Origin of the sequence: Pseudonocardia oroxyli (assembly GCF_900102195.1) — a bacterium.
GTDB classification, from domain to species: Bacteria; Actinomycetota; Actinomycetes; order Mycobacteriales; family Pseudonocardiaceae; genus Pseudonocardia; species Pseudonocardia oroxyli.
In genome coordinates this window covers 73,499-128,320 of sequence record NZ_FNBE01000007.1, presented here as the reverse complement: position 1 = coordinate 128,320, position 54,822 = coordinate 73,499, and the positions used below count along the sequence as shown (strand labels likewise).

Here is a 54,822-nt window from a genome sequence, read left to right as displayed (position 1 = left end):
GGTGCGGGTCCTCGGCCGACCGCGGCCGCTCCCGGTCCACGCGGTACTCCGCGGCGATCCGGGCGGGTCTGCCCGCGAGCACGATCACGCGGTCGGCCAGCAACGCGGCCTCGAGCGGGTTGTGGGTGACCAGCAGGCCGGTGCGCGGCCGCTGCATCCAGAGGTCCTGCAGGAGCAGGCGCAGCTTGCGGGCGGTGAGCTCGTCGAGCGCGGAGAACGGCTCGTCGAGCAGCAGCAGGTCCGGTTCCACGGCGAACGCGCGGGCCACGGCGACGCGTTGGCGCTGGCCGCCGGAGAGCACCGTCGGGTAGGAGCCCGCGTACTCGGTCAGCCCGACGGCGGCGAGCACCTCGTCCGCCTTGGCGCCGTCGTGGCAGGCGAGGGTGATGTTCTCCCGCACCGAGAGCCAGTCCAGCAGCCGGGGCTGCTGGAACACGATCCCGAGCCGCGGGTCGCCGGTCTCCACCGTGCCGGTGTCCGGCTGCACCAGCCCGGCCACGACGTGCAGCAACGTGGTCTTGCCGGTGCCGGACGCCCCGACCACCGCGACCAGCTCGCCGGGCTCGACCGTCAGCGAGAAGTCCGCGAGGACCTGCTGCGGGGTGCCGCTGCGGGCGTCGACGAAGGTCTTGCCGATCCCCTCGAGCCTCACACGCTCACCGCCTTGCGCCAGCGGGAGACCCGCTTCTCGAGGCCCTGCAGGATCCCGTACTCGAGGATCGCCATGACGATCGCGAAGAGCAGGGTCCAGGCGAGCACGGCGGCGACGTTCTGCGCGGCGAAGGCGTTGTTGAGCTGGTAGCCGACCCCGGAGGACATGCCGAACACCTCGACCAGCACGATCACCTTCCAGCCCAGCGAGAGCCCGAGCCGGGCGCCCGCGAACAGCGACGGGGCGAGCGCGGGCAGCCAGAGCTTGCGGAGGGTGACCCGCCGCGAGAAGCGGTAGACGTGTGCCATCTCCAGCAGGTCCGGGTCCACCGACCGGGTGCCCTGATAGATCTGCAGCATCAGCGCGGGCGCCGAGGACAGCGCGACCGCGGCGACCGGGTTGACCAGGTCGATCCCGAACCAGATGACGCACAGCAGGGCCCAGACCAGACCGGGGATGGTGAGCCCGAGCAGCACAGCGGGCTCGAAGAACCGGCGCGCGAACTCGTTGCGCCCCATCGCGATCCCGACGACCACGGCCACCACGAACGCCAGGGCGAACCCGAGCCCCACGCGCAGCACGGTGATGCCGAGCTGGTCGAGGAACGATCCGTCCGAGACGATGTCCACCATCTCGGTCACGATCGCGGGTACGCCGGGGACGAGGACGAAGTCCAGCAGCGTCGCCATGAGCTGCCAGGCAGCCGCCAGCAGCACCAGGAACAGCACCGCGGGCAGGAACCGCAGCCGCCTGCGGGGGTGCGGCGCCTTGGCCACGGCGGCCGCGACCGGGCCGGGACGGACGTCGGTCGCGGTCATGCGGATCCTCCGAGATCCAGCCAGGGCGCCTGGGCGGGTGCGGCCTTGATCAGGCCGACCTGCTGCGCGACCTCGGTCTGGCGGCGCAGGTTGCCGAACACCGACTCGCCCCATACCACCGGGTAGACGGACTTCATCCGCTCCGGGAGCAGGGCGATCGCCGCCCGCTCCTCGGCGGGGATGCCGTAGGAGCCCGCCAGGTCGGCGAGCAGCTGCGGGTTCTCCTGGATCGCCTCGTGGGCCTTCAGTCGCAGGGTGGCCAGCGCGGTCGCGGTCTCGCGGTTGCCGTCGACCCAGGCGCGGGTCGCGCCCTGACCGTTGAGGAACAACGCGTTCGGGTCCTCCCCGGTGCCCTGTGACCACAGCTCACCGATCGTCGCGAGCTGCCGGGCACCCTTGCCGACGAGCCGGGTGGCGTTGGGCTCGATCGTGACGATCGCGTCGACGTCACCCCGGTCGAACAGTGCGAGGCCCGCCAGGACCGCGCCGGGGAAGAGCTGGTGCTCCGCGGTGAAGTCGGTGCCGTTGACGGCGAGGGCGAGCTGCGTGGAGCGGAAGGCGTCGCTGTTGTTCGGCGGGGTCGCGATCTTCTTCCCGCGCAGGTCGGCGACCGTCCGGTAGGGGCTGTTCTCCGGGACCAGGACGCGCACGTGGTTGTTCAGGCTGGTCGAGAACAGCACGACGTCCGCGCCCGCCTCGGCGGCGACGACCGCGCCGAGCGGACCCATGCTGGCCACGTCGAGAGCGCCCGAGAGCAGCTTGTTCTGGACGTCTCCGGGACCCGAGCCCGCGACGTAGGTCAGGTCGAGGTTCCCGACCAGACCCCGCTGCTCGCTGATCGGGCGGATCACCGCCCCCGCGGTCCCCGCCTGGGTGTCCTCGACGCGTGCGGCGAGGGTGGTGCCCGCGGGGGCCGCGCCGCCGCAGGCGGCGAGCAGCGGTGCGGCGGCGAACCCGGCACCGCCGAACAGGGCGGCGCGGAGGAGGGTGCGGCGATCGAGGCCGCGATCGAGCAGCGGGGGACGCATGAGGGTGCTCCAGAAAGGACCGGCGCGGGCCGGGACGTGGGGGAGACGGGTGGGGGAGACGGGGGCGCTCAGCGCCCCGGACACGTCCCGCCGTTGATGGCGCAGTGGTCCACGTGCCGACGCCGGGTGAGGTTCACCGCAGCCCCCGCAGGGTCTCGTAGCCCGAGCGGCCGTCGGTGAGACGCCAGGAGCGCATCCAGGCGTAGGTCTCGGTGAACCGGCGCTCGGTGAACGGCACGATGTGGGTGTAGCGGTGATAGTCCGGGCGCAGCAGGGTCGGGTCGAGGTCCGCCTCGGCCGCGATCGTCGGCGCCCACCGGGCCCGGTCGGCGTTGATCAGGTCCACGGCCTTGTCGACGGCGGTCCGGTAGGCCTCCTGCTGCTCCGCCGTGAGGTGCGGGGCGATGACCTGCGAGCCGCGGTAGGTGTAGGTGCCGAGCACGTGCGCGCCGTGGGCGAGTGCCTTGGACAGGAACGGTTCCATCAGCATCGTGGCGCGGGACTCGCCGGCGAGCAGCCGCTCGAGCCGGCGCGCGGGCGGGCCGATGTGCTCGAGCACGATCCGCTCGCGGGGGACGGTGCCCTCCAGCAGGTGCAGCGCCGTGTAGTGCGAGCCGGTGTAGTCGTTGACCGAGACCGGGACGTCCGCCAGGTCGTGCGGCTCGTTGAGGTCGTCGTCCATGCTGACCAGGGCCTGGGCGACGACGGCCGCCCGCAGGTGGCCGATCCGGCCGCCGCGGGTGTCGCGCTCCAGTCGGTCGATCCCGCCCCACTCGCAGACGTTGTAGACGTCCGCCCGGGCGGTGCTGAACAGGGACTCCTTGTGGCGCACCGCGGGATCGCGGCGCGCGTCCGCCGAGCGGTCGGACCCGTCGGCGAACCGCACCGACAGTCCGACGGCGGAGAACAGGCCCTCCTCGACCGCCACGATCTCGGGCAGGTCGAAGACGACGTGGTTCGGCGACACGACGATCTCGTCCGTACCCACGACGCCTCCTTACCCTCGATCGGCTGACCCGAGGTTAGGCAGGCCGGCGGGGGTCGGTCAACGGTCGTTTGCGGGATGCGGGACACAGTTGCGCATCGTGGAATGTCCGGTCATGAGCTGCGGAGGCGTCCAAATGTCCGGTCAGAAGTCGCCGAAGGCCATGGACACCGGAAGCCCCTCCAGGGCGTCGGCGGCGGACCGCACGACCGACCCCAGCCCGTCGAGCGTGTCGTCGGTGAGCCTGCTGGCGGGGCCCTGGATCTCCACACCCATCCGGACGTGCTCGCCGGCTCCGACCACCGGCGCGGCGAGGGCGCGCAGGGAGGGGTCGTGGGGGTCGTCGAGCACGGCGTAGCCGCGGAACTGCGTGGCCAGCAGGTCCACCTCGGTCGTCCACGATTCGGGACCGCCGGTGCGGGTGAGCACCTCCGCGGCCTCGTGCACGGGATCCCGCCCGAACGCGACGATGGCGCAGCCGATCGCGGACTCCAGCAGCGGCACCCGCGCGCCGGGTCGTCCGATGTAGCGCAGCGGGCGGGTGGACGGGACGGACAGCACGATCAGCACCTCGTCGCCGCGGCGCATGCCGATGCTCGCGGTCTCACCGGTGCGGTCGGCGAGCTCCTTGAGCACGTCCGCGGCCTCGGGCACCCCGGAGCTGCCGAGCGCCTTGCGCGCCAACCGGAGCAGCAGCGGACCGGGGAGGAAGCGCTCGGCGTCCCGACCCAGCAGGTTGCCCGCCACCAGGGTGTGGGCGAGCCGGTGCACGGTGCTCACGGTCAGCCCGGTGGCCCGGGCGATCTCCGTCGTGGTCAGCCCGGCCTCGCTGTCCACCACCAACCCCAGCACCGTCGACGCGCGCGCCACGGACTGGATCTCCGGCCCGCGCGAGGCCCCTGGGGTCGCCATGCAGCAGAAGGTAGCCGCCCCGGGATCGTGAGCGGCGATGGTCGCCATGGCGACCATCGCCGCTCACGGGATCAGTTGAGGTGCGCCAGGAGTCCGGCGGCGGTGCGGCGGAGGCGTTCGGCGACCTCCGGGGGCTGGTCACCGCTCGAGAGGTAGGCGGCGATGAGCCGGGCGCCCTCGTCCCAGCGAGCCTGGGCGGCCAGGACCTCGCCCAGCTCCACCAGGGCGTCGGCGTCGGAGCGCAGGGCCAGGCGCATCCGCAGCACCCACTCGCGGTCGGCGGGCCCACCCCGGCGCCGCTGGGCGGCGCGCAGGTTCTCCAGCATGCGCAGCAGGATCTCCCGGGTCGAGACGCGCGGCAGCAGGTGCGGGCCGAAGGGTGCCGTCGAGCCCGTCGCGCGGCGGTACAGCTCCGCGCAGTCCGCGCGGTCGAGGCGGCGGCCGCCGTCGAAGACGTCCAGCAGGTGGCCGCTGTGCGGCACCCGCACCAGGAAGTGCCCCGGCATGCCGACGCCCTCCAGCGCGATCCCGGCCCGCCGCCCCACCTCGATGCACACCACCGCGAGGGTGATCGGGATGCCGAGCTTGCGGGTCAGGACCTCCGGGAGCAGCGAGTTGCGCGGGTCGCCGTAGTCGCCCGTGTCGCCCGCGAAGCCCTCCTCCACGAACAGTCGTCGGACGAGGGCGGGCAGCGAGTCCACGCCCGCGGCCAGCCGGTCCAGCTCGCCGAGCCAACGCTCGGCCTCCAGATCGGGATCGGCACCCGCGGCGAGCGCGAGCGCCGCCTCGTCCAGTGGGGGCTCCGGACCGCGGACCAGGTCGACGAACCGGGCGACCGCCTCGCTCACGGGGCGCCGGCCGACCTGTCCGCCGCCTCCGTCTCCACCACCAGCCGGACCGTGGTCCCGGCGACGTCGCTCCACACCTGCAGGACGTCGCTGAGCTCGGAGGCGAGCCAGAGCCCGCGGCCCCGCTCACCGGACGGCGGCGGCGCCACCAGGCCCGGGAAGGCCACGTCCATCCGCCCGACGTCGTAGACCTCGGCGACGACCCGGCCCGCGCCGCCCCACAGCCGCAGCCTGCCCGCCCCGGGCCCGTGCTCGGCGCTGTTCGTCGCGATCTCGTTGACCGCCAGCACCAGATCGGCGACGCGCTCGGGGTCCAGACCCGCCGCGGGCGAGACCTGGGTGACCAACCTGCGGGCGGCGGACAGCGTGGCCTGGGTGAACGCCAGCTCGGCGACGGGCGGTCCGAGGTCGGACGGCGGTGGCGGCGGGAACTCGGAGAGCACCCCGAGGGGATCGCGCACGGTCTCGGTGGGCACGCTCGCCCCGCCGACGCGCAGGGCGGGATGGGTGGCGCGCAGGAGGTCGAGGTCGCCGTCCTCGGGGTAGGCGCACAGCATGGTGACGGGGAGCCCGGCGAGCGCGACGGTGAGCGCGGCGTCGAGCCGGGCCCAGTGGCCGAGGTCCAGCCCCAGGCGTGCGCTGTGCTGGGCGACCACCGTCGTCCGCTGCTCCGGTCTGGGGGTGCGGCGGCTCAGCCGCGCCCACCGCGTCGCCACGGTGAACGGGGGCACCCGGTGCACCTCGTCGAGCTCTCGCCAGTCCACCGCCGACGCCGCGGGGCCCAGCACCGCGGAGAGCGCCGCCCGGTTGTCCGGTTCCATCGCCACGACGACGGGCCCGCCCGCCTCCAGCGCTGCGCCGAGCGGCTCGGCGAGCTCGCCCGCGAGCTGCTCCGGGGTCGCGTACGGCACACCCTCGTGGACCGTGCCGCAGGGTGGGTGCGGGGCCGCCGCCTGGGCCGCCTCCTGGTCCATTCCCTGCTCCACCCCCGCTCCCACCGCGCAGCGGCACGATAGTGCCCGGAGCGCCGGCTCGCCGAACGGAGCAACCGGGTGCGGGCAGTGGACCGAACGGGCGAGGTTCAACCCGAAGCGGGTGGATCATGGCACGGTGGGGTGACGAGTGTGACCCAGCAGACGGACCCCCGTGTGACGGCCGGGTCGCCGACCGCGGCGCGCGTGCCACGAACGGATGGCCGGTGTCCGATTCCGCTCACGCTGCGTCCCCGAGCTGGGCCTTTCCGGTGACCCGTCGAAGAACCAGGCCACCGGGCGGTCGTTGACCGCTCCAGGGCCCGACGACCGGCGAGCAGGGGAGGTGGCGGATGACGGCGGAGCTGACCGACCCGCGTTCGCCCGATCCCGGCGCCGCGGCGGTGCACCTGCTCGACGCGCCGGGTGCGCGTGCCGTCGTCCGCAGGCCGGGCTCGCCGGACCTCGCCGCCCCCGTCGGCTGGGGGGTCCTGGTGCTGCCGGTGTTCGGCGCCGACCCCGAGCTGTCCGTGGAGTTCACCGAGTCGGCGGGTGCGGACCGGGCACCCACCGGTCCGCGGTGGCTCGCCTGCGCGGACCTGCGCCGCGTCCGGCACGACGTCGTCGCCGTCCGGGGGTTGCTGCGCGCCGGGCCCGCCCTGGCACTCGCCGAGGCCCCCGAGCCGGAGCCCATCGAGGGCGCCGCCCACCGCGTGCAGGGGGTCTTCCGGGTCCGGCCGCTGCCCGGGCGTCGGATCGAGATCTCGCTGCAGGTGACCGTGGTGGCGCCCGGCGCGGGAGAGGCGGGCGAGCCCGCGGGCACACCCGTCCAGCTGGAGTTCCGCGGCGCGTTCGCCCGCTGAGTTAGCTGCCCCACGAGCCGCCCGACGGGGTCCCTCCCGTGTGGCAGGGTGACGGTGACCGGCTCCTGCGCGGAAAGGGTGGACATGCGCGTCTTCAATGGTGTGGACGAGATCAGCGGCCTGGTGGGAGAGCACCTCGGCACCTCGGAATGGGTGACCGTGGAACAGGCCCACATCGACCAGTTCGCCGAGGCGACCGGCGATCACCAGTGGATCCACGTGGACGCGGAGCGCGCCGCCGAGGGCCCCTTCGGCACGACGATCGCGCACGGCTTCCTGACCCTGTCGCTGCTCCCGGTGCTCGTGGCGAAGACCTACCGCATCGACGGCGTGCGCATGGGCATCAACTACGGGCTCAACAAGGTGCGGTTCACCTCGCCGGTGCCGGTGGGCGGCAAGGTGCGCGGGAACATCGTGCTCGCGGGGGTGGAGCAGACCAAGGACGGCGCCGCTCAGCTCGCCCTCACCGTGACCGTCGAGCTCGAGGGTTCGGAGCGGCCCGCGCTCGTCGCCGAGTGGCTCGTCCGCCAGTACAGCTGAACTCCTGACATCCGAAGGATGGGGCAGACATGCGTGATGCGGTGATCTGCGAGCCGCTGCGGACCCCGGTCGGCGGGTTCGGCGGCTCGCTGCGCGACGTGCCGGTGAAGACCCTGGCGTCCACGGTGATCACCGCGCTCGTCGCGCGGACCGGGCTGGACACCTCCGCGGTCGACGACGTGCTGCTGGGCAACTGCTACCCCACGATGGACGCGCCGGCGCTCGGGCGGGTGGCCGCGCTCGACGCCGGCATCCCGATCACCGCGGGCGGGCTGCAGATCGACCGTCGGTGCGGCTCGGGTCTGCAGGCCGTGCTCTACGCCGCGATGCAGGTCCAGACCGGCGCGTCGGAGGTCGTCCTCGCCGGCGGCGCGGAGTCCATGTCCAACGCCGCCTTCTACTCGACGAGCATGCGCTGGGGCGCCAAGGGCGGCCCCGGGGTGATGCTGCACGACTCGCTCGCCCGCGGGCGGGTCACGGCGGGCGGGGACCACCACCCCGTGCCCGGCGGCATGATCGAGACCGCGGAGAACCTCCGCAAGGAGTACTCGATCCCCCGCGAGGAGCAGGACGAGTTCGCCGTGCGGTCGCACCAGAAGGCGGCCGCGGCGCAGGCGTCGGGGATCTTCGCCGAGGAGATCGTCCCGGTCACGGTGAAGGGCCGCAAGGGCGACACCGTGGTGGACCGGGACGAGCACATCCGGCCGGACTCGTCGGTGGAGACCCTCGCGAGGCTGCGCCCGATCATGGGCAAGCAGGATGCCGAGGCCACGGTCACCGCGGGGAACGCCTCCGGGCAGAACGACGGGGCGGCGATCTGCATCGTCACCACCCCGGAGAAGGCCGCGGAGCTGGGGCTGCGCCCGCTGGTCCGGCTCGTGTCCTGGGGGGTGGGCGGCGTGGCGCCCCGGACGATGGGCATCGGCCCGGTCCCGGCCGTGGCCAGGGCGCTCGACCAGGCCGAGGTCGCGCTCAAGGACGTCGACCTGATCGAGCTGAACGAGGCCTTCGCCGCGCAGGTGCTGGCCTGCACCCGCGAGTGGGGGTTCACCCCGAGCGACTTCGAGCGGATGAACGTCCACGGCTCGGGGATCTCGCTGGGCCACCCGGTCGGCGCGACCGGCGGCCGGATCCTGGCCACCCTGGCCAGGGAGATGGTGCGCCGGGACGCCCGCTACGGCGTCGAGACGATGTGCATCGGTGGCGGGCAGGGCCTCGCCGCGCTGTTCGAGCGCGTGTGAACGAGGAGGCCGCGCAGTCCGTGGAGCGGGCGGACGAGCTGGGCACCCAGCTCGCCCGCCTGATCCGCCTGTTCGACCGGATGCAGGCGCAGTACCAGGCGGAGAACCCGAACGCCGTCGAGCGGTCGGCCTACCTGCTGCTCGTGCACCTGGTGAAGGACGGACCGCAGCGGCCCGGCGCGCTGGCGGAGGCGGTCCGGTCGGACCCGTCGACCGTCAGCAGGCAGATCGCCCAGCTCGGCAGGCTCGGCTACGTGGCCCGCACCCCGGACCCCGAGGACGGGCGGGCCTCGCTCATCGCGGCGACCGAGGAGGGCAGGCGGGTCTTCGAGGAGAACCGCGAACAACGCAACACCCGCATCGCGGCCCTGCTCGCCGACTGGACCCCCGAGGACCAGGCCATGCTGACCCGGCTGCTCGGCCGCTTCAGCACGGCGCTGGAGGAGGCCTGGACCAAGGGCGGCTGACGCCGCCCGTGCGCGGCGAGTGGTGCCAGAGCACCACTCGCCACGCACGACCGCTCAGTGCTGGGGGGTCTCGCCCGCCTCGAGCGCGGCGGCCTCGGCGGCCTTCGCGTCCTCCTCGCGCTTGCGGGAGGCGAGGATCTCGCGCTCGGCGTCGGCCCGGCCGACCCACGAGGCACCCTCGACGCTCTTGCCCGGCTCGAGGGTCTTGTAGATCTCGAAGAAGTGCTGGATCTCCGCCCGGTCGAACTCGGGCAGGTGGTGGATGTCGCGCAGGTGCTCCTGGCGCGGGTCGTCCGCCGGGACGCAGAGGACCTTGTCGTCCCCGCCCTTCTCGTCCTTCATCCGGAACATGCCGATGGCGCGCGAGCGGATCAGGCAGCCCGGGAACGTCGGCTCCTGGACGAGCACGAGCGCGTCCAGCGGGTCGCCGTCCTCACCGAGGGTGTCCTCGATGAAGCCGTAGTCCGCGGGGTACTGCGTGGCGGTGAACAGCGTGCGGTCGAGGCGGAGCCTGCCCGTCTTGTGGTCCACCTCGTACTTGTTGCGGCCGCCCTTCGGGATCTCGATGAGAACGTCGAAGTCCACGGGTGCTCCTTCAGTCGGTCCGTCTGCAGGCCGCTCCGATGGGTGCGGCATCTACCTCTAGTGTGGGGGACCGCGTCCGGACGGTCGTGACCGGCCGGTCCGTCTCGGGGGACGCGGGAAGGATCGGTGGAGGGTGGGATTCGGCCGCCGGATCGGCGACACGCTCAGGCTGCCCACGCGCAGGGGGCGGACCGTCCTCATCGTGCTCGTGGTGTTGGCGCTGGCCGCGGCGGCGGGCGGCACGGCGGCCCTGCACGCGCCGAACCTGCTCGCTGACCTGGGCATTCGCGACCAGGCGGTGCCGGAGAAGCAGCTCGACACGCCCGTCCCGGAGCTGGCGGCCCTGTCCGCCGCGGCGCCCACGCCGAGCAGCTCGGGCCTCGGTTCCGTGCTCGGCCCGCTGGCCGGTTCGACCGCCCTGGGCGACTTCTCCGGGATCGTTGTCGACCCGGCCGCGCCGCGCGGCGCGCCGCCACTGTGGCAGCAATCACCGGAGAAGACTCTCGTTCCGGGCAGTACGGGCAAGCTCCTCACGGCCAGTGCCGCCCTGCTCACCCTGGACCCGACCGACCGGCTGGCCACCCGGGTGGTCGCGGGCGCCGAGCCGGGCCAGGTCGTGCTGATCGGCGGCGGCGATCCCACCCTCACCGCGCTGCCCGCGGGCCGCACCGGCACCTATCCCGACCCAGCCCGGCTCGACGACCTGGTGGCCCTGGTCGAGAAGGCGGTCGGCAGCCAGCCGATCACCTCCGTCGTGATCGACACCAGCCTGTGGACCGGCCCGGAGCTGGCCGAGGGCTGGGACCCCGCGGACGTCGCGGGCGGGTTCGTCGCCCCGATGGTCCCGCTGATGCTCGACGGCGGCAGGCGCGTCGTCACCGAGCAGGACACCCCGCGCGTGGCCGACCCCGCGACCGAGGCCGGGCGCGCCTTCGCCCAGAAGCTCGGCGTCACCCGGGTCACCGAGGGCACCGCGCCGCCGAACGCCAAGGAGCTGGGTCGGGTCGTCTCCGCGCCGGTCTCCTCGCTGGTCGAGCACCTGATGACCACCTCGGACAACGTCCTGGCCGAGAGCCTCGCCCGCACCGTCGCCCTGTCGCGGCAGGCGGACCCGTCCTTCACCGGGTCGGCGGACGCGGTGCTCGGCGCGCTGACCCAGTCCGGCTTCGACGTCACCGGGGCCCACATGGTCGACGGCAGCGGGCTGTCCACCGAAGACCGGGTGCCCGCCCCGCTGCTGGCGGCGCTGCTGCAGGCCGCCGCGGCCCCCACCGGCCCGGACGACGGACCCGAGTTCCTCCGCCCGATCATCACCGGGCTGCCGGTCGCGGGCGGCGACGGCACGCTCGACGACCGGTTCGGCACCGGCAACGCCTCCGTGGGCCGCGGCGTCGTCCGGGCCAAGACGGGGACGCTCACCGGGGTGAGCAGCCTCGCGGGCGTCGTCACGGACGTCGACGGCAGGCTGCTGGTCTTCGCGCTGATGTCCAACGGAAAGTCCCCGGCGGACGTCCGCCCGCGGCTGGACACGATCGCGGCCACGCTGAGTCGGTGCGGATGTCGGTAGCGTGGCGGAGGTGACGCTCGCGACCGACACCTCGTCCGGACTCCCGGTCAACTGGGGGCTGGCCCGCCGCACGGCGGCCCGGCTCGTGCCTGCGGGGCCGCCGGTCACCGCCGCGGTGGCGACGGAGCTGGTGGAGCGGCTGCGTGCGGACGCCGCGGTCGCCGAAGGGCACGTCCGCGCCGTCACGGGCCTCGGCGAGGGGCTGCCGCTGCTGCCCGCGGACGTCGTGGACCGCCCCGCCTGGGCGGCGGCCGCGATCGACGGCATGGCGGAGCTGACGGCGGGCGCGCAGCTGCCGAGCACGGCGAAGGCCGCGCGGGCGGTCACCTCGACCACCGCCGCTCTGCAGATCGGCGGGGTCCTCGCCTTCGTGGGGGCCCGCGTGCTCGGCCAGTACGACCCGTTCGGCGGGCCGGACCGCGAGGGCAGGCTGCTGCTCGTCGCCCCGAACATCTACGCCGCCCAGCAGGCGCTCGACGTCCCCAGCGAGGACTTCGGCCTCTGGGTCTGCCTGCACGAGGCCACCCACCGGCTGCAGTTCACCGCCGTGCCCTGGCTGCGCGAGCACTTCGCGGCCGAGGTCTCGCACTTCCTGTCGATCAGCACCCGGGACGGCGGGGCGATGCTCGAGCGGCTCCCGGAGGCGGTGAAGGCGCTCAAGGAGTCCCGCGGCGACTCGCTGGCGCTGGTGGAGCTGCTGCAGGGCCCGGAGCAGAAGGCCGCGCTGGACCGGCTGCTCGCGCTGACCACGCTGCTGGAGGGCCACGCGGACCACGTCATGGACGCGGCGGGCCCCGAGGTGGTGCCCAGCGTCGCGACGATCCGCACGCGGTTCACCGCGCGTCGTCGCGGCGGCGGGTTGATCGACCGGGTGTTGCGCGCGCTGCTCGGGGTGGAGGCCAAGGTCAAGCAGTACGCGGTCGGCTCGGCGTTCACGAAGCGGGTCGTCGACGAGGTGGGCATGGCGGGTTTCAACGCCGTCTGGCAGAGCCCCGACACCCTCCCCACGCGCGCGGAGCTGGCGGCCCCCGAGACCTGGCTGGCCCGAGTCCCCTGACCGACGCCCGCACCATGGAGCCACACTGGCCGCTGAGCAGGCTGTTGTCGCGCATCGTGGAGCCACGATGACCGCTGGGCGGGCCGGTTCCGCGCAGTGTGGAGCCACAGTGCGGCGGGTGGTGGCGGACGCGCTCGCGCGGGTCCCGCTGCGGGGCGCGCCCGTCGTCGGGTGTTCCGGCGGGCCGGACTCGCTGGCGCTGCTGCTCGCCGCGCACGCCGTGCGGGCGGACACGGTGGCGGCGATCGTCGACCACGGGTTGCAACCCGGCTCGGCCGAGCGCTCGCAGGCGCTCGCCACCCGGCTGCGGGAGCGGGGCGTCGCCGCCGAGGTGCACCCCGTCGTCGTCACCGGGAGCGGGGGCCTGGAGGCCGCGGCGCGGCGGGCGCGGTACGCGGCGCTGCGGGCGGTCCGGCCCGGTTCGCCCGTGCTGCTCGGCCACACCCTCGACGACCAGGCGGAGACCGTGCTCCTCGGGCTCGGCCGCGGCTCGGGGGCCCGGTCGATCGCGGGCATGCGCGAGTGGGACGAGCCGTGGCTGCGGCCGCTGCTCGGCCTGCGCCGAGCCGTGGTGCACGCGGCCTGCGGCGATCTCGAGCCCTGGTCCGACCCGCACAACGTCGATCCCCGGTTCACCCGCGTCCGGCTGCGGGCCGAGGTCCTGCCGCTCGTGGAGGACGTCCTCCCGGGGGCGACGGAGGCGCTCGCCCGCACCGCGGCCCAGCTGCGGGAGGACGACGAGGCGCTCTCGGCCTGGGCCGCGCGCCTGCGGGACGAGGCGGAGTCCCCGGCGGGCCTCGACGTCGCCGTGCTGCGCGACGCTCCCGCCGCGGTCCGGCGACGGGTGCTGCGCGACTGGCTCTGTGACGTCGGCGTCACGGCCCTGACCGACGCCCACCTGCGGTCGGCCGACGCGCTGGTCGGCGAGTGGCGCGGGCAGGGCGGGCCGAGGCTGCCCGGCGGGTTGGACCTCGTGCGGCGAGATGGCAGGCTCTCGGTGCAACGGTTCGGCTAGCGAGAGGGTCATCCGTGTACGACGGGGACATCGCGTCCGTCTTGATCACCGAACAACAGATCGACGACAAGACCACGGAGCTCGCCGAGCAGGTCGCGAAGGACTACGCCGCCGTCGACGGTGACGTCCTGCTGGTCGGGGTGCTCAAGGGCGCGGTCATGTTCATGACGGACTTCGCGCGCGCCATGCCGGTCCCGGTCCAGCTGGAGTTCATGGCGGTCAGCTCGTACGGGTCGGCCACGTCCTCGAGCGGCGTCGTGCGGATCCTCAAGGACCTCGACCGGGACATCGCCGGGCGGCACGTCCTGATCGTCGAGGACATCATCGACTCCGGTCTGACGCTGTCCTGGCTGCTGAAGAACCTGGAGTCGCGTGGCCCGGCGTCGCTGGAGGTCGTGACGCTGCTCCGCAAGCCCGACGCGGTGAAGGTCGACGTCCCGGTGAAGTACGTGGGCTTCGACATCCCGAACGAGTTCGTGGTCGGCTACGGGCTGGACTACGCCGAGCGCTACCGCGACCTGCCCTACATCGGCACGCTGGACCCGAAGGTCTACGCCTGAGGGGCCCTGACGCTGGAGACGCCGTGACGCTTGGGACGCCCAAGCACCGCGGAGCGACGCTTGGGACGCCCAAGCGTCACGGTCAGAGCGTCAGAGCCCGAGCGTCAGAGCCCGAGCGTCAGAGCCCGAGCGTCAGAGCCCGAGCGTCAGAGCCCGAGCGTCAGAGCCCGAGCGTCAGAGCCCGAGCGTCAGAGCCCGAGCGTCAGAGCCCGAGCGTCAGAGCCCGAGCGTCAGAGCCCGAGCGTCAGACGGGTGGCCCCGCGGGCGGCGCGATCTCCTGCGGGTCCACGCCCGGCGGCGTGGGGGTGAACGGCGCGGTGCCGTCGACCAGCCCGACCGGCCCCAGGCCACTGTGCGCGTTGGCGTAGGCCAGCGACCGGGCCAGGTCCGTCACCCCGTTGCTGACCGGCAGCGGTGCCAGGTTCAGGGTGGAGAGCAGACCCAGCGCCCGCCCCGAGGCGTCGAGGAACGCGCTGCCCGAGTCCCCCGGGATGCCCGGGTTGACCGTGTAGACCTGGTGCTGCCACCCGTCGGCGACGTCCCCGGCGCTCACGCCCGCCTTCGGGGTCAGCGCGGCGATCCCGGCCCGGGTCGGCGAGTTGCCGTAGCTGAAGGCCTGCGCGCCCAGCGGCAGCCCGGTGGTGTTCACCCCGGTCGGTCCGCCGAAGAACGGGACCGTGGGGTTCGTGGTGGCGGCGGTGTCCGCGGGCAGCTCGACGAGGGCGAAGTCGTTGTAGCCGCAGACCACCGGGTCGGTCTCGGCGCGCTGCTGCATGGTCACCCAGGAGCTGTAGACCATCCGCCCGGTCGTCGTGTAGCCGTGCGCGCCGCGGACCGTGACCGGCGTGCCGAGCGGCATCGTCGAGGAGTTGCAGCCGTCCGTCTCGGTCTCCGCACCGGTGCCCGCGCAGTGCGCGGCCTGCCCGAGGTAGAGGGTCCCCCCGTCGCCGCGGAACACGAAGTTCCCGGTGCAGGAGCCGCCGCCCTGGGTGATCGTCTGCACCCCGGGCGTCACCCCGGCCGTCTCGCGGGGTGCCCAGACGGGGGCCGGCGCGGCGGCCGGAACCGCGGCGGGCGCCGGTCGGGCGCTCGCGGTCGAGGGCACGACGACCACCACCGCGGCCAGGGCCGCCACCGTCGCCGCCGCGGCGAGCGCGCCGCGCCTCGACCGGATACGCATCCGGACCCCACCCCCGAGAAATCGCCGGCAAGTCGCCGCGTGACCAACGACGCACCCCTGCCCGGGGTTACCTCACCATCCCCGCCCCCCGGGGTTCGAGCCGGGTCACCGGTTCGGTGCGGGCCCGAGACCGGATCGTGAGGCGGCCCGGGAACCGGGCGCGCGAGGCGCACGTTGAGCTGGGCGTACCCCTCCGCAGGGCACGGTGGCGCAGCACCGGCCCGCGGCGGCTATCCTGGCGGATCAGGCCGGTCGGCGCGTCGCCGCCCGCGCGGGTACCGGCGAAGCACATCTCGGGAAGGTGAAGGCCACCAGGCCGAAGCTGCATGGACCGCAAGCGCCTGCTCCGTAACCCCTTGATCTGGATCCTCGTCGTGGTCCTGGTCTACTTCGGGTTCTCCGTGCTCTTCGACGACACCCGCGGCTACGCCCAGGTCCCCACGTCGACGGCCATCGCCCAGATCGACGCCCGGAACGTGGCGAGCGCCACGATCGAGGACCGCGAGCAGCGCCTGCGGCTCGAGCTGACCAACCCGGTCGACGGCAGCACCAAGATCCTGACCCAGTACCCCGCGTCGTCCTCGAACGCGATCCTCACGGATCTGCAGGAGGCGGGCGTCCCCACCTACAACACCGTGGTGCGCCAGGACTCGTTCCTGACCACGATGTTGATCTACCTGATCCCGCTCGGCCTGGTGCTCCTCGTCCTGTTCTGGATGATGAACAACGCCCAGGGCGGCGGGAACCGGGTCATGTCCTTCGGCAAGTCGAAGGCCAAGCAGCTCAACAAGGACATGCCGAAGACCACGTTCGCCGACGTGGCGGGTGCGGACGAGGCCGTCGAAGAGCTGTACGAGATCAAGGACTTCCTGCAGAACCCGGGCCGCTACCAGGCGCTCGGGGCCAAGATCCCCAAGGGCGTGCTGCTCTACGGCCCGCCCGGCACCGGGAAGACGCTGCTCGCGCGCGCGGTCGCGGGCGAGGCGGGCGTGCCGTTCTACACGATCTCCGGCTCGGACTTCGTCGAGATGTTCGTCGGTGTCGGCGCCTCGCGCGTGCGGGACCTGTTCGAGCAGGCCAAGCAGAACTCCCCCTGCATCATCTTCGTGGACGAGATCGACGCGGTCGGCCGCCAGCGCGGGGCGGGCCTCGGCGGCGGGCACGACGAGCGGGAGCAGACGCTCAACCAGCTGCTCGTCGAGATGGACGGGTTCGACGCGCGTGGCGGAATCATCCTGATCGCGGCCACCAACCGTCCGGACATCCTGGACCCGGCGCTGCTGCGTCCCGGCCGCTTCGACCGGCAGATCCCCGTCGGCGCCCCGGACCTCGCGGGCCGCCGCCAGATCCTGCAGGTGCACAGCAAGGGCAAGCCCTTCGCGAACGACGTCGACTTCGACGCCCTCGCCAAGCGCACCGTCGGGATGTCGGGTGCGGACCTGGCGAACGTGATCAACGAGGCCGCGCTGCTCACCGCGCGGGAGAACGGCTCGCTGATCAACGGCGCCGCGCTCGAGGAGTCCGTCGACCGCGTGGTCGGGGGCCCGCGGCGCAAGGGCAAGATCATCTCCGAGCAGGAGAAGAAGATCACCGCCTACCACGAGGGCGGACACGCGCTGGCCGCGTGGGCGATGCCGGACCTGGAGCCGGTCTACAAGCTCACGATCCTGCCGCGCGGCCGCACCGGCGGGCACGCCCTCGTCGTCCCGGAGGACGACAAGGGCCTGATGACGCGCTCGGAGATGATCGGCAGGCTGGTGTTCGCCATGGGCGGGCGCAGCGCCGAGGAGCTGGTGTTCCACGAGCCCACCACGGGCGCGTCCTCCGACATCGACCAGGCCACCAAGATCGCTCGCGCGATGGTCACCGAGTACGGCATGAGCGCCAAGCTCGGCGCGGTCCGCTACGGCCGCGAGCAGGGCGACCCCTTCCTGGGTCGCTCGATGGGCAACCAGGCGGACTACTCGCTCGAGGTCGCCCACGAGATCGACGAGGAGGTCCGCAAGCTCATCGAGGCGGCCCACACCGAGGCGTGGGAGATCCTCAACACCTACCGGGACGTGCTGGACGACCTGGTGGTGGAGCTGCTGGACAAGGAGACGCTCACCCGCAAGGACCTGGAGCGGATCTTCGGCTCGGTGGAGAAGCGGCCCCGGATCACCGCGTTCAACGACTTCGGTGAGCGCACCCCGAGCGACAAGCCGCCGATCAAGACGAAGGGCGAGCTCGCCCGCGAGCGCGGCGAGGCGTGGCCGCCGGAGACCGAGCGCGAGCCGGTCCCGGTCAGCTCGTACCCGGGCGGCGGGGGCGGAGACGTCCCGGCGCCGGGTCCGAACGGCGGCCCCGGTCCCCTGCCGTCGCCCGGCCCGAACGGCGGCTACCCCGGCGGGTTCCCCGCCGAGCAGCACGCCCCGGCGAACGGGAACGGCAACGGCGCGCACGCCGCCCCGGCGAACGGGAACGGCAACGGCAACCGGCTGCCCCCGAACGCGGTCGCGCCGAACTACGGCGCCCCGCCGGACTGGCGGCCCGCGACCACGCCCGCCGGGCAGACCTGGCCGCCGCCGAACTGGGCCCCGCCGCAGCAGGGCACCGACCCGTCGGAGCCGGGCCCCCGGCCCTACGACACGCCCGCACCACGACCCACGCCGGAGAACCCGGAGCAGGGGCCCGACTTGGGGAGCACGCGCTGACCACCAGCACACCGGTGAACGGTCGAGTGACCGCCACGGGCGTCGATCACGCACGCGCCGAGGCGGCCGTCCGCGAGCTGCTGCTCGCGATCGGGGAGGACCCCGACCGCGAGGGGCTCCGGGACACCCCGGGCCGGGTCGCCCGGGCCTACGAGGAGCTGTTCGCCGGGCTCTACACGGACCCGGCCGCGGTCCTGGAGAAGACGTTCGACGAGGGCCACGGCGAGCTCGTCATGGTCAAGGACATCCCGATCTATTCCACCTGCGAGCACCACCTCGTGCCGTTCCACGGGGTGGCGCACATCGGGTACATCCCGTCGTTGGACGGGAAGGTCACCGGGCTGTCCAAGCTGGCCCGCGTCGTCGACCTCTACGCCAAGCGCCCGCAGGTCCAGGAGCGGCTCACCGGGCAGGTGGCGGACGCGCTGGTGGCGAAGCTGAACCCGCGCGGGGTGATCGTGGTGATCGACGCCGAGCATCTCTGCATGGCCATGCGCGGGATCCGCAAGCCGGGCTCGCGCACTACCACCTCCGCCGTGCGGGGCATGTTCGAGACCTCCCCGTCGTCTCGCGCGGAGGCGCTCGCGCTGATCCGGGGGTCGTGATGGCTGCCCCGGTCCCGCAGCCGGGCCGGTGCGTGGTGCTGGGCATCCTCAACGTCACTCCCGACTCGTTCTCCGACGGCGGCCGGTACGTCGACCGCGAGCACGCCGTCGCGCACGGGGTCGCCATGCGGGACGCCGGGGCCGACCTGGTGGACGTCGGCGGCGAGTCGACGCGGCCCGGCGCGGCCCGGATCGACGCGGCCACCGAGCAGGAGCGCATCCTGCCGGTGGTCCGGGACCTCGTCGCCGAGGGCGTCCGGGTCAGCGTCGACACCACCCGCGCCTCGGTCGCCGAGGCCGCCGTGGAGGCCGGCGCGACCGTGGTCAACGACGTGTCCGGCGGGCTCGCCGACCCCCGCATGGCGGCCGCGGTCGCGGCACTGCGCGTGCCGTGGATCCTCATGCACTGGCGCGGACACAGCGACCGCATGCAGGAGCTGGCCTCCTATGAGGACGTCATCGGGGAGGTCCGCCACGAGCTCGTCGAGCGGGTGGACGCCGCGGTGATGGCGGGCGTGGATCCCGGTCGGATCATCCTCGACCCGGGCATCGGCTTCGCCAAGACCGCGGCGCACAACTGGGCGCTGCTGCGCAGGCTGGACGTGTTGCTGGCGCTGGGGTTCCCCGTGCTGGTCGGGGCCTCGCGCAAGCGGTTCCTCGGGCAGTTGCTCGCCGCATCGGACGGCACGCTGCGTCCACCCTCGGGGCGAGACGGCGCCACCGCGGCGATCAGCGCGATCGCCGCCGAGCACGGCGCCTGGGGCGTCCGGGTGCACGACGTCGAGTCCACGATGGACGCCATCGCGGTCGCCGCCGCGTACCGGCTGGGCTCCTCGCGCGCGCGGACGGGAGAGCAATGACGGACCGGATCGAGCTGACCGGGCTGCGGGTGCGCGGCCACCACGGCGTGTTCGCGCACGAGAAGCGGGACGGCCAGGACTTCGTCGTCGACATCCGGCTGTGGATCGACCTGGCGGAGGCCGCGGCCACGGACGACCTGACCAAGACCGTGCACTACGGGGAGCTCGCCGAGATGGTGGCCGCGATCGTCGCGGGGCCGCCGCGGGACCTGATCGAGACGGTGTCCGCCGAGATCGCGGACACCGTGATGAAGGACGAGCGGGTGCAGGCCGTCGAGGTCACGCTGCACAAGCCGCACGCCCCGATCCCGCTGGACTTCGCGGATGTCGCGGTGGTGGCCCGGCGCTCCCGCCGCGGCGAGCGGGGCAGGATCCTCCCCGCATGACCGCCCCCACCGACGACCGGCGCGCGTGCCCAGGCCTGGTGAGCGAGCGCGCCGTTCGCCGGGGTGGAGGGTCGGAGTGACGCGCGCGGTGCTCTCGCTCGGCTCGAACCTCGGGGACCGGTTCGGGTACCTCCGGCTCGCCGTCGAGGGCTTCGGGGCGGCGGTCGTCGCCGCGTCCCCGGTCTACGAGACCCCCGCCTGGGGTGGTGTCGAGCAGCCGGACTTCCTCAACGCGCTCCTCCTGGTCGACGACCCCGCCGTCGACCACTGGGGGTGGCTGCGCCGCGGGCAGGAGCTGGAGAAGGCCGCCGAACGGGTCCGCGAGGTGCGCTGGGGTCCCCGGACGCTCGACGTCGACGTGGTCACCGTCTCCGCGGACGGAACCCCCGTGACCAGCGACGACCCGGAGCTGCTGCTGCCCCACCCCGGCACCCCCGAGCGGGCGAGCGTCCTGGTGCCCTGGCTGGATCTCGACCCCGAGGCCGTGCTGCCCGGGCACGGCCGGGTCGCCGACCTGCTGGCCGCGCTGCCGCCGTCGGAGATCGAGGGCCTGCGCCGCACCGATCTGGTGCTGCACCCGTGACCGCCACCCGTCCGCGTGATCTCGTCGTGGCGTTCGTCGCCGCGGTGGTGGTCGGCAACCTGCTCGTCCGGCTGTCCTACGGGTCGCTGCCCGGCTTCCCCGCCCCCGCGGGCGCCACCCTCGCCGTGCTGGGGATCGCCGAGGCGGTCGCGGGGTGGGTGCTCAAGGGGCGGGTGGACCGGCGACCCGGGAGCAAGCCGGTCGAGCCGCTGGTCGCGGCGCGGGCGGTGCTCGTGGCCAAGGCGTCCGCACTGGGCGGCGCGCTGGTCGGCGGTCTGTGGACCGGCCTGCTCCTGTACACGGTGCCCCGGGCGAGCGAGGTCACCGCGGCCGCCGCGGACACCCTCGCCGGGGCGGTCGGGCTGGTGTCCGCGCTGCTGCTGGTGGGCGGTGCGCTCTGGCTGGAGCACTGCTGCCGGGCGCCGTCGGACCACGACGACACCCACCGCGGTCGGGGGACGGCTTAGGCTTCGTCCATGGCCTACCCCGTTCCCACCGGAGCGCCGCCGCAGCAGACCCGGCACACCCACGCCGCCCGCAGACGCGGGGTGCTGCTGCCCGTCGTCGGGCTGGTGGCGCTCGGCATCTGCGGACTGGTGGTGATCGGGCTGGTGGGCAGCTCGGTCGGGGTCGGGGGCGTGCTGGTCGGGGCGCTGTGCGCCCTGCTGCCGGTCAGCGTCGTCGTCGCGACGTTCCTGTGGCTGGACCGGTGGGAACCCGAGCCGCCGCGGATGCTGCTGTTCGCCTTCCTCTGGGGGGCCTGCTTCGCGGCGCTGTCCGCGCTGCTCATCAACTCCAGTGCCGCACTGGCCGCGGATGCGCTGCTCGGCCGCGGCTCCGGAGACGTCCTGGGCTCGGTGCTGATCGCCCCGTTCGTCGAGGAGGCGGTCAAGGGCCTGTTCCTGGTCGGGCTGCTGGTCTGGCGCCGCCGCGAGTTCGACGGGATCGTCGACGGCGTCGTCTACGCCGGGATCGTCGCCGCCGGGTTCGCCTTCACCGAGAACATCCTCTACTTCGGCCGGGCCTTCGCCGAGTCCGACGCGGCGGGCCCCGCGGGCGCGGTGGCGGCCACGTTCATCCTGCGCGGGGTGCTCTCGCCCTTCGCGCACCCGCTCTTCACCTCCATGATCGGCATCGGTGCCGGGATCGCGGCGAGCAAGCGCAGTGTCGTGGTGCGGATCCTCGCCGTGCTCGCCGGCTACCTGCTGGCCGTGCTGCTGCACGCCGTCTGGAACGGCGCCGCCACGGTCCTCGAGGGCGGCTTCTTCCAGGTCTACATCCTCGTGATGCTGCCGCTGTTCCTCGCCATGGCGGGCATCGTGATCTGGCAGCGGCGCCGCGAGGCCAAGACGGTGGCCGACCAGCTGCCGTCGTTCGCGCAGGCGGGCTGGATCGCGTGGAGCGAGGTGCCGCTGCTGGGGAACCTGGCCCGGCGCAAGGGCTGGCGCCGCGAGGTCAGGCGCCGGTCCGGCCCGCACGCGGCCCGCGCCGTCGCCGACTACCAGTCCGCCGTGACCGAGCTGGCGTTCCTGCGCGCGCGGATCGCCCGCGGCGCGGTCCGCGACAGCGCCGAGGAGCTGCTGTCCGGGCGGCTGCGCGAGCTGGCGAAGGCGCGCGCCCGCGCCCTCGGCATGCCCGACGCCCTCACCGCCGCCTGGGGCGGCGACCACCCGCCGGGCTGGGCCCCGCCCGCGCCGCACACCATCTCGGCGCCGATGCCGCAGGCCCCACCCCCCGGCTACGCACCCCCGGCCTACGCCCCACCGCCCTACCTGCAGCACCCAGGCCAGCCGTACCCGCAGCACCCAGGCCAGCCCTACCCCGGTCAGCCCTACCCCGGCCAGCAGTACCCGCCGCAGCAGTACCCGGGACAGCAGGGCCCGACCTTCGGCGCCCCCGGCCTCCCCGACCGCCGCCAGGGCCCGGCGTCCTGAAGATCCTTCCGAGCGTGACAGGAGCGCTCCCGTCGCAGCGCTCCCGTGACACTCGCGTGGGGTGATCGTTCCGAGCGTGACAGGAGCGTTCCCGCGGCAGCGCTCCGGTGACGCTCGCCGTGTGGGGCACCTGCGCGCAAGATCGTTCCGAGCGTGACAGGTGCGTTCCCGTCGCAGCGCTCCTGTGACACTCGCGTGGAGTGATCGTTCCGAGGGCGACGGGAGCGCTCCGCGGCAGCGCTCCGGTGACGCTCGCCCGTGTGGGGTGCCTGCGCGCAAGATTCGTCCGAACGTGACAGGTGCGTTCCCGTCGCAGCGCTCCTGTGACACTCGCGTGAGGTGATCGTTCCGGGGGTGAGGGGGAGCGTTTTGTCAGCTGCGTGCCCGTCATGCTCGGCGTGTGTGGGTTCGGCGGCGCGTGATCGTTTCGAGCGTGACAGGAGCGTTCCTGTCACAGCGCTCCTGTGACACTCGCCTGAGGTGATCGTTCCGAGGGTGACGGGAGCGCATCTGCGGCCGCGCTCGTGTGACGCCGTCGTGTGTGGGGTTGCTGCGCTCGTGATCGTTCCGGGTGTGACAGGAGTGTCGTCGCGGCAACACTCCTGTGACGCTCACAGGGCGATCGTTCCGAGGGTGACAGGAGCGCTGTCGTCGCAGCGCTCCCGTGACACTCGCGTGGGGTGATCGTTCCGAGCGTGACCGGAGCGTTCCCGTCGCAGCGCTGCGGTGACGCTCGCCCGTCTGGGGCGCCTGCGCGCAAGATCGTTCCGAGCGTGACGGGAGTGCTCCCACGGCAGCGCTCCCGTGGCTCTCGCCCAATCTCGCGTGACACTCAGATGACCGCGGTGTGATCGCCGCGTCTCGGTGAAGCGGGTCACGCGGACTCCCGGCCCGCCGTCGCGCGGCCTACCCTCGTGCCCGTCGCCGATGACGATCGTCCGGTACCCCTGGTGGACTGGAACGAGAGCGGGAGTGCGTGATGAGTGCTGGCCGGCCTGCCCGGTTGGCCGTCGGAGTGGTCTCCGCCGGCCGTGTGGGTGCCGTTCTGGGCGCGGCGTTGTCCGGGATCGGGCATCGCGTCGTCGCCACGTCGGGGGTCTCCCGGGCGTCGGTCCATCGGGCCGAGTCGCTCCTGCCGGGCGTCCCCCTGCTGCCCCCGGACGAGGTCGTGCAGCGTGCCGACCTGGTCGTGCTCGCCGTCCCGGACGACGTGCTCCCCGGCATGGTCCGCGGCCTGGCCGCCGCCGGCGCCTTCCGGCCCGGCCAGATCCTCGTGCACACCGCGGGCTCCCACGGCGTCTCGGTGCTCGACCCGGCCGTGGAGCACGGGGTGCTGGCGCTGGCCCTGCACCCGGTCCTGACGTTCACCGGCCGGCCCGAGGACGTCCAGCGGCTGACCGGGGCGACGATCTCCGTCACCGCCCATCCCGACGACGAGGCCGCCTGGAGCGTCGGCGAGGCGCTGGTCCTGGAGCTGGGAGCCGAGCCCGTCCGGGTGCCGGAGCAGGCTCGCCCGCTCTACCACGCCGCGCTGGCCCACGGCGCGAACCACCTGGTCACACTGGTCAACGACTGCGCCGAGCTGCTCGACAAGGCGGGGATCCGGCCGGCGAACCGGATGATCGCCCCGCTGCTCTCCGCGGCGCTGGACAACGCCCTGCGCCACGGCGACCGCGCGCTGACCGGCCCGGTCGCCCGCGGGGACGTGGCGACGGTCCGCACCCACCTCGCGGAGCTGGACCGGGTGGACCCGGAGCTCGCCGACACCTACCGCACGCTCGCCCGCCGCACCGCGCACCGCGCCGTCGCGGGCGGCCTGCTGCCCGACCACGCGGCCGCCGAGGTCCGCGCCACGCTGGAGGACTCCCGGTGACGACCAGGAACGGCTACGCGACGGGCACCTTGACCGTCCACAGTGATCCCGAGCGGCTGCGCGCCGTCACCCGGGCGCTGCGCGGCGCGGGCCGCAAGGTCGTGCTGGTGCCCACGATGGGCGCCCTGCACGCGGGCCACCGCGAGCTGATCCGACACGCCCGCCAGGTCCCCGGTGCCGTCGTGCCGGTGGTGAGCATCTTCGTGAACCCGCTGCAGTTCGGCGCGAACGAGGACCTCTCCCGCTACCCGCGTCCGCTCGAGGCGGACCTGGACGCCTGCCGGGAGGAGGGGGTCGAGCTCGTCTTCACCCCGGACGTCGACACGATGTACCCGCCCGGCTCGGACACCCGGATCACGGCGGGCCCGCTCGGCGCCGAGCTGGAGGGCGGCTCCCGGCCGGGACACTTCGACGGGGTGCTCACGGTCGTCGCGAAGCTGTTCCACATCGTCGGGCCGGACGTCGCGATCTTCGGCCAGAAGGACTTCCAGCAGCTCGCGCTGGTCACGAAGATGGTCCGCGATCTGGACTTCCCGCTCGACGTCGTCGGCGTGCCGACCGTGCGGGAGGAGGACGGGCTGGCCCGCTCCAGCCGCAACGTCTACCTCTCGGCGGCCGACCGCGAGCGCGCCGTGATCCTGTCCCTCGCCCTGCGCGAGGGGGCGGCGGTGTCCGCCCACGGCGCCGCCGCCGTGCTCGAGCGGGCCGAGAAGGTCCTCGCCGAGGACCCGGACCTCGCCGTCGACTACCTGGAACTGCGAGACGCCGAGACCCTCGGCGCCCCTCGGCCCGGGCAGCAGGCCCGCCTGCTCGTCGCCGGCCGGTTCGGCACCACCCGCTTGATCGACAACGTCGCCGTCCAGCTGTAGAGAGGTAGCGAAGATGCTGCGCACCATGATGACCGCCAAGATCCACCGTGCCACGGTGACCCAGGCCGACCTGCACTACGTCGGGTCGGTGACGGTCGACCGCGACCTGATGGACGCCTCGGGGCTGCTGGAGGGTGAGAAGGTCGCGATCGTCGACATCACCAACGGCGCCCGGCTCGAGACCTACGTGATCCCCGGCGCCCGCGGCAGCGGCGTGATCGGCATCAACGGGGCCGCCGCGCACCTCGTGCACCCCGGTGACCTCGTCATCCTCATCGCGTACGGGATGCTCGACGAGGCCGAGCTGCTCACCTACGAGCCCAAGGTCGTGTTCGTCGACGGCGACAACAAGGTCGTCGAGCTCGGCAGCGACCCCGCGCACGCCCCGGAGGGCTCCGGACTGTTGTCCGGTTCGCGGTAGCCGTGCTCCTCTGCATCGACGTCGGCAACACCCAGATCGCGCTCGGCGTCTACGACGGGGACGTGCTCGTGCGCGACTGGCGCATGCGGACCGACCCGCAGATCACCGCGGACGAGCTGGAGGTCGCGATCAGGGCCCTCCTGCGCGACTACGCACCGCGGGTCACCGGGGTCTCGGCGCTGTCCACCGTGCCGTCGCTGCTGCGGGAGCTGCGGCTGATGCTGGACCGCAGCGCCACGCCGTCGATCATCGTCGGGCCCGGGGTGCGGACGGGCGTGCCGCTGCTCGTCGACAATCCCCGCGAGGTCGGCGCGGACCGGGTCGTCAACACCCTCGCCGCCCACCACCGCCACGCGACGGCCTGCGTGGTCGTCGACTTCGGCACCTCCACCAACATCGACGTGGTGTCCGCGAAGGGCGAGTTCCTTGGCGGTGCGCTCGCCCCCGGCATCGACATCTCGATGGAGGCCCTCGCTCTGCGGGCGGCGGCGCTGCGGCCGGTCGAGCTGGTGGCGCCCCGGTCGGTGATCGGCAAGAACACCGTGGAGGCGTTGCAGTCCGGCGTGCTCTACGGCTTCGCGGGCCAGGTCGACGGGCTCGTCCGGCGGATCATCGCCGAGCTCGGCCCCGGCGCGGGGCCGGTCACCGTGCTCGGCACCGGTGGCCTCGCCCCGCTGATGCAGGGCATCTCGGACACGATCACCGAGTACGTGCCGGAGATCACGCTCGAGGGCCTCAAGCTCACCTACGAGCGCAACGTCCGCAGCACCAGCGTGAACAGCGGGAACGCGAAGCCGCCGGACGCCGTCTCGGGGCGCGTCGCGAGGTAGGCCCGCAGCCGGGCGAAGGCGGCCTCCCGCTCGGCGTCCGTGCTGATCAGCGACCACGAGTGTGTCCGCAGCGTCGCGATCAGGCCCTCGGTGGTGGTCTGCCGCGCGAAGGGGAACGTCCGCCGCTCCACCGCCCCGAACGGGCCGCGGGGTTCGAGCTCCGCCGCGTCCCCGCCCTGGGGGACGGACTTGCCGTGCGCCAGCGCCTCGTGCAGCCCGCGGACCCAGTCGACGGCGGCGTCGTCGCAGTTCCAGAGGCCCGCGAAGACGCCGCCCGGCCGCAGCACCCGGGCGATCTCCGGCCAGGCCCGCTCCGGGTCGAACCAGTGCACCGCCTGCCCGACGAGCACGGCGTCCACCGAGGCGTCCGGCAGCGGGATCTCCTCCGCGATGCCCCGCAGCGCCTCCACCTGCGGGAACGCGGCGCGCAGCATCCCGAGCATCTCGGCGTCCGGCTCCACGGCGACGACGTCCTGCTCGAGCAGTCGCGCCGTGAGCTTGCCCGTCCCCGCCGCGAGGTCGAGCACGCGGCGCCCGGGCGCCCCGGCCAATGCCCACTCCACCGCGGCCGCGGGATAGTCGGGTCGGTGGGCGGCGTAGTCCTGTGCGGCGGACCCGAAGACGAGACGACGTTCGGTCACAGCAGACCCCCGTGAGTGGCGATAGCGGCTATGGCGACGATTACCACTCACGAGCCCGTACCGGGGGGAAACCGCCGGACGTGTCCGACTACGCTCGTTCGGCGTGAGTGACGAGCCGCGTACCCCTGTCGACGACCTGCCCGAGCAGATGCAGGTGCGCTCGAAGAAGCGCGCGGACATGCTCGAGGCCGGGCTCGACCCCTATCCCGTCTCGGTGCCCCGCACCCACAGCCTGGCCGAGGTGCGCGCGGCGTACCCGGACCTCGAGCCCGGGGCCGAGACGGGCGACGTCGTGACCGTCGTCGGGCGGGTGCTGTTCCTGCGCAACACCGGCAAGCTCTGCTTCGCGAAGCTGGTCGAGGGCGACGGCACCGAGCTGCAGGCCATGCTCAGCCTGGCGAAGGTGGGCGAGGCCGAGCTGGCCCGCTGGAAGGCGCAGGTCGACCGGGGCGACCACGTGATCGTCAGCGGCGAGGTGATCGCGAGCAAGCGCGGCGAGCTGTCGGTCATGGCCGACTCGTGGCAGATGGCGTCGAAGGCCGTCCGCCCGCTGCCGAACGCGCACAGCGACCTGTCCGAGGAGACCCGGGTCCGGCAGCGCTACGTCGACCTCATCCTGCGGCCGCAGGCCCGGGAGATGGTGCGCACCCGCTCCACCGTCGTGCGCACGCTGCGCCGCGAGTTCGAGGCGCGGGACTACATCGAGGTCGAGACCCCGATGCTGCAGCTGCTGCACGGCGGCGCCACGGCCAGGCCCTTCGTCACCCACACGAACGCGCTCGACGCCGACCTCTACCTGCGGATCGCTCCGGAGCTGTTCCTCAAGCGCGCCGTGGTCGGCGGGATCGAGCGCGTTTTCGAGATCAACCGGGTGTTCCGCAACGAGGGCATCGACTCGACCCATTCGCCCGAGTTCGCCATGATCGAGGCCTACCAGGCCTATGCGACCTACGACGACATGGCCATTCTCACGCGTGAACTGATCCAGGAATGTGTACGCGCCGTGTTCGGCTCCACCATCGTGCGTCACGCCGACGGGTCCGAGCACGATCTCGGCGGGGAGTGGCGCTCGGTCACGTTGCACGAATCGGTGGCCGCGGCCGTCGGGGAATCGGTGACGGTGGACACCTCCGCGGAGGACCTCCGGAAGATCGCGGCCGCCCACGACGTGGCGCTGAAGGATTCCTGGGGCGCGGGCGAGATCGTGTTGGAGTTGTTCGAGAAGCTCGTCGAGCACACGCTCCAGGAACCGACGTTCGTCCGGGACTATCCGGTCGAGGTGCGGCCGCTGACCCGACAGCACCGGGACGAGCCCCGCCTGGCGGAGGCCTGGGACCTCATCGTGTTCGGGCACGAGCTGGCCACGGCCTACTCCGAGCTGGTCGACCCGGTCGAGCAGCGCAAGCGCCTGTACGAGCAGTCCCTGCTCGCGGCCCAGGGCGATCCCGAGGCCATGCAGCTCGACGAGGACTTTCTGCGGGCGATGGAGTACGGAATGCCCCCGACCGGCGGCATGGGAATGGGCCTGGACCGCTTGTTGATGACGCTCACCGGCACCGGCATCCGGGAGACGATCCTCTTCCCGTTGGTGCGGCAGGAGTCATAGGCAACTCGACAGACTCTCGGTAATCGCGTTAGTCTTTCACCGCGGCCCTGCCGTAGGTGAATGTCAACGATTATCCGAGATTATGGAGGCTGCGGCGGTGGCGCAGATCCGAGAGATCCGGCTGATCGACGATCTGGACGGCGAGAAGGCCGACGAGACCGTCGAGTTCGGCTTGGACGGCAAGAGCTACGAGATCGACCTGTCGGCGGGCAACGCCGACAGGTTGCGGGACGCGTTGGCGTCCTACGTGGGCGCGGCGCGCAAGGTGGCGGCGAACCGTCGGCGAGCGTCGACGGTGTCCACGAACGGTGCGGCGGCGCGCAAGCCGTCCATCGACCGTGAGCAGAACCAGGCGATCCGGGACTGGGCCCGCAAGCGCGGGATGAAGGTCTCCGACCGCGGCCGGATCCCGGCCGAGGTCCTCGAGGCCTACCACCAGGAGAACTGAGCGCGTTCCGGAGAGGGCCGGCCCCGAGCGGGTCGGCCCTTTTCGGTGAGCGCTCAACCAAGGATCACCTTACCGGCGTACCGTGGCGGCATGCCTCGCGTCACCACATTGACGGTCGCCCGCACCGAGCGGCTCACGCCGCACATGGTCCGCGTGGTCGCGACCGGTCCGGAGCTCGCGTCGTTCCCCGAGACCGGGTTCACCGACCGCTACGTGAAGATTCTGTTTCCGCTTCCCGGCGTGCAGTACCCGGATCCGTTCGATCTGGACGTCGTCCGCGAGCAGCTCCCGCGCGAGCAGCAGCCGCGGGTGCGCACGTACACCGTGCGCGCGTTCGATCCCGCCCGGGCCGAGCTGACGATCGACTTCGTCCACCACGGGGACGCCGGACTGGCGGGTCCCTGGGCGGCCGCGGCCCAGCCGGGGGACACCCTGCGGCTGCTCGGTCCCGGCGGCGCCTACGCCCCGGACCCGGCCGCGGACTGGCACCTGCTGGTGGGGGACGAGGCCGCCATCCCGGCGATCGCCGCCGCGCTGGAGCGGATCCCGGCGGGCGTGCCCGTCCACGCGATCGTCCAGGTGGCGGGCGAGGCCGACGAGCAGCCCCTGGACACCCCCGGTGACCTGCGGTTGCAGTGGTTGCACCGGGACGGGGGCGGCACCGGGCAGCTCCTCGCAGCGGTGGCGGCGCTGGCCTTCCCCGAGGGCCGGGTGCACGCCTTCGTCCACGGCGAGGCCGCGGAGGTCAAGGAGCTCCGCAGGCACCTGCTGACCGAACGGGGGGTGCCCCGCGACGACCTGTCGGTGAGCGGCTACTGGCGCCGCGGGCGGGACGAGGAGGGCTTCCGCGTGTACAAGCGCGAGGAGGCCGAGCAGGAGAAGATCGCCGCAGGTCGGTGAGGGTGCGCGCGTTCGCCCAGGGCTGAACGCGAGGCGGCCGGGAAGAGAAGCGCAGCTCACACCGTTTTGTCGGTGCGGGTGCGTACCGTGCCCGTTACGTGGCACCGCGGCGGAGGCGGCCGGACCCCGAGGACCGATACAGTGGTAAGGGGCGCCCGCGGCGCAGTGTCACAAGGATGCTGGACGCGCCGCATGTGTGGGCGCAGCAGGCAAGGAGTGCGAATGTTCGAGAGGTTCACCGACCGAGCAAGGCGTGTTGTCGTTCTGGCCCAGGAAGAGGCCAGGATGCTCAACCACAACTACATCGGCACCGAGCACATCCTCCTTGGCCTGATCCACGAGGGCGAGGGTGTGGCCGCCAAGGCGCTCGAGTCGCTCGGGATCGCCCTGGAGGGCGTGCGGCAGCAGGTCGAGGAGATCATCGGCCAGGGCCAGCAGGCACCGTCGGGACACATCCCGTTCACGCCTCGCGCGAAGAAGGTGCTGGAGCTGTCGCTGCGCGAAGCGCTGCAGCTCGGCCACAACTACATCGGCACCGAGCACATCCTGCTCGGCCTGATCCGCGAGGGCGAGGGCGTCGCAGCCCAGGTCCTCGTGAAGCTGGGCGCCGATCTCAACCGCGTCCGTCAGCAGGTGCTGCAGCTGCTGAGCGGCTACCAGGGCAAGGAGCCCGCCGAGGCCAGCTCCGGCCGCGGTGAGGGCACCCCGTCCTCGTCTCTCGTGCTCGACCAGTTCGGTCGCAACCTCACCCAGCAGGCCCGCGAGGGCAAGCTGGACCCGGTCATCGGCCGGGAGAAGGAGATCGAGCGGGTCATGCAGGTCCTCTCCCGGAGGACGAAGAACAACCCCGTCCTCATCGGCGAGCCCGGCGTCGGCAAGACCGCCGTGGTCGAGGGCCTGGCCCAGGGCATCGTCAAGGGCGAGGTCCCGGAGACGCTGAAGGACAAGCAGCTCTACACGCTCGACCTGGGCTCCCTGGTCGCGGGCTCCCGCTACCGCGGTGACTTCGAGGAGCGCCTCAAGAAGGTGCTCAAGGAGATCCGCACCCGCGGGGACATCATCCTGTTCATCGACGAGATCCACACCCTGGTGGGTGCGGGTGCCGCCGAGGGCGCGATCGACGCCGCCTCGATCCTCAAGCCCATGCTCGCGCGCGGTGAGCTGCAGACCATCGGCGCCACCACGCTGGACGAGTACCGCAAGTACGTCGAGAAGGACCCCGCGCTGGAGCGCCGCTTCCAGCCGATCCAGGTGGGCGAGCCGAGCGTCACGCACACCATCGAGATCCTCAAGGGCCTCCGCGACCGCTACGAGGCGCACCACCGGGTCACCATCACCGACCCGGCGCTCGTCGCCGCGGCCACGCTGGCGGACCGCTACATCTCCGACCGCTACCTGCCGGACAAGGCGATCGACCTGATCGACGAGGCGGGCGCCCGCATGCGCATCAAGCGCATGACCGCGCCGCCGGACCTGCGGGAGTTCGACGAGAAGATCGCGAACGTCCGCCGGGACAAGGAGTCCGCGATCGACGCGCAGGACTTCGAGCGCGCCGCGCACCTGCGGGACTCCGAGAAGCAGCTGCTCGGGCAGAAGTCGGAGCGCGAGAAGCAGTGGAAGTCCGGTGACCTGGACGTCGTGGCCGAGGTCGACGACGAGCAGATCGCCGAGGTCCTGGCGAACTGGACCGGCATCCCCGTCTTCAAGCTGACCGAGGAGGAGACGACTCGGCTGCTCAAGATGGAGGACGAGCTCCACAAGCGGATCATCGGGCAGGAGGAGGCCGTCAAGTCGGTCGCGCAGGCGATCCGGCGCACGCGGGCAGGCCTCAAGGACCCGAAGCGCCCGTCCGGCTCGTTCATCTTCGCCGGCCCGTCCGGTGTCGGTAAGACCGAGCTGTCCAAGGCGCTCGCGAACTTCCTGTTCGGCGAGGACGACGCGCTCATCCAGATCGACATGGGCGAGTTCCACGACCGCTACACCGCCTCGCGGCTCTTCGGTGCCCCTCCCGGGTACGTGGGCTACGAGGAGGGCGGCCAGCTCACCGAGAAGGTGCGCCGCAAGCCGTTCTCGGTCGTGCTGTTCGACGAGATCGAGAAGGCCCACCAGGAGATCTACAACACGCTCCTGCAGGTCCTGGAGGACGGCCGCCTGACGGACGGCCAGGGCCGCACGGTGGACTTCAAGAACACGGTGCTGATCTTCACCTCGAACCTGGGCACCCAGGACATCTCGAAGGCCGTCGGGCTCGGCTTCGCGCAGAGCAACGACGAGCAGTCGAACTACGAGCGCATGAAGGTCAAGGTCAACGACGAGCTGAAGAAGCACTTCCGCCCGGAGTTCCTGAACCGCATCGACGACATCATCGTCTTCCACCAGCTCACCCAGCCGCAGATCATCTCCATGGTCGACCTGATGATCACGCGGGTGGAGAAGGCCCTGGCTAACAAGGACATGGCCATCGAGCTCACGGAGGCCGCGAAGGGTCTGCTGGCCCGCCGCGGGTTCGACCCCGTGCTGGGCGCCCGGCCGCTGCGCCGGACCATCCAGCGCGAGATCGAGGACCAGCTGTCGGAGAAGATCCTGTTCGGCGAGATCGAGGCCGGGCAGATCGTGATCGTGGACGTCGAGGGCATCGACGAGTCGGTGCCCGAGGGCTCCCCGGCGCACGACGACAAGGCGACCTTCACCTTCCGGGGTGAGCCGCGCCCGTCGGTCTCGGTGCCGGACGCCCCGCCGGTCGACATCGCGGCCGGTGGCAGCACCTCCTCGGAGGAGTCCGCCTGATCGGCTGACCGCTCATCCGGACGGCCCGGACCCCGCTCGGGGTCCGGGCCGTCCGGCGTTCTCGGGCAGGCCCAACAGCCGGGTGACGGCGGGGGCGAGGATCTCGGCGTTCGCGGCGGTCTCCGTCGGCGTCCAGTCGGCCGCGCGCTCGACGACCGCCCGGATGGCCCCCAGCGCCGCCACCAGGAGTGTCTCGAACTCGGCCGCCCCCACCTGGGATGGAGGGGTCGCCCGAGCTGCTCGCCGACCGCGCGCAGCAGCGCCTCGGCCGCGACGAGTACACCCCGCGGCTGCTCGCGATGCCCGGCGACCTGCTGCTGCCCTTTACCGCGTCCTCGGTCGAGGGCGTCCGCGAGGAGATCGCCCGGCAGTGGGACCAGGGCGCGGACTTCATCAAGATGATCCTCACGGAGCCGGGGGTCTTCTTCGCCGCGGTGGACGAGGCCCACCGGCGCGGGCTGCGGATCGCGGGTCACCTGCCACCGGGCGTCCCCATCGAGGAGGCGGCCGCGGCGGGCCTCGACTCGATCGAGCACCTCGGCACGGGCCAGAGCGTGTTCCCGACCCTGTCGTCGGAGTCGCGGGCGCTGTGGGCGCAGGAGCCGACCGGCCTGCCGTTCCCGGCGTGGGTGGCCCGCCTGCCGTTCGCGGTCGACTTCTTCGACGCGTTCCTGAAGGAGAACTTCCTCGGCCCCGCCACGGGCACCACGGACGAGGCGCAGATCGCCCTGCTCCGACGGGCGTTCGAGACCTACTCCGAGGAGCGCACCGACGCGCTGGGCCGCTCCTTCGCGGACAACGGTGTCTGGCACCGCCCGACCCTCGTCGGGCTGCGCGGCAAGTACCGCACCGACGGTCCGGAGTTCCAGGACGATCCCTGGCTGCGGCGCATGCCCGCCGACCAGCGCGAACGTCAGCAGGCGGACGTCGAGGCGTTCGGGGCGGCCCCGCAGGCCGACCGGGACGTGCTGCACGAGTACTACGAGCGCTGCGTGCAGACGGTCGGTCGGATCGCCGCGGCCGGCACGCGGATCATGAGCGGTACCGACACCAGCGGCCGCGGTGTCGCGCGCTCGATCCACGAGGAGTTCCGGGAGCTCGGTCGGGCGGGCCTGAGCCCACTCGAGGTGCTCCGCAGCACCACCACGGCGCCGGCCGAGTACCTCGGCCGCGGGGACACGATGGGCCGCATCGTCCCGGGAGCCGACGCGGACCTCCTCCTGCTCACCGCCGACCCGCTGCAGTCGGTCGAGAACCTCGACACGGTCTCCGTCGTGGTGCGCGCCGGGCACGTGCACCCGATCGACGCCCTCGAGGCCCGGGTGGACGCGCTCCTCGCGACGGTCTGAGGTCGAGCCCGGCACGACGCGGGGTGGAGGCGTCTCTAAGGTCGGCTCCATGCGCTCCCTCGCCGTCCTCGGCCTGCTCGTCGTTCTGGCGGCCTGTTCCTCCCCGGCGCCCCAGCCCGCCGCGGCACCCGCACCTCGCCCCGTCTGCACGGTGGACGACATCGGGGTGGCGGGGGATCCCGGCACCAAGCCGACGATCACCGTGCCGGACACCTGCACCCCGCCCGCGCAGCTCCTGAGCAAGGACCTCGTGGTCGGCAGCGGTCCCGAGGTCGTCCTCGGCTCCACCGTGCAGACCCAGTACGACCTCGTCACCTGGTCGGACAAGCGAGAGCTCGACGCCTCCTGGTTCCGCGGCGAGACCTTCCCCCTGGAGAACGTGGGGGACGCCCCGGTCATCGACGGCTGGAACGAGGGTGTGGTCGGCATGCGCGAGGGCGGCCGCAGGCTGCTGGTCATCCCGCCGGACAAGGCGTACGGGCCGGGCGGCCGCGGTATCGCGCCCAACGAGACCCTCGTCTTCGTCGTGGACGCCGTCCAGGTGTCATGAGCTCGGTCCGGGCGGTCCCCGAGACCGAGCTGATGTCCGGCGAGGCCCTCTCGGCGGACGACGCCTGGCACACCGTCCGCCGCTACGGCCTGCGGCACCTGCTGGGCACGGGGTTCGTCCGGTTCCGGTACGGCGACGGCTTCTCCCACGCCCGCGCCTTCGCCCTGCAGCTCGCGCTCGCCGCGGTGCCGCTCGTCATCGCGGGCGCCGGGCTGGCCACCGCCCTCGGCGTCGAGTCCTTCGCCGAGGTGGTCGCCCGGACCGTCGTGGCCGTCTCGCCCGGGACGAGCGACGAGCTCGTCGGGCGGGCGGTCGAGGGGGACCGGCGGCGTGGCCTGATCGTCGTGATCGCGGCGTTGGGGACCGCCTTCGCCGCGGCGACGAGCGCGTTCGCCCAGCTCGAGCGCGGGGCGAACCGCATCTACGGCACCGAGCGGGACCGCCCGGCGCTGCAGAAGTACGGCCGCGCGGCGCTGCTCACCGCCACGGCGGGCGTCGCGATGGCGGTGGGGCTGCTGCTGATCGTCGCGGGGGAGCCGTTCGGGGAGGCGATGGAGCAGGTCTACCGCTGGGGGGACGTCGCCGAGGAGTTCTGGGACGTCCTGCGGTGGCCGGTCGGTCTGCTCGCGCTCGTCGTCGCGGTCACGGCCCTGCTCCGGTTCGCCCCGCGCCGCCGCCAGCCGGGCCTGAGCTGGCTCGCGGTGGGTGCGGCGGTCACGGTCCTCGCCTGGTTGGCGGGCTCCGGCCTGCTGGCCGCCTACGTGGTGCTCGGCGCGAACTTCGACGAGACCTACGGCCCGCTCACCGCGGTGATGGCGTTGCTGCTCTGGGCGAACGTCACGGGCATCGCGCTGCTCGCGGGCGTGGCCCTCGCGGCGCAGCTGGAGGCGGTCCGTGCGGGCCAGGGCGACCCGCGCCTCCCGGACACCGACGACGACGGCATCCCCGACCACCTCGACGAGGACCCCGGCCCGGCAGGCCGCTGACCGGCCGCGGGTCAGCCCGGGGGTGGTCGCCGCGCGTCATCGGGCGGGAGCAGGGCGTCCAGCCGCTCCCGGGCCTCGGTGTCGAGCCGACCCGGCTCGGAGCGCCGGTAGCTGCCGAGCGCCTCGACGTCCGCGCTGCGCAGGACCGCCGAGCGCACCGCGACGGCGAGGGAGTCTCGCTCCTCGCGCACCGCGGGGGCCTCCGAGGCGGGCAGGAGCTCGCCGCGGTGCAGGGCGGCGGCGTCGCGCACCCGACCCGCCCGCAGCGCCTCGCGCACCGTCTGGAAGTCCGCCTCCACGGCGGCGTCGAGCCGGTAGGGCTGGGTGCGGACCAGGCCGGGCGTGAGCTGCAGGCGCAGGCGGTGCATCTCGGCGCGGATCGTGACCGCCTTCCCGGTGTCCCCGTAGAGCAGGGTGGCGAGCCCGTCGGCGGTGAGCCCGTCCGGATGCAGGACGAGCAGCGTGAGCAGCTCGGCGTGGCGCAGCGACAGCCGGATGCGGCGGCCGTCGAGCCGGCCGTGCGGCCGGTCGCCGCCGAGGAAGCGCAGGGCGAGCGAGGCGCGCCGGGGTGCGGCGCGGCGCAGCCGCAGCAGGTACCCCTCGGCCAGCTGCTCGACGACGCCCTCCCCGAGCGGCCCGAGCGCCACCCGCATCCCGTCCGTCGGGGCCGGGCCGAGGTCCACCGGCTCACGCAGCCAGCCGTCCGGCTGTGCGGCGAGGACGCGGCCGTGGGGGCTCAACAACGCCCCGGCCTGGTCCCCCAGTCCGAGCAGGTGGGGGAGGTTGCGGCTGAGCAGCCGTTCGTCGCGCAGCGCGGCACGCGCCTCCAGGTGCTTCTCGGCGAGCTTCGCGGCGGCGTTGACCAGCGCCAACGTCGTCGGGTGGAAGCCGGTGGCGGGGCCGGTCACGTCCACGATCCCGATCACCTCGCCGGTGTCGGGGGAGTGGATGGGCGCCGCCGCGCAGGTCCAGTAGTGGTAGGCCCGCACGTGGTGCTCACCGGCGTGGATCTGCAGGGCCCGGTCCTCGGCCAGCGCGGTGCCCACGGCGTTGGTGCCGATGGTCTCCTCGCTCCAGCGGGTGCCCTCGACGAGCCCGGCGTCCTCCGCGCGGTGCAGCACCGTCCGGTGTCCCTCGCGCCACAGGACCAGCCCCTGCGCATCCGTCACGACCATCATGTGCTCGGCCTCGTCGGCGATCCGGACGAGGGTCTCCTGGAGCAGCGGGAACGCCTCGGCGAGCGGGTGCCCGGCGCGCAGCTCGGCGACCTCCCGCCGGGCGTACACGAGCGGTGGGAGCCCGCGCTCGGGATCGACGTCGGCCGCCACCGACCGCCGCCACGATGCGGAGACCAGGTCCCGGACGCCGTCGGTCACCTCGTGATCGTCCTCCGATCTACTAGGCCAGGCAACCCTGACTCTGCTCCGCCTGTTCGGACTATCCGAATGGAGGGGTCCGCATCTGCGTGCAACGCGGCTGCAACCCCTCCCTTCCTACTGTGCATCGTCACGAGCTGGACCCAAAGATGTGGAAGGACGGACATGGCCAAGTACGCCAACCCCGGACAGCCGGACAGCGTCGTCACGTTCAAGCCGCGCTACGACCACTACATCGGTGGCGAGTACGTGGCACCGGTGAAGGGGCAGTACTTCGAGAACCCCACGCCCATCACGGGCCAGGCGTTCACCGAGGTCGCGCGCGGCACCGCCGAGGACGTCGAGAAGGCGCTCGACGCGGCCCACGCCGCCGCGCCCGCCTGGGGCAAGACCTCCGTCACCGAGCGCGCCAACATCCTCAACAAGATGGCCGACCGCATCGAGGCCAACCTCGAGAAGATCGCCGTCGCCGAGTCCTGGGAGAACGGCAAGGCGGTCCGCGAGACCCTCGCCGCGGACATCCCCCTCGCGATCGACCACCTGCGGTACTTCGCGGGCGCGGTGCGCGCCCAGGAGGGCAGCATCTCGCAGATCGACGAGGACACCGTCGCCTACCACTTCCACGAGCCGCTGGGCGTGGTCGGTCAGATCATCCCGTGGAACTTCCCGATCCTGATGGCGATCTGGAAGCTCGCACCCGCCCTCGCGGCGGGCAACGCGGTCGTCCTCAAGCCCGCGGAGCAGACCCCGGCGTCGATCCACGTGCTGCTCGAGACGGTCGCCGACCTGCTGCCCCCGGGTGTCCTCAACATCGTCAACGGGTTCGGCGTCGAGGCGGGCAAGCCGCTGGCCTCCAGCAATCGCATCCGCAAGATCGCCTTCACCGGTGAGACCACGACCGGTCGCCTGATCTCCCAGTACGCCTCGGAGAACCTGATCCCGGTCACCCTGGAGCTCGGCGGCAAGAGCCCGAACATCTTCTTCAACGACGTCGCCCAGGCCAACGACGCCTTCTACGACAAGGCGCTCGAGGGCTTCGCGATGTTCGCGCTCAACCAGGGCGAGGTCTGCACCTGCCCGAGCCGCGCGCTGATCCAGGGCGGCATCTACGAGGAGTTCCTGCAGCAGGCGGTCAAGCGGACCGAGCAGATCAAGCAGGGGCACCCGCTCGACACCGACACGATGATCGGTGCCCAGGCGTCGAACGACCAGTTCGAGAAGATCCTGAGCTACATCGACATCGGCCGCCAGGAGGGCGCGAAGGTCCTCACCGGTGGCGACCGGGCCGACCTCGGCGGCGAGCTGTCCGGCGGGTACTACATCAACCCGACGGTCCTCGAGGGCAACAACGCGATGCGGGTCTTCCAGGAGGAGATCTTCGGACCGGTCGTCTCGGTGGCGCGGTTCGAGGACTACGACGACGCCCTGAAGATCGCCAACGACACCCTCTACGGCCTCGGCGCCGGCGTCTGGTCCCGCGACGGGAGCGTGGCCTACCGCGCCGGGCGGGACATCCAGGCGGGCCGGGTGTGGGTGAACAACTACCACGCCTACCCGGCCCACGCGGCCTTCGGCGGCTACAAGCAGTCCGGCATCGGGCGCGAGAACCACAAGATGATGCTGGACCACTACCAGCAGACGAAGAACCTGCTGGTCAGCTACTCGCAGAATGCCCAGGGCTTCTTCTGATGGTCGAGCGGGTCGCACTGACCGAGGCCGCGGAGGAGCTCCTCCGGAAGCTCACGGACATCCACGGCCCGCTGATGTTCCACCAGTCCGGCGGGTGCTGCGACGGCAGCGCGCCCATGTGCTACCCGGACGGGGACTTCACGATCGGCGGTCAGGACGTCCACCTGGGCGACCTGACCGTCGAGGGCCTGGCGAAGCCGATCGGCTTCTACATGTCCGCCTCGCAGTACCAGTACTGGAAGCACACCCACCTCACCGTCGACGTGGTGAAGGGTCGCGGGAGCGGGTTCTCGGTCGAGGCGCCGGAGGGCGTCCGGTTCCTGATCCGCAGCCGCATCTTCACCGACGAGGAGTACGCGCAGCTCGGGTGACCCGTGAGTGGCGATGGTCGCCATGGCGACCATCGCCACTCACAGGAGGGTGTCGAGTTCTCGGAGGGTGGACTCGGCCCCCTGCGCGATCCCGACGCCGCGCGGGTCCCGGACCTGGGGCTCGCGGACGTTGATCCGCACCAGCCTGCCGGACGCCGCGCTGGCCAGCTCGGCCTCGCGGCGCACGGTGGGCACGGCGGTGCCCGCCCCGATCTCGACGACGGCGAGCTCGCGCCGGTGCCCGCGGATCCATTCGTGGAGCCGCTGCAGATCGGGGCCCGAACGCGCCGGATCCCACTCCCAGTCCCCGAACATCAGGATGTTCGGCCTGGCCAACGCCCCGCAGCTCGGACAGGCGGGGAGCGGGTCGACCGCCCGCATCGTCTCCGGGTCGATCTCGGGCACCTCGCCCGCGGGCCAGATCTCCTGCCCGCAACCCCGCAGGCACTGCAGGTGGTGGATGGAGCCGTGCACCTCCGCGACGCGGTCGAAGCCGGCGACCTGGAACTGCCCGTCGACGTTGCTGGTGAACACCCACGTCGGGTAGCGCTCGGCCCACCGGCGCAGGATCTCGAACCCCGCGTGCGGCACCGTCTTCCGGTACAGCGCGAGCCGGTGCCCGTAGAAGCCCCAGGCCAGCGCCGGGTCGTCCGCGAAGTGGACGGGATCGGCGAGCTCCTCGAACCGCAGCCCGAGGCGCTCGTACGGCGGGTAGGCGCGCCAGAACCCCTCGGTGCCGCGGAAGTCCGGCAGCCCCGAGTCGACGCCCATGCCGGCGCCCGCGCAGATCAGCAGGGCGCCGGCCGCACGCAGGTGCGCGGCGGCGGTGTCGAGACTCAGAGATCCACGACCTCGAACTCGAGCAGGTCCGCGCCGGACGCGACCGGCTTGCCGCCCGCGTCGGGCGCGCGGGAGCCCGCGTGCGCCTCGACGGCGGGTCCGCTGCGCCAGGCCTCGAACGCCTCGTCCGACTCCCAGGTGGTGACGACGAAGTAGCGGGTGTCGCCCTTGACCGGGCGCAGGAGCTGGAAGCCGAGGAAACCGGGCTGGCTGTCCACCGCGTGCTTGCGGGCGGCGAACCGCTTCTCCAGCTCGGGGCCCGCGTTCTCGGGCACATGGATTGCGTTGATCTTCACGACGGCCATGGCGCTATTGTTCCAGCCGATGCGGAGGTCTGTGCGCACGTCCGACGGGACGTACCTCGCAGTCGTCGAGTTCGGCGGCGCGGGCACCCCGATCCTGCTGCTGCACGGGCTCATGGGCCGGGCCACGACCTGGTGGTCGCTCGCGCGCAGGCTGACCGCCTACGGACGCGTCGTCGCCCTCGACGCCCGCGGGCACGGCCGGTCGCAGGCCGCGGGCCCGTGGACGGTGGACCGGATGGCGCAGGACGCGGCCGAGATCCTCGAGCCCCTCGGCCCCGGCGTGGTCGTCGGGCACTCGATGGGCGGGCTGCATGCGCTGGTCCTCGCCGCGACCCGGCCGGAGCTGGTGCGGGGTCTGGTGGTGGAGGACATGTCCTGCGACCTGACCGGCGTGTCGCCGCGGTGGATGGGGGACATGACCGCGTGGTTCGGCGCGATCCCGCAGCCCTTCCCGTCGCTGGCCGCGGTGCGCGAGGCCTTCGGGCATCCGCGGCCGGAGTTCGGCGACTACATGGCCGAGTGCTGCGAGGAGCGGGCGGACGGCTTCCACCTGCTGACCCGCGTCGCGAGCGCCGCGGAGATCGCGGGGGAGTGGGTGCGCCGGGACTTCTGGTCGGCCGCCGAGGCGGTCCGCTGCCCGACGCTGCTGCTGGAGGCCGAGGAGTCGATCGTCCCGGACGGGCAGGGCGCCGAGACGGCGGCCCGGATCCCGGGTGCGGAGCGCACGGTCCTGCCGGGCACGGGCCACCTGGCGCACGCGCACGAGAGGGCCTTCCTCGACGCCCTGGTGCCCTTCCTGGAGCAGGTGGTCGCCGCGCCCTGAACCACCGCGCCGTTCGTCGGAGCCGGTCAGTCGGCGAAGAGTGGTTCCGCGGTGCCGTCTCGGGTGTCGGCGATCTCCACGCCCTCGATCGCCGCGCGGACGGGGCGGATCGGGTGCAGCAGGGTGAAGGCCTCGGCCGGTTTGTCGTGGGCGAGGACCACGTGCGGGAGCCAGGCGCCCGGGAGGTAGGAACCGAAGGGGGACTTGACCTTCCCTGCCAGTGCGTCGTGCACCGCGCTGTGCACGGCCAGCAGCTCGGTGTCGACGATCGCGGAGAGCACGAGGTCGTCGTCGTGGCCCGCGACCGAGCCGAGGGTGGCCAGCCAGAGGGCGGGCAGCGACAGTCCGCGCAGCGCCTCGGTCAGCTGGACCCGCGCGACGGCGGGGATCTGGGCGGCCGCGGCGAAGGTCACCGTCGGCAGCTCGTGCGGGATGCGCAGGCCGTGGTCCTGCAGCACCCTGCGCATGGCGAGCACGCGGTCCTCCGCGGCCATGTCGAGCCGGAACCGGACGATCTGCGCCATCGAGCTCCCCTGGTCCTGTACCGGCTCAGTCTCTCGCACCCGGCGTGGTGCCGCCCAGTACGAACCTGCCGTCCGTGGTCTGTTCGGCCAGCCCGTCGACCAGCAGTGAGTCCAGACAGCGGTCTCGCTGCGGCCCGTCGGACCACACGGCGTCGAGCGCGGGCTTCTCGACGGGTTCCTCGGCGGCCCGCAACACGTCCAGCAGCCTGCCCCGGACCTGACGGTCGGTGCCCGCGAAGCCCTGCACCGGACGCCGCGGCCCCGTGTACTCCGGGCGGCCCGCCGCCACCCAGGCGCAGTCGGCGTGCACCGGGCAGAGCGTGCACCGGGGCGTGCGCGCGGTGCAGACCACGGCGCCGAGCTCCATCAGCGCCGCGGACACGACGGCGGCCTCGGCGTCGGACTCGGGGAGGAGCGCGTCGACGTCCGCGAGGTCCGCCTTGGTGCGCGCGGGACCGGCGTCCCCGGCGCCGTGCACGGCGCGCGCCACCACCCGTCGGACGTTGGTGTCGACGACCGGGGCGCGCCGTCCGTAGCCGAACGCCGCCACGGCCCGCGCGGTGTAGGAGCCGATGCCCGGCAACGACTCCAGGACGTCCACATCGGACGGGACCCGGTCGCCGTGCTCGCTCGCGATCGCCTCGGCGGCGGCGTGCAGCCGCATCGCGCGGCGGGGGTAGCCGAGCTTGCCCCAGGCGCGCAGGACATCCGCGCGGGAGGCGGCGGCCAGCGCCGACGGGGTCGGCCACTCGGTCATCCACCGCTCCCAGACCGGTGCGACCCGGGCCACCGGCGTCTGCTGCAGCATGAACTCGCTGACCAGCACACCCCATGGGGTGGTCCCCGGGCGCCGCCACGGCAGGTCGCGGGCCTGGGCCCGGAACCAGTCCGCGGCGCGTCCCGCGAGCGGGGGCGTCACGCAGGTCACGCGGTGATCGTGCCATCGCTCTCCGGAGCGTCCTCCGTCAGGGCGGTTCCACCCGCGGTACGGTCCCCCACACCGGTGGAACGGCCGCGCCGCGCCGCGCGACATCCCTCCACGTGTAGTAATCATCGATCTACGCTGCGTGACATGTGGGAGCCGGTGGGACCGCTGCCCGCGCACGTCTACTGGAAGCGGCGCTGGCTCGCGTTGCTGGGTGTGATCGGGTTCTTCGTCGCGTCCGGCTTCACCGCCGCGGCTCTCGCCGCGCTGCCGTCCGATCCCGGCCCGCAGGACGAGGCCACCACCCCCGCCGCCCACCGTTCCGAGCTGGCCGATCCCACCGCGACCAGCCTGCCCGTCACGACCCTGTCCGATCCCGCGCAGCCGGACCCCACGCTGTCGGTGACCGGCGTCCCCGCGGGCACCACGCCGCCGTCGGGCACCACGGCGCCGGACGGGACCGGCACACCCCTCGCCGAGGGGACCCCCGAGCCCACGACGGACGAGTCCAAGCGGCCCGACGACACCCCGCGCGAGTCCGTCCCCGTCCTGGAGACCGAGCCCGCGCCCGCCACCGGCCCGCCCGCCTGCACGAACGACATGATCGCCGTCGGCGCCGAGATCGACTCGCCGCAGCACACCGTGGGCGACCGTCCGGTGCTCCGCCTGGTGGTCGTCAACATCTCGGGGCAGGCGTGCGTGCGCGATCTCGACGGCGCGCTGCAGGAGATCGTCGTGTGGGACCGGCCGATCCAGAACCGGCTGTGGTCCAGCAACGACTGCGTCAACCCGTCCACACAGGACCTCCGGACGCTGGTGCCCGGGCAGCCCGTCGCCTTCGCGGTGACCTGGTCGGGCCTGTCCTCGAACCCCGGCTGCACCGCGCCCCGCACGCGCCTCCCGGCGGGTGACTACACACTGCTGACGCGGGTGGCCGACAAGATCAGCGGGCCGACGTTCTTCACCCTCGCTCCCCGGGGCTAGTGCTCGCCCCGGTGAGGGCGCGGAGCAGGTTCACGAGCTGAGCCCGCTGCGCACGGTCGAGGGGGGCCAGCAGGCGTTCCTGGGCGGCCTGGACGAGCCCGTCCAGCTCGGCGAGCCTGCGGACGCCCGCCGCCGTGGCCGACACGACGTTGCGCCGCCGGTCGGTCGGGTCCGGGACGCGGTCGACGTGGCCCGCGGCGCCCAGCTCGGCCAGGACGCCCACGAGGTCGCTGCGGTAGATGCCGCTGCGCTCGGCGAGTCGGGCCTGGCCGGCGGGCCCGTCGTCGACCAGCGTGGCGAGCACGGCGTAGTGCCACTTCCGCGCCCCCGTGCCCGCCAGGGCCTCGCCGACGATCCGGTCCGCCTGCAGGGCGGCGAGCCCCAGCAGGCGGCTGGGCAGCGCGTGCAGCCGTTCGGCTCCTTCCATGTCCCGCAGTCTAGCGTTAGTGTGACAAACGTTAGTCGGACTAACGAATGGAGTGACGATGCCCGACACGAGGTTTCTCGACTCGGTGATCCACCACGAGGAGCGCGGCACGGGCCCGGCGTGGGTGTTCCTGCACGGCAATCCCGCCTCCTCGCACCTGTGGCGGGGAGTGCTGGAGCGGATGGGGCCCGGGCGGCTGCTCGCGCCCGACCTGATCGGCATGGGGGCCTCCGGCAAGCCGGACATCGGCTACCGGTTCGCCGACCACGCCCGGTACCTCGACGCGTGGTTCGACGCCCTCGGGCTCGACGACGTGGTGCTCGTCGGTCACGACTGGGGTGGAGCGCTCGCCTTCGACCACGCGGCCCGGCACCCGGGGCGGGTCCGCGGCGTCGCGTTCCTCGAGGCGGTGATCCGACCGATGACGTGGGCGGACCTCGGTCCGGCTCCGCGCGCCCGGGCGGAGCTGGTGCGCGGGCCCGGGGGCGAGGAGTTCGTGCTGGGGTCGACCGCCTTCGTCGACGCCGCCTTCACCGGTGGCGTGTGCACGCCGGTGGCGGACCTGGAGCCCTACCGTGCGCCGTTCCCGGACCCGCCGAGCAGACGGCCGATCCTGGAGTGGGCGCGGTCGCTGCCGCTCGACGGCGAGCCCGCGGACGTCCACGACCGGATCGCGGCGTTCCAGCCCTGGCTGACCACGAGCGACGTGCCCAAGCTGCTGGTGACGTTCGAGGGGTCCCCGACGCTGATGGTCGGACCCGAGCTGCGGCGGTGGTGCCTCGACCACGTGGCGCGCCTGTCCGTCGTCCACGGTGGTCGGGCGGGGCACCACGCGCCGGAGGACCGCCCGGCGGAGATCGCGGCCGCGCTCACCGCCTGGGCCGACGCCCGGTTCAGCGCGTGATGCGGGTCAGGACCTGGGTGACGTCCGCGACCTCGGTGATCCGCATGCCGGGGGTGCCCGCGTCGCTGTCCGGGGGGATCAGGGCGTGCGTGAAGCCGAGCCGGGCGGCCTCGGCCAGCCTGCGGCGCAGCCCCGAGACGCGGCGCACCTCGCCCGCCAGCCCCAGCTCGCCGAGCACGATGAGATCCGGTGGCAGCGCGACGTCGTTCTTCGCGCTCGCCACGGCCATGGCCAGCGCCAGGTCCGCGGCGGGTTCGGTGACCTTCATCCCGCCGACGGTCGCGGTGTAGACCTCGGAGTCCTGCAGGCGGATCCCGCCGCGGCGCTCCAGGATCGCGAGGAGCATCGCCACCCGGCTCGAGTCGAGCCCGCTCACCGCCCGGCGCGGGGTGGGCATGTGCGAGCTCGCGACCAGCGCCTGCACCTCGGCCAGCAGCGGCCTGCGCCCGTCCATGACGACCGTGACGGCGGTGCCGGGCACCACGCTGGCCTGAGTGGCCCCGAACCGGGCCAGGAACAGCCCCGAGGGGTCCGGCAGCCCGACGATGCCCTCGTCTCGCAGCTCGAAGCAGCCGACCTCGTCCGCGGGGCCGAACCGGTTCTTCACGCCGCGGACCATGCGCAGCGTGGAGTGCTTGTCGCCCTCGAACGCGAGCACCACGTCGACCAGATGCTCGAGCACCCGGGGGCCTGCGATGGTGCCGTCCTTGGTCACGTGCCCGACCAGCAGCACGGGCAGGCCGCGCTCCTTGGCCAGGGCGGTGAGCGCGACGGTCACGGCGCGGGTCTGGGTGACCCCGCCCGGCGTGCCGTCGACCTCCGGCGAGGTCATGGTCTGCACCGAGTCGACGATCAGCAGCTCGGGCCGCAGCTGGTCGACGTGGCCCAGGATCGCCGACAGGTCCGACTCCGCGGCCAGGTAGAGCCGGTCGTGCAGGGCGCCGGTGCGCTCGGCGCGCAGCCGCACCTGGCCCGCGGACTCCTCACCCGTCACGTAGAGGACGGTGCGGGCGACCGCCGCCTTGGCGGCCACCTCGAGCAGCAGGGTGGACTTGCCGACGCCGGGCTCACCGGCCAGCAGCACCACCGCGCCGGGCACGAGCCCGCCGCCCAGCACCCGGTCGAGCTCGTCCACGCCGGACGGCCGGGCGCGGGCGGTGTCGAGCGCGACCTCGGCGATCGGCCGGGCGGGCGTGCTCGGCGCGCCCGCGGCGACCTTCCTGGCCGGGGTGACGGGCGCCGCCTGCTCGGTCAGCGAACCCCAGGCCTGGCACTTCGGGCACCGGCCCACCCACTGGGCGGCGCGGTGCCCGCACTCCGTGCAGGTGTAGGCGGTGCGGGCTCGGGGGCGCTGGGTGGGACTCAGTGCCCGCCGCCGCCCTCGGGGGCCTGGTCCACGCGCGCGACGGTGGGGCTCGCCACCGGGAGACCGACCTCGACGCGGCCCGCCTTCTCGAACGTGAGCACGAGCGGGTACGTGCGGCCCGAGAGGATGTCCTCGCGCAGGCCCGTGATCTCGATGGTGACCTGCTTGCCGCCGGGCACGCCCGCGACCTGGCCCGCGACGAGCGAGATGTCCGGGGCGACGGTCTGCTCGCCGGTGATCGTCACGGTGCCCGCCGGGCTCGTGGCGGAGACCAGGCGGTCGGTCTGCGCTCCCTGGTTCACGATGACCATCTCGACCGGGGCGACGCCGCCGACCGGGTAGATCGCGGCCTCGGGGGACAGCCCGCCCGGGTAGGCGATCTCGGCGTTCCGCACGGCGATGCCGCCGCCGTTCGCGCTGGCGCCGGCGACGGCCGCCACCTGCTGCGAGGTCTGGGCCTGCATGCCGGCACCGCAGCCCGCCAGGGCGACCCCGGCCACGGCGACGGCGGCGAGGACGCGGACGAGTCGCGCGGGGGTGCGCTGGGTGGTGGCTCTGTCGACCAACGACGCGCGGCTCACGGTGCGGTGTCCTTCCTGGAAGCCTGCACTTGCGGGTGCAGCCTAGTGGGAGGCTCCGACAGTTCGTGCACTCGGTGCGCATCCGTCACACGCGGGGGTGTGTCACACCCCCCGCGTGCACGTTTTGGACGAGATGTCAACCCCGTGACCTGCGACGATGGGGTGTCCCGGCCGACGAGGGGTGGGTCGGCCGTGTTAGCCTGGGTACAGCGAAAGGGGCCAGAGGACACATGGTTTTCAAGGTCGGAGAGACCGTCGTCTACCCGCACCACGGTGCCGCGCTCATCGAGGCGATCGAGACGAGGACCATCAAGGGCGAGGAGCGCAAGTACCTCGTCCTGAAGGTCGCCCAGGGTGACCTGACGGTTCGCGTCCCCGCGGAGAACGCGGAGGTCGTCGGCGTTCGTGACGTCGTGGGCCAGGAGGGGCTGGACAAGGTGTTCGAGGTGCTGCGCACCCCGCACACCGAGGAGCCCACGAACTGGTCCCGCCGGTACAAGGCGAACCTGGAGAAGCTGGCGTCGGGGGACGTCAACAAGGTGGCCGAGGTCGTGCGTGACCTCTGGCGCCGCGAGAAGGACCGCGGGCTGTCCGCAGGCGAGAAGCGGATGCTCGCCAAGGCGCGGCAGATCCTGGTCAGCGAGTTGGCGCTGGCCGAGGGCACCGACGAGGAGCGGGCCGAGGCCCTGCTCGACGAGGTGCTGGCCACCACCAACGCGTGAGCGTCGCGGCGGTCGTCCCGGCCGCCGGTTCGGGGACCCGCCTCGGCGCGGGTGCGCCGAAGGCGTTCGTCCCGTTGGCCGGCGTGCCCATCGTGGTGCGTGCGGTCGACGGGCTGCTGGCGTCCGGCGTGGTCGACGAGGTGCTCGTCGCCGTGCCCGCCTCCCTGGTAAACCAGGCCGAGGAGCTGCTCGCCGGTCGCCCCGTGCGGGTGCTGGTGGGCGGCGCCGAGCGCACGGCGACGGTACGCCGTGCCCTGGAGTCGCTCGAAGCCCGCGCTGCCCACGGCGGTGAACGAGCGGTGACCCCGGAAGGTCACGCCGACATCGTCCTCGTGCACGATGCGGCGCGGCCGCTCACCCCGCCCGCGTTGATCGCGTCGGTGGTCGAGGCGGTTCGCGCGGGCCATCCGGCCGTGGTGCCCGTGCTCCCCCTGGCGGACACGGTGAAACAGGTCGTCGGCTCGCACGTCGAGTCCACGGTCGACCGGTCCCGGCTGCGCGCGGTGCAGACCCCGCAGGGCTTCACCGTCGACACGCTGCGGGCCGCCTACGCCCAGTCCGGTGTGGACGCCGTCGCCACGGACGACGCCGGTCTCGTCGAACGCGTCGGCGGCACCGTGCACACCGTTCCCGGCGATCCGGCGGCCTTCAAGGTCACCACGGCCTGGGACCTGCGCATCGCCGAGCTCCTGCTGGAGGGGTCGTGAGAACGGGCATCGGGACGGACGTCCATCCCGTCGAGGCCGGGCGGCCGTGCTGGATCGCCGGGCTCTGGTGGGAGGGCGTCGACGGGTGCGCGGGCCACTCGGACGGGGACGTCGCCTGCCACGCCCTGTGCGACGCCCTGCTGTCGGCCGCGGGCCTGGGTGACCTGGGCGCGGTGTTCGGCACCGGCAGACCGGAGTGGTCCGGCGCCAGCGGCCTCGCCCTGCTCGGCGAGGTGCACCGCCTGCTCGTCGCGGACGGCTGGCGGGTCGGCAACGCCGCGGTCCAGGTCATCGGCAACCACCCCAAGATCGGCGCCCGGCGCGCCGAGGCCCAGAAGGTCCTGGGCGAGGTCCTGGACGCGCCGGTCAGCGTGAGCGGCACCACGACGGACGGCCTGGGGCTGACCGGCCGCGGCGAGGGCATCGCGGCGATCGCGACCGCCCTGCTCCTCCCGGACCCGGGACACTAGGGGCGCCGGCTCAGGACTCGAACATCGTCCGCGTGCGTTCCCGGACCTCCTCCGGGGTCAGGTCCTCCGTGCGCTGGGACACCATCCACTGGTGGCCGAACGGGTCGGTGAACCGGCCGCCGCGTTCGCCGTAGGGGTGGTCGGCGATCGGGAACCGCACGGTGGCGCCCGCCGCCTCCATGGCCGCGCCCACGGCGTCGGCGTCGGAGACGTAGAGGGCCTGGATCGTCGGCGTCGGCGGGTCGTACTCGTCGGCGTCCTTGACCGCCCAGACGGCGGCGCCCGCCCGCAGCAGGGCGTGGACCACCGTGCCGTCCGGCGCGGTGTAGTGCTCGACGAGCTCGGCACCGAAGGCGCGCCGGTAGAACGCGATGGCCTTGTCCGCGCCGCGGACGACGAGGCGGGGGTGGAGCTGCTCGTAGGTCGTCATGCCGCCCAGCGTGCCGGGCGGACCGTCCGGCGTCGTGGAGGAATGTGATGCAGACCTGCCGCGGTGCCGGTACCAGGGCGTCCGTACTCTGGTAAAGGTGAGCGTCCGACTCTTCGACACCCTGACCAGGAAGCAGCGCGACTTCGTGCCGCTGCGGGCCGGAGCCGTGTCGATGTACGTCTGTGGCGCCACGGTGCAGGGCCTGCCCCACATCGGGCACGTGCGCAGCTCGCTGAACTACGACGTGCTGCGCCGGTGGATGACCCGGCGGGGCTACGACGTCACGCTGGTCCGCAACGTCACCGACATCGACGACAAGATCCTCCGCAAGGCGAGCGAGGCGGGTCGGCCCTGGTGGGAGTGGGCGGCCACGCACGAGCGCGCCTTCTCCGCGGCGTACGACGCGCTGGGCTGCCTGCCCGCGAGCCTGGAGCCGCGGGCGACCGGGCACGTCACCCAGATGGTCACCTACATCGAGCGGCTGATCGAGGGCGGGCACGCCTACGCCGCGGGGGGAGACGTCTACTTCGCCGTGCGCACCTTCCCCGGCTACGGGCAGCTGTCCGGCCAGAAGGTGGACGACGTGGCCCAGGGCGAGGGCGAGTCCGCCACCAAGCGGGACCCGCTGGACTTCACGCTCTGGAAGGGCGCCAAGCCCGGTGAGCCCGCGTGGCCCACCCCGTGGGGCGAGGGCAGGCCCGGCTGGCACCTGGAGTGCTCCGCCATGGCCACCACCTACCTCGGCCCGCAGTTCGACCTGCACGGCGGCGGGCTGGACCTGGTGTTCCCGCACCACGAGAACGAGCGCGCCCAGTCCCAGGCCGCGGGCGACCCGTTCGCGAACTACTGGCTGCACAACGCCTGGGTCACCATGGGCGGCGAGAAGATGTCCAAGTCGCTCGGCAACACCCTGTCGATCGACGCGCTGCTGCAGCGGGTCCGCGGCGTCGAGCTGCGGTACTACCTGGTGGGGCCGCACTACCGGTCCGCGATCGAGTACTCGGACGCGGCGCTGTCGGAGGCCGTGGCGGCCTACCGCCGGATCGAGTCGTTCGTGAACCGGGTGACCGAGCGCATCGGCGCGCCGGAGATAGCGGACGAGGTGCCCGCGGAGTTCGCCGCGGTGCTCGACGACGACCTGGGCACGCCGGGCGGGCTCGCGGTCGTCCACACGACGGTGCGAGACGGCAACGCCGCCCTGGACAAGGGCGACCGGAAGACCGCCCTGGCCGCGGCCGAGGCGGTCCGCGCGATGACCGCGGTGCTCGGTGTGGATCCGCTGGATCCGCGCTGGCGCTCCGGCGGCACGGACACCGCGGCCGTGGGTGCACTGTCCTCGCTGGTCGAGGAGATGTTGGAGCGCCGCCAGGCGGCGCGCAAGGCCAAGGACTTCACCGAGGCGGACGCCGTGCGCGACCGCCTGCTGGCCGCGGGGATCAGCGTCGAGGACGGCGCCGACGGTCCCACGTGGTCACTCAAAGACGACTGAGCAACCGAAGAGCAAGGGATCATGGCCGGCAACTCCAAGCGCCGCGGTGCGGTGCGCAAGGAAGGCACGAAGAAGGGCGCCGTCGTCGGCTCGGGCGGACAGCGGCGCAAGCAGCTGGAGGGCAAGGGACCCACCCCGCGCGCCTCGGAGCGCAAGGGGCATCCCGCCGCGCGCCGGGCCGCCGCGAAGGACCGGGTCGCGGGCCGCCGCGGCGGCGGTCGGCGACCCCAGGACGGGGACGTCCCGGAGACCGTGCTCGGGCGCAACCCCGTGCTCGAGTGCCTGCGGGCGGGCGTGCCCGCGACGGCGCTGCGGGTCGCCGTCGGCTCCACCGGTGACGAGCGGGTGGCCGAGTCGGTGCACCTCGCGGCGGACCTGGGCCTGGCGATCCTCGAGGTCGAGCGCAACGAGCTGGACCGGATCTCCGGGGGTGCCCTGCACCAGGGCATCGCGCTGCAGATCCCGCCCTACTCCTACGCCCACCCGGACGAGCTGCTGGAGGCGGCGACGGACTCGGGGAACCCGGCGCTGATCGTCGCGCTCGACGGGGTGACGGACCCGCGGAACCTCGGCGCCGTGGTGCGTTCGGTCAGCGCGTTCGGCGGACACGGGGTCGTGGTGCCGCAGCGGCGGTCGGCGGGCATGACCGCGGTGGCCTGGCGGACCTCGGCGGGTACCGCCGCCCGGCTGCCGGTCGCCCGCGCCACGAACCTCACCCGGACGCTGCGCGAGTACGCCCAGACCGGGCTGATGGTGGCGGGCCTCGACGCGGAGGGCGACGTCACGCTGGACGAGTTCGACCTCGCCACCGACCCCCTGGTGATCGTGACCGGGTCGGAGGGCAAGGGCCTGTCGCGGCTGGTCCGCCAGTCCTGCGACGTGACGGTCTCGATCCCGATGGCCGGGCCCGTGGAGTCGCTGAACGCGTCGGTGGCCACCGGCGTGGTCCTCGCCGAGGTCGCCCGCCGCCGTCGCCTCGCCCGCTGACCCCCGTGAGCGGCGGCCGGGGGCCGGCTGGAGCGGAGCGACGGGGCGGGTGAACGGAGTCGCCGGAGCGACCATCGCCACTCACGACCTGACGACGCAGCCGCGGGCCGGGTCGGTGGACGCGAGGATGACCGCGTCCAGACGGTCCCTGGTCGCGGTGAGCTCCGCGATCTGCCGGTTCAGGCGATCCCGCTCCGCGGCGAGCCGGGCGCGGGACTCCGGCGTGCTCTCGTTCGCGTCGATGCACGGCATGAGGTCCGCGATGGTCTTCGACGACAGTCCGGCCTGGTAGAGCTGCTGCACCAGCCGAACCCGGTCGACCGCGTGGTCGGGGTAGCGCCGCTGCCCGCTCGCGGTGCGCTCGGCGGTGAGCAATCGCGGCCTCGGCCGTGCCTTCGCCGAGGCCCTCGTCGAGCGCGGCGCGAAGGTCGACGCGACCGCCCGTCGTCCGGAGACCGTCGATCTCGCCGGGGTCGAGGTCCTCCCGCTCGACGTGACCGACCCGGCGTCGGCCGCCGCGGCGGCCGAAGCGGCCCCGGACGTGACCCTCCTGGTGAACAACGCCGGGATCTCGACCGGGCAGGGGCTGCTCACCGGGGACCTCGCGGAGATCCGCCGCGAGATGGAGGTCCACCACTTCGGCACGCTGAACGTCACCCGCGCCTTCGCGCCGGGGCTGAAGGGGCTGGTCAACGTCCTGTCCGCGCTGTCCTGGTTCTCGTTCCCCGGAAGATCGCCCCGGCCGAGCTCGCCCGACTCGCGCTCGATGCCGTCGAGCGCGACGAGATCGAGGTCGTGGCCGACGAGTGGAGCGCCACGGGCAAGAAGGCCCTGCAGGATCCCGGGGTCTTCACCATGTCGTGAGCGGCGATAGTCGCCATGGCGACTATCGCCGCTCACGGCTAGGTCGCGCGCACCGCGCCCCGCCGCCGCCCGACCACCCGACAGACCAGGTAGCTCAGGAACGCCAGGGTGGCCACGTACCCGCTGATCGGGAGGCCCGGGGCCAGGGACAGCAGGGTGCCGCCGAGCAGCGAGAGCTCGGCGATCGCGACCGCCAGGATCGTGGCCCTGACCGGGCTCGCGGTGACCCTGGCCGCCGCGGCGCCCGGGATGATCGTCACGGACAGCACCAGGATCGCGCCGACGATCGGGACGGCCAGGGCGGTCGTCAGGGCGACGAGGACGGCGAACAGCGGGGACAGCATCCGGACCGGGACGCCGCGGGCCACCGCGACGTCCGGGTCCGCGCTGGCGAACAGCAGCGGCCGGTAGATCACCGCCAACACGGCGAGCACCACGACCGTCACCCCGACGAGAACGGCGATGTTGCCGCTGTCCACGGACACGATCGAGCCCGTGAGCAGGCCGAACTTGTTCGCCGCCCGGCCGTCGTAGAGGGCGAGCAGCAGGACGCCGAGCCCCAGCCCGAACGCGAGCACGACGCCGATCACGGAGTCCCGCTCGCGCTGGCGCAGCCCCAGCAGGCCGAACACCAGCCCGGCGATCGCCGCGCCGACCACGGCCCCGACACTGACCGAGATCCCGGCCAGCAGCGCGGCGGCACCACCGGTGAAGGCGAGCTCGGCCGTGCCGTGCACGGCGAAGCCCATCCCGCGGGCGACGATCAGCGGTGCGAGCGCGCCCGCGACCAGCCCGAGCACGGCCGCGGCGAGGAACGCGTTCTGGACGAAGGGCAGCCCGAGCAGCTCCCCCACACCGTCGAACGAGATCAGGCGGTCCACGCCGCCTCCCCGCCGATGGTCGGCTCCGCGAGCTGCGCCTCCGCGTGGTGCGCGTGCTGGTCCTCGGCCCCCACGACGACGAGCCGGTTCCGCACCCGCAGCACCTCCACGTCGGTGCCGTAGAGCTCGGAGAGCGTCGCCGAGGTCATCACCTCGTCCGGCGTGCCGATCCGGAACCGGCCGCCCACGAGGTAGAGGATCCGGTCGACGAGCGGGAGGACCGGGTTGATCTCGTGCGTCACGAACACCACGGCCGTGTCCGCGGTGCGCCGTCGCGCGTCGATCAGCGCGCTGACGACGCGCTGGTTGGCGAGGTCCAGGGAGAGCAGCGGCTCGTCGCAGAGCAGCACGGACGGGTCGCCGACCAGCGCCTGGGCGACCCGCAGCCGCTGCTGCTCGCCGCCCGAGAGCCGCCCGACGGGCTCGTTCGCGTACCGGGTGGCGCCGACCGACTCCAGCGCCGCGGCGACCCGCTCCCGGCGGGCCCGGCGCCCGCCCAGGCCCAGGCCCCAGCGGTGGCCGTCGAGTCCGAGGCCCACGAGGTCCGCCGCGCGCAGCGGCAGGTCCTCCGGGAGCGCCTTCTGCTGCGGCACGTACCCGATGCCCCCGCCGCCCCGCCGCGCGGGCGCCCCGCCCACCAGCACCTCGCCCGCGACGAGGGGCTGGAGGCCGAGCAGCACGCGCAGCAGGGTGGTCTTGCCCGATCCGTTCGGACCCAGTACCGCCAGGAACTCACCGGGTCGGACGTCGAGGTCCAGCCCGTCCCAGAGCTGCCGGGCCCCGAAGCGGACCGAGGCGCCGCGCAGGGACACGGCAGGAGTCATGGCCGCATTGTTCACGCCGCCGTTCACGCCGCGCGGTTCAGGGCTCCGGTCAGCGCGTCCAGCTGGCCGGTCTGCCAGGCGACGTAGGAGTCGACGCCGTCCGGCAAGGTCTCGCTGAAGGGCACGACCGGAACGTTCGCCGCGGTCGCCGCCCGCTCGACCTCCTGGGTCGACGCGCTCTCCGTCTGGCTGTTCGACACCACGACCTTCGCCGTCGGCACGACCTGCAGGGTCTCGGCGAGCACCGCGGCCGCGGGGTCGTTGCCCTCCTCGACGGCCTCGGAGAAGGCCTCCGGGGTGATGTTCCGCAGGCCTGCGGCGTCGGTCAGGTAGAGCGGCACCGGCTCGGTCACGGCGATCGCCTGGCCGTCGTGGGTCGCCTTGATGGCGTCGACCTTCTGCTGGAGGGCGTCGAGGTCCGCGCCGAAGGCCTGGGCGTTGGCGGTGTAGGTCGCGGCGTGGGCCGCGTCCTTCGCCCCCAGGTCGGTGGCCAGCTGGTTCGCCACCGTGCGGACGGTGCCCAGGTCGTACCAGACGTGCTCGTTGAACTCGCCGTGCGCGTGTTCCGCGTGCTCCTCGGGGGACTCCCCGGCGTGCGTCTCCTCCTCGGCGCCCTCCAGCCCGGACAGCGTGACGGCGTCGATCACCGTCGGGTTCGTGCCCGCGGACGCGACGAGCCGGTCGGCGAAGGAGTCGTACCCCCCGCCGTTCTTGACGACGATC

At 73.1% G+C, this 54,822-nt stretch carries 60 protein-coding genes and 1 pseudogene (2 of these 61 only partly in view); 37 read left to right on the top strand and 24 right to left on the bottom strand.

What is annotated here, in order from left to right; genetic code table 11:
- The 7 genes from BLS43_RS12650 to BLS43_RS12620 form a co-directional block, all read right to left on the bottom strand.
- Positions 1–652, bottom strand: the 5' portion of a protein-coding gene (locus BLS43_RS12650) for an ABC transporter ATP-binding protein (protein WP_237195675.1). The gene continues 38 nt to the left of window position 1, outside the view; the window shows 652 of its 690 coding nt (coding positions 1–652); its start codon is at positions 650–652; its stop codon lies beyond the left edge, outside the window.
- Positions 649–1,470, bottom strand: a complete 822-nt coding sequence (locus BLS43_RS12645) for an ABC transporter permease (RefSeq protein ID WP_218129804.1) — start codon at positions 1,468–1,470, stop codon at positions 649–651. Before BLS43_RS12645 ends, BLS43_RS12650 begins: the two co-directional genes overlap by 4 nt.
- Positions 1,467–2,498, bottom strand: coding sequence for an ABC transporter substrate-binding protein (locus tag BLS43_RS12640; RefSeq protein WP_093083184.1), 1,032 nt, complete (start codon positions 2,496–2,498; stop codon positions 1,467–1,469). Before BLS43_RS12640 ends, BLS43_RS12645 begins: the two co-directional genes overlap by 4 nt.
- A gap of 133 nt (positions 2,499–2,631) precedes the next feature.
- A complete protein-coding gene (locus BLS43_RS12635) occupies positions 2,632–3,486 on the bottom strand; it encodes a substrate-binding domain-containing protein (protein ID WP_093083181.1) in 855 nt (284 codons plus the stop codon).
- A gap of 141 nt (positions 3,487–3,627) precedes the next feature.
- Positions 3,628–4,395, bottom strand: coding sequence for an IclR family transcriptional regulator (locus BLS43_RS12630; protein WP_176921298.1), 768 nt, complete (start codon positions 4,393–4,395; stop codon positions 3,628–3,630).
- Between the two features lie 71 nt (positions 4,396–4,466).
- Positions 4,467–5,243 carry a transglutaminase family protein gene (locus tag BLS43_RS12625; protein ID WP_143030021.1) on the bottom strand — a complete coding sequence of 259 codons (777 nt, stop codon included), beginning with the start codon at positions 5,241–5,243 and terminating at the stop codon, positions 4,467–4,469.
- On the bottom strand, positions 5,240–6,229 hold the full coding sequence (locus tag BLS43_RS12620) for an ATP-binding protein (RefSeq protein WP_176921297.1): 990 nt from the start codon (positions 6,227–6,229) through the stop codon (positions 5,240–5,242). The genes BLS43_RS12625 and BLS43_RS12620 overlap by 4 nt, the downstream gene beginning before the upstream one ends.
- Before the next feature lie 338 nt (positions 6,230–6,567).
- On the opposite strand from BLS43_RS12620, the gene BLS43_RS12615 reads away from it, so the two are divergent.
- From BLS43_RS12615 to BLS43_RS12600, 4 genes are all read left to right on the top strand, one after another.
- Positions 6,568–7,077 carry a hypothetical protein gene (locus BLS43_RS12615; RefSeq protein ID WP_093083171.1) on the top strand — a complete coding sequence of 170 codons (510 nt, stop codon included), beginning with the start codon at positions 6,568–6,570 and terminating at the stop codon, positions 7,075–7,077.
- Positions 7,078–7,161: 84 nt separating this feature from the next.
- On the top strand, positions 7,162–7,617 hold the full coding sequence (locus BLS43_RS12610) for a MaoC family dehydratase (protein ID WP_093083580.1): 456 nt from the start codon (positions 7,162–7,164) through the stop codon (positions 7,615–7,617).
- Between the two features lie 29 nt (positions 7,618–7,646).
- Positions 7,647–8,858 (top strand): acetyl-CoA C-acetyltransferase, encoded by a 1,212-nt coding sequence (locus BLS43_RS12605; RefSeq protein ID WP_093083168.1) that lies wholly within the window; start codon positions 7,647–7,649, stop codon positions 8,856–8,858.
- Positions 8,855–9,325 carry a MarR family winged helix-turn-helix transcriptional regulator gene (locus BLS43_RS12600; RefSeq protein ID WP_245707459.1) on the top strand — a complete coding sequence of 157 codons (471 nt, stop codon included), beginning with the start codon at positions 8,855–8,857 and terminating at the stop codon, positions 9,323–9,325. The genes BLS43_RS12605 and BLS43_RS12600 overlap by 4 nt, the downstream gene beginning before the upstream one ends.
- Before the next feature lie 54 nt (positions 9,326–9,379).
- On the opposite strand, the gene BLS43_RS12595 is transcribed toward BLS43_RS12600, so the two are convergent.
- A complete protein-coding gene (locus BLS43_RS12595) occupies positions 9,380–9,910 on the bottom strand; it encodes an inorganic diphosphatase (RefSeq protein WP_093083166.1) in 531 nt (176 codons plus the stop codon).
- 133 nt (positions 9,911–10,043) lie between these two features.
- On the opposite strand from BLS43_RS12595, the gene dacB reads away from it, so the two are divergent.
- The 4 genes from dacB to hpt all read left to right on the top strand — a co-directional run bounded on the left by dacB (position 10,044) and on the right by hpt (position 14,109).
- Positions 10,044–11,477, top strand: coding sequence for a D-alanyl-D-alanine carboxypeptidase/D-alanyl-D-alanine endopeptidase (dacB, locus tag BLS43_RS12590; protein WP_093083163.1), 1,434 nt, complete (start codon positions 10,044–10,046; stop codon positions 11,475–11,477).
- 10 nt (positions 11,478–11,487) lie between these two features.
- Complete coding sequence (locus BLS43_RS12585) at positions 11,488–12,534, top strand: zinc-dependent metalloprotease (protein WP_093083574.1); 1,047 nt, start codon at positions 11,488–11,490, stop codon at positions 12,532–12,534.
- 67 nt (positions 12,535–12,601) lie between these two features.
- A complete protein-coding gene (gene tilS, locus BLS43_RS12580; protein ID WP_093083160.1) occupies positions 12,602–13,549 on the top strand; it encodes a tRNA lysidine(34) synthetase TilS in 948 nt (315 codons plus the stop codon).
- A gap of 14 nt (positions 13,550–13,563) precedes the next feature.
- The gene (gene hpt, locus BLS43_RS12575; RefSeq protein WP_093083157.1) at positions 13,564–14,109 is read left to right on the top strand and encodes a hypoxanthine phosphoribosyltransferase; all 546 of its coding nucleotides are present in this window, start codon (positions 13,564–13,566) and stop codon (positions 14,107–14,109) included.
- Positions 14,110–14,353: 244 nt separating this feature from the next.
- On the opposite strand, the gene BLS43_RS12570 is transcribed toward hpt, so the two are convergent.
- A complete protein-coding gene (locus BLS43_RS12570; RefSeq protein ID WP_093083154.1) occupies positions 14,354–15,289 on the bottom strand; it encodes a serine protease in 936 nt (311 codons plus the stop codon).
- Positions 15,290–15,615: 326 nt separating this feature from the next.
- Between BLS43_RS12570 and ftsH the strand changes: the two genes are divergently transcribed.
- The 11 genes from ftsH (at position 15,616) to BLS43_RS12515 (ending at position 26,343) form a co-directional block, all read left to right on the top strand.
- The gene (ftsH, locus tag BLS43_RS12560) at positions 15,616–17,982 is read left to right on the top strand and encodes an ATP-dependent zinc metalloprotease FtsH (RefSeq protein ID WP_093083149.1); all 2,367 of its coding nucleotides are present in this window, start codon (positions 15,616–15,618) and stop codon (positions 17,980–17,982) included.
- A gap of 26 nt (positions 17,983–18,008) precedes the next feature.
- Complete coding sequence (folE, locus tag BLS43_RS12555) at positions 18,009–18,587, top strand: GTP cyclohydrolase I FolE (protein ID WP_245707458.1); 579 nt, start codon at positions 18,009–18,011, stop codon at positions 18,585–18,587.
- Positions 18,587–19,447, top strand: coding sequence for a dihydropteroate synthase (gene folP / locus BLS43_RS12550; protein WP_093083146.1), 861 nt, complete (start codon positions 18,587–18,589; stop codon positions 19,445–19,447). The genes folE and folP overlap by 1 nt, the downstream gene beginning before the upstream one ends.
- Positions 19,444–19,833 carry a dihydroneopterin aldolase gene (gene folB / locus BLS43_RS12545; protein ID WP_093083143.1) on the top strand — a complete coding sequence of 130 codons (390 nt, stop codon included), beginning with the start codon at positions 19,444–19,446 and terminating at the stop codon, positions 19,831–19,833. The genes folP and folB overlap by 4 nt, the downstream gene beginning before the upstream one ends.
- A 76-nt stretch (positions 19,834–19,909) precedes the next feature.
- Positions 19,910–20,416 carry a 2-amino-4-hydroxy-6-hydroxymethyldihydropteridine diphosphokinase gene (gene folK, locus BLS43_RS12540; RefSeq protein ID WP_093083140.1) on the top strand — a complete coding sequence of 169 codons (507 nt, stop codon included), beginning with the start codon at positions 19,910–19,912 and terminating at the stop codon, positions 20,414–20,416.
- Positions 20,413–20,883, top strand: coding sequence for a DUF3180 domain-containing protein (locus BLS43_RS12535; protein WP_093083137.1), 471 nt, complete (start codon positions 20,413–20,415; stop codon positions 20,881–20,883). Before folK ends, BLS43_RS12535 begins: the two co-directional genes overlap by 4 nt.
- Positions 20,884–20,892: 9 nt before the next feature.
- Complete coding sequence (locus BLS43_RS12530) at positions 20,893–22,350, top strand: PrsW family glutamic-type intramembrane protease (RefSeq protein ID WP_143030020.1); 1,458 nt, start codon at positions 20,893–20,895, stop codon at positions 22,348–22,350.
- A gap of 979 nt (positions 22,351–23,329) precedes the next feature.
- Positions 23,330–24,223, top strand: a complete 894-nt coding sequence (locus BLS43_RS30510; protein WP_218129803.1) for a Rossmann-like and DUF2520 domain-containing protein — start codon at positions 23,330–23,332, stop codon at positions 24,221–24,223.
- Positions 24,220–25,092 carry a pantoate--beta-alanine ligase gene (gene panC / locus BLS43_RS30505; RefSeq protein ID WP_218129802.1) on the top strand — a complete coding sequence of 291 codons (873 nt, stop codon included), beginning with the start codon at positions 24,220–24,222 and terminating at the stop codon, positions 25,090–25,092. Before BLS43_RS30510 ends, panC begins: the two co-directional genes overlap by 4 nt.
- Before the next feature lie 13 nt (positions 25,093–25,105).
- Positions 25,106–25,513, top strand: a complete 408-nt coding sequence (gene panD, locus BLS43_RS12520) for an aspartate 1-decarboxylase (protein ID WP_093083134.1) — start codon at positions 25,106–25,108, stop codon at positions 25,511–25,513.
- A gap of 2 nt (positions 25,514–25,515) precedes the next feature.
- The gene (locus BLS43_RS12515; protein ID WP_093083131.1) at positions 25,516–26,343 is read left to right on the top strand and encodes a type III pantothenate kinase; all 828 of its coding nucleotides are present in this window, start codon (positions 25,516–25,518) and stop codon (positions 26,341–26,343) included.
- Here BLS43_RS12515 and BLS43_RS12510 read toward each other — a convergent pair.
- Positions 26,259–26,984, bottom strand: a complete 726-nt coding sequence (locus tag BLS43_RS12510) for a class I SAM-dependent methyltransferase (RefSeq protein ID WP_245707457.1) — start codon at positions 26,982–26,984, stop codon at positions 26,259–26,261. The two genes, BLS43_RS12515 and BLS43_RS12510, sit on opposite strands and share 85 nt — an antisense overlap.
- 148 nt (positions 26,985–27,132) lie before the next feature.
- Between BLS43_RS12510 and lysS the strand changes: the two genes are divergently transcribed.
- The 4 genes from lysS to BLS43_RS12490 all read left to right on the top strand — a co-directional run bounded on the left by lysS (position 27,133) and on the right by BLS43_RS12490 (position 32,725).
- Entirely contained in the window at positions 27,133–28,590 is a 1,458-nt protein-coding gene (gene lysS / locus BLS43_RS12505; protein ID WP_093083128.1) for a lysine--tRNA ligase, read from the top strand.
- Positions 28,591–28,687: 97 nt separating this feature from the next.
- Entirely contained in the window at positions 28,688–29,038 is a 351-nt protein-coding gene (locus tag BLS43_RS12500) for a histone-like nucleoid-structuring protein Lsr2 (protein WP_093083563.1), read from the top strand.
- A 90-nt stretch (positions 29,039–29,128) separates the two neighbouring features.
- Positions 29,129–29,938, top strand: coding sequence for a siderophore-interacting protein (locus BLS43_RS12495; RefSeq protein ID WP_093083125.1), 810 nt, complete (start codon positions 29,129–29,131; stop codon positions 29,936–29,938).
- A 222-nt stretch (positions 29,939–30,160) separates the two neighbouring features.
- The gene (locus BLS43_RS12490) at positions 30,161–32,725 is read left to right on the top strand and encodes an ATP-dependent Clp protease ATP-binding subunit (RefSeq protein WP_093083122.1); all 2,565 of its coding nucleotides are present in this window, start codon (positions 30,161–30,163) and stop codon (positions 32,723–32,725) included.
- A 12-nt stretch (positions 32,726–32,737) separates the two neighbouring features.
- Here the strand turns inward: BLS43_RS12490 and BLS43_RS12485 are convergent, their stop codons facing one another.
- Positions 32,738–32,908 carry a hypothetical protein gene (locus BLS43_RS12485; RefSeq protein WP_176921295.1) on the bottom strand — a complete coding sequence of 57 codons (171 nt, stop codon included), beginning with the start codon at positions 32,906–32,908 and terminating at the stop codon, positions 32,738–32,740.
- Between the two features lie 35 nt (positions 32,909–32,943).
- Between BLS43_RS12485 and BLS43_RS12480 the strand changes: the two genes are divergently transcribed.
- From BLS43_RS12480 to BLS43_RS12470, 3 genes are read left to right on the top strand one after another with little or no spacing between them, the layout of a single operon-like run.
- On the top strand, positions 32,944–34,074 hold the full coding sequence (locus BLS43_RS12480; protein ID WP_093083113.1) for an amidohydrolase family protein: 1,131 nt from the start codon (positions 32,944–32,946) through the stop codon (positions 34,072–34,074).
- Positions 34,075–34,123: 49 nt separating this feature from the next.
- A complete protein-coding gene (locus BLS43_RS12475; RefSeq protein WP_093083107.1) occupies positions 34,124–34,624 on the top strand; it encodes an FKBP-type peptidyl-prolyl cis-trans isomerase in 501 nt (166 codons plus the stop codon).
- Complete coding sequence (locus BLS43_RS12470) at positions 34,621–35,610, top strand: YihY/virulence factor BrkB family protein (RefSeq protein WP_093083102.1); 990 nt, start codon at positions 34,621–34,623, stop codon at positions 35,608–35,610. The genes BLS43_RS12475 and BLS43_RS12470 overlap by 4 nt, the downstream gene beginning before the upstream one ends.
- Before the next feature lie 11 nt (positions 35,611–35,621).
- On the opposite strand, the gene BLS43_RS12465 is transcribed toward BLS43_RS12470, so the two are convergent.
- Positions 35,622–36,986 (bottom strand): GAF domain-containing protein, encoded by a 1,365-nt coding sequence (locus tag BLS43_RS12465; protein ID WP_093083097.1) that lies wholly within the window; start codon positions 36,984–36,986, stop codon positions 35,622–35,624.
- Positions 36,987–37,151: 165 nt separating this feature from the next.
- Here BLS43_RS12465 and exaC point away from each other — a divergent pair, with 165 nt between their 5' ends.
- Both exaC and BLS43_RS12455 read left to right on the top strand, forming a co-directional pair.
- Positions 37,152–38,675, top strand: a complete 1,524-nt coding sequence (gene exaC, locus BLS43_RS12460; protein ID WP_093083093.1) for an acetaldehyde dehydrogenase ExaC — start codon at positions 37,152–37,154, stop codon at positions 38,673–38,675.
- On the top strand, positions 38,675–39,046 hold the full coding sequence (locus BLS43_RS12455) for a DUF779 domain-containing protein (protein ID WP_093083088.1): 372 nt from the start codon (positions 38,675–38,677) through the stop codon (positions 39,044–39,046). Before exaC ends, BLS43_RS12455 begins: the two co-directional genes overlap by 1 nt.
- A gap of 39 nt (positions 39,047–39,085) precedes the next feature.
- Here BLS43_RS12455 and BLS43_RS12450 read toward each other — a convergent pair whose 3' ends face one another.
- Both BLS43_RS12450 and BLS43_RS12445 read right to left on the bottom strand, forming a co-directional pair.
- Complete coding sequence (locus BLS43_RS12450) at positions 39,086–39,886, bottom strand: SIR2 family NAD-dependent protein deacylase (protein ID WP_425438542.1); 801 nt, start codon at positions 39,884–39,886, stop codon at positions 39,086–39,088.
- A complete protein-coding gene (locus BLS43_RS12445; RefSeq protein ID WP_093083080.1) occupies positions 39,883–40,191 on the bottom strand; it encodes an antibiotic biosynthesis monooxygenase family protein in 309 nt (102 codons plus the stop codon). The genes BLS43_RS12450 and BLS43_RS12445 overlap by 4 nt, the downstream gene beginning before the upstream one ends.
- 19 nt (positions 40,192–40,210) lie before the next feature.
- On the opposite strand from BLS43_RS12445, the gene BLS43_RS12440 reads away from it, so the two are divergent.
- Positions 40,211–41,014: an alpha/beta fold hydrolase gene (locus BLS43_RS12440; protein ID WP_245707456.1), complete on the top strand. Its 804-nt coding sequence runs from the start codon at positions 40,211–40,213 to the stop codon at positions 41,012–41,014.
- A gap of 26 nt (positions 41,015–41,040) precedes the next feature.
- Here BLS43_RS12440 and BLS43_RS12435 read toward each other — a convergent pair whose 3' ends face one another.
- Together BLS43_RS12435 and BLS43_RS12430 are read right to left on the bottom strand one after the other, a co-directional pair.
- Positions 41,041–41,538, bottom strand: a complete 498-nt coding sequence (locus BLS43_RS12435) for a hypothetical protein (protein ID WP_093083070.1) — start codon at positions 41,536–41,538, stop codon at positions 41,041–41,043.
- 25 nt (positions 41,539–41,563) lie between these two features.
- Complete coding sequence (locus BLS43_RS12430) at positions 41,564–42,466, bottom strand: HhH-GPD family protein (RefSeq protein WP_281245829.1); 903 nt, start codon at positions 42,464–42,466, stop codon at positions 41,564–41,566.
- Between the two features lie 144 nt (positions 42,467–42,610).
- Here BLS43_RS12430 and BLS43_RS12425 point away from each other — a divergent pair, with 144 nt between their 5' ends.
- Positions 42,611–43,447 carry a hypothetical protein gene (locus BLS43_RS12425; protein WP_093083061.1) on the top strand — a complete coding sequence of 279 codons (837 nt, stop codon included), beginning with the start codon at positions 42,611–42,613 and terminating at the stop codon, positions 43,445–43,447.
- Here BLS43_RS12425 and BLS43_RS12420 read toward each other — a convergent pair.
- A complete protein-coding gene (locus tag BLS43_RS12420) occupies positions 43,425–43,874 on the bottom strand; it encodes a MarR family winged helix-turn-helix transcriptional regulator (RefSeq protein ID WP_093083057.1) in 450 nt (149 codons plus the stop codon). The genes BLS43_RS12425 and BLS43_RS12420 overlap by 23 nt on opposite strands.
- A gap of 58 nt (positions 43,875–43,932) precedes the next feature.
- Here BLS43_RS12420 and BLS43_RS12415 point away from each other — a divergent pair, with 58 nt between their 5' ends.
- Positions 43,933–44,778, top strand: a complete 846-nt coding sequence (locus BLS43_RS12415; protein ID WP_093083560.1) for a haloalkane dehalogenase — start codon at positions 43,933–43,935, stop codon at positions 44,776–44,778.
- Here the strand turns inward: BLS43_RS12415 and radA are convergent.
- Together radA and BLS43_RS12405 are read right to left on the bottom strand one after the other, a co-directional pair.
- Entirely contained in the window at positions 44,768–46,144 is a 1,377-nt protein-coding gene (gene radA, locus BLS43_RS12410) for a DNA repair protein RadA (RefSeq protein ID WP_093083557.1), read from the bottom strand. The two genes, BLS43_RS12415 and radA, sit on opposite strands and share 11 nt — an antisense overlap.
- Positions 46,141–46,725: a copper chaperone PCu(A)C gene (locus BLS43_RS12405; protein WP_093083052.1), complete on the bottom strand. Its 585-nt coding sequence runs from the start codon at positions 46,723–46,725 to the stop codon at positions 46,141–46,143. The genes radA and BLS43_RS12405 overlap by 4 nt, the downstream gene beginning before the upstream one ends.
- Before the next feature lie 230 nt (positions 46,726–46,955).
- Here BLS43_RS12405 and BLS43_RS12400 point away from each other — a divergent pair, with 230 nt between their 5' ends.
- From BLS43_RS12400 to ispF, 3 genes are read left to right on the top strand one after another with little or no spacing between them, the layout of a single operon-like run.
- Positions 46,956–47,447 (top strand): CarD family transcriptional regulator, encoded by a 492-nt coding sequence (locus BLS43_RS12400; protein ID WP_093083048.1) that lies wholly within the window; start codon positions 46,956–46,958, stop codon positions 47,445–47,447.
- The gene (gene ispD, locus BLS43_RS12395) at positions 47,444–48,154 is read left to right on the top strand and encodes a 2-C-methyl-D-erythritol 4-phosphate cytidylyltransferase (RefSeq protein WP_093083045.1); all 711 of its coding nucleotides are present in this window, start codon (positions 47,444–47,446) and stop codon (positions 48,152–48,154) included. Before BLS43_RS12400 ends, ispD begins: the two co-directional genes overlap by 4 nt.
- Complete coding sequence (gene ispF / locus BLS43_RS12390) at positions 48,151–48,624, top strand: 2-C-methyl-D-erythritol 2,4-cyclodiphosphate synthase (RefSeq protein ID WP_093083040.1); 474 nt, start codon at positions 48,151–48,153, stop codon at positions 48,622–48,624. The genes ispD and ispF overlap by 4 nt, the downstream gene beginning before the upstream one ends.
- 10 nt (positions 48,625–48,634) lie before the next feature.
- On the opposite strand, the gene BLS43_RS12385 is transcribed toward ispF, so the two are convergent.
- Complete coding sequence (locus BLS43_RS12385) at positions 48,635–49,054, bottom strand: VOC family protein (RefSeq protein ID WP_093083037.1); 420 nt, start codon at positions 49,052–49,054, stop codon at positions 48,635–48,637.
- A gap of 97 nt (positions 49,055–49,151) precedes the next feature.
- Here BLS43_RS12385 and cysS point away from each other — a divergent pair, with 97 nt between their 5' ends.
- Both cysS and rlmB read left to right on the top strand, forming a co-directional pair.
- Positions 49,152–50,543: a cysteine--tRNA ligase gene (cysS, locus tag BLS43_RS12380; RefSeq protein ID WP_093083034.1), complete on the top strand. Its 1,392-nt coding sequence runs from the start codon at positions 49,152–49,154 to the stop codon at positions 50,541–50,543.
- Positions 50,544–50,564: 21 nt separating this feature from the next.
- Positions 50,565–51,530, top strand: a complete 966-nt coding sequence (gene rlmB, locus BLS43_RS12375; protein ID WP_093083030.1) for a 23S rRNA (guanosine(2251)-2'-O)-methyltransferase RlmB — start codon at positions 50,565–50,567, stop codon at positions 51,528–51,530.
- 81 nt (positions 51,531–51,611) lie between these two features.
- Here the strand turns inward: rlmB and BLS43_RS12370 are convergent, their stop codons facing one another.
- Positions 51,612–51,905, bottom strand: a complete 294-nt coding sequence (locus tag BLS43_RS12370; protein ID WP_093083027.1) for a MerR family DNA-binding protein — start codon at positions 51,903–51,905, stop codon at positions 51,612–51,614.
- Between BLS43_RS12370 and BLS43_RS12365 the strand changes: the two genes are divergently transcribed.
- Positions 51,898–52,404 (top strand): SDR family NAD(P)-dependent oxidoreductase, encoded by a 507-nt coding sequence (locus BLS43_RS12365; RefSeq protein WP_245707454.1) that lies wholly within the window; start codon positions 51,898–51,900, stop codon positions 52,402–52,404. The genes BLS43_RS12370 and BLS43_RS12365 overlap by 8 nt on opposite strands.
- 28 nt (positions 52,405–52,432) lie before the next feature.
- Here the strand turns inward: BLS43_RS12365 and BLS43_RS12360 are convergent, their stop codons facing one another.
- The 3 genes and pseudogenes from BLS43_RS12360 to BLS43_RS12350 form a co-directional block, all read right to left on the bottom strand.
- Positions 52,433–53,275 carry a metal ABC transporter permease gene (locus tag BLS43_RS12360; RefSeq protein WP_093083022.1) on the bottom strand — a complete coding sequence of 281 codons (843 nt, stop codon included), beginning with the start codon at positions 53,273–53,275 and terminating at the stop codon, positions 52,433–52,435.
- A pseudogene (locus BLS43_RS12355) lies at positions 53,263–54,027 on the bottom strand (metal ABC transporter ATP-binding protein); the annotation flags it as partial. The gene BLS43_RS12360 and the pseudogene BLS43_RS12355, both read right to left, overlap by 13 nt.
- A gap of 95 nt (positions 54,028–54,122) precedes the next feature.
- Positions 54,123–54,822, bottom strand: partial view of a metal ABC transporter solute-binding protein, Zn/Mn family gene (locus tag BLS43_RS12350; protein ID WP_093083017.1) — the 3' portion only. The gene runs 260 nt beyond the window's last position; 700 of the gene's 960 nt are visible here — the last part of the coding sequence; its start codon lies off the right edge, out of view — the gene reads right to left on this strand; the stop codon is at positions 54,123–54,125.

Coding starts and splice junctions, on each gene's coding strand:
- BLS43_RS12480 (WP_093083113.1), top strand. CDS start 32,944: ATGGAGGGGTCGCCCGAGCTGCTCGCCGACCGCGCGCAGCAGCGCCTC.
- BLS43_RS12440 (WP_245707456.1), top strand. CDS start 40,211: ATGCGGAGGTCTGTGCGCACGTCCGACGGGACGTACCTCGCAGTCGTC.
- BLS43_RS12400 (WP_093083048.1), top strand. CDS start 46,956: ATGGTTTTCAAGGTCGGAGAGACCGTCGTCTACCCGCACCACGGTGCC.
- exaC (WP_093083093.1), top strand. CDS start 37,152: ATGGCCAAGTACGCCAACCCCGGACAGCCGGACAGCGTCGTCACGTTC.
- BLS43_RS12490 (WP_093083122.1), top strand. CDS start 30,161: ATGTTCGAGAGGTTCACCGACCGAGCAAGGCGTGTTGTCGTTCTGGCC.
- BLS43_RS12470 (WP_093083102.1), top strand. CDS start 34,621: ATGAGCTCGGTCCGGGCGGTCCCCGAGACCGAGCTGATGTCCGGCGAG.
- lysS (WP_093083128.1), top strand. CDS start 27,133: ATGCAGGTGCGCTCGAAGAAGCGCGCGGACATGCTCGAGGCCGGGCTC.
- BLS43_RS12420 (WP_093083057.1), bottom strand. CDS start 43,874: ATGGAAGGAGCCGAACGGCTGCACGCGCTGCCCAGCCGCCTGCTGGGG.
- BLS43_RS12475 (WP_093083107.1), top strand. CDS start 34,124: ATGCGCTCCCTCGCCGTCCTCGGCCTGCTCGTCGTTCTGGCGGCCTGT.
- BLS43_RS12530 (WP_143030020.1), top strand. CDS start 20,893: ATGGCCTACCCCGTTCCCACCGGAGCGCCGCCGCAGCAGACCCGGCAC.
- tilS (WP_093083160.1), top strand. CDS start 12,602: ATGACCGCTGGGCGGGCCGGTTCCGCGCAGTGTGGAGCCACAGTGCGG.
- panD (WP_093083134.1), top strand. CDS start 25,106: ATGCTGCGCACCATGATGACCGCCAAGATCCACCGTGCCACGGTGACC.
- folB (WP_093083143.1), top strand. CDS start 19,444: ATGACGGACCGGATCGAGCTGACCGGGCTGCGGGTGCGCGGCCACCAC.
- BLS43_RS12455 (WP_093083088.1), top strand. CDS start 38,675: ATGGTCGAGCGGGTCGCACTGACCGAGGCCGCGGAGGAGCTCCTCCGG.
- BLS43_RS12610 (WP_093083580.1), top strand. CDS start 7,162: ATGCGCGTCTTCAATGGTGTGGACGAGATCAGCGGCCTGGTGGGAGAG.
- BLS43_RS12570 (WP_093083154.1), bottom strand. CDS start 15,289: ATGCGTATCCGGTCGAGGCGCGGCGCGCTCGCCGCGGCGGCGACGGTG.
- BLS43_RS30510 (WP_218129803.1), top strand. CDS start 23,330: ATGAGTGCTGGCCGGCCTGCCCGGTTGGCCGTCGGAGTGGTCTCCGCC.
- BLS43_RS12445 (WP_093083080.1), bottom strand. CDS start 40,191: ATGGCCGTCGTGAAGATCAACGCAATCCATGTGCCCGAGAACGCGGGC.
- BLS43_RS12385 (WP_093083037.1), bottom strand. CDS start 49,054: ATGACGACCTACGAGCAGCTCCACCCCCGCCTCGTCGTCCGCGGCGCG.
- ftsH (WP_093083149.1), top strand. CDS start 15,616: ATGGACCGCAAGCGCCTGCTCCGTAACCCCTTGATCTGGATCCTCGTC.
- BLS43_RS12640 (WP_093083184.1), bottom strand. CDS start 2,498: ATGCGTCCCCCGCTGCTCGATCGCGGCCTCGATCGCCGCACCCTCCTC.
- BLS43_RS12495 (WP_093083125.1), top strand. CDS start 29,129: ATGCCTCGCGTCACCACATTGACGGTCGCCCGCACCGAGCGGCTCACG.
- BLS43_RS12615 (WP_093083171.1), top strand. CDS start 6,568: ATGACGGCGGAGCTGACCGACCCGCGTTCGCCCGATCCCGGCGCCGCG.
- rlmB (WP_093083030.1), top strand. CDS start 50,565: ATGGCCGGCAACTCCAAGCGCCGCGGTGCGGTGCGCAAGGAAGGCACG.
- BLS43_RS12605 (WP_093083168.1), top strand. CDS start 7,647: ATGCGTGATGCGGTGATCTGCGAGCCGCTGCGGACCCCGGTCGGCGGG.
- folP (WP_093083146.1), top strand. CDS start 18,587: ATGGCTGCCCCGGTCCCGCAGCCGGGCCGGTGCGTGGTGCTGGGCATC.
- BLS43_RS12425 (WP_093083061.1), top strand. CDS start 42,611: ATGTGGGAGCCGGTGGGACCGCTGCCCGCGCACGTCTACTGGAAGCGG.
- BLS43_RS12415 (WP_093083560.1), top strand. CDS start 43,933: ATGCCCGACACGAGGTTTCTCGACTCGGTGATCCACCACGAGGAGCGC.
- BLS43_RS12630 (WP_176921298.1), bottom strand. CDS start 4,395: ATGGCGACCCCAGGGGCCTCGCGCGGGCCGGAGATCCAGTCCGTGGCG.
- BLS43_RS12435 (WP_093083070.1), bottom strand. CDS start 41,538: ATGGCGCAGATCGTCCGGTTCCGGCTCGACATGGCCGCGGAGGACCGC.
- BLS43_RS12645 (WP_218129804.1), bottom strand. CDS start 1,470: ATGACCGCGACCGACGTCCGTCCCGGCCCGGTCGCGGCCGCCGTGGCC.